The sequence below is a fragment of the Desulfofustis glycolicus DSM 9705 genome, assembly GCF_900130015.1.
Classification (GTDB): domain Bacteria; phylum Desulfobacterota; class Desulfobulbia; order Desulfobulbales; family Desulfocapsaceae; genus Desulfofustis; species Desulfofustis glycolicus.
On record NZ_FQXS01000034.1, the window covers coordinates 1 to 44534 of the forward strand.

At 55.9% G+C, this 44534-nt stretch carries 37 protein-coding genes, 1 tRNA gene, 2 other RNA genes, 1 pseudogene and 1 riboswitch; of the genes and pseudogenes, 20 read left to right on the plus strand and 21 right to left on the minus strand.

What is annotated here, in order from left to right; all coding sequences use genetic code 11:
- Window positions 1-247 precede the first annotated feature (247 nt).
- The 6 genes from BUC26_RS19400 to BUC26_RS19425 form a co-directional block, all read right to left on the minus strand.
- Window positions 248-1147, minus strand: coding sequence for a nuclease-related domain-containing protein (locus BUC26_RS19400; RefSeq protein ID WP_073378808.1), 900 nt, complete (start codon window positions 1145-1147; stop codon window positions 248-250).
- A 376-nt stretch (window positions 1148-1523) separates the two neighbouring features.
- Window positions 1524-1888, minus strand: a transfer-messenger RNA (tmRNA) gene (gene ssrA, locus BUC26_RS19405).
- Window positions 1889-1973: 85 nt separating this feature from the next.
- Window positions 1974-2432 carry an SsrA-binding protein SmpB gene (gene smpB, locus BUC26_RS19410; RefSeq protein WP_073378809.1) on the minus strand — a complete coding sequence of 153 codons (459 nt, stop codon included), beginning with the start codon at window positions 2430-2432 and terminating at the stop codon, window positions 1974-1976.
- Between the two features lie 21 nt (window positions 2433-2453).
- Entirely contained in the window at window positions 2454-4250 is a 1797-nt protein-coding gene (locus BUC26_RS19415) for a GspE/PulE family protein (protein ID WP_073378811.1), read from the minus strand.
- Window positions 4251-4349: 99 nt separating this feature from the next.
- Entirely contained in the window at window positions 4350-5201 is an 852-nt protein-coding gene (locus BUC26_RS19420; protein WP_073378813.1) for a deoxyribonuclease IV, read from the minus strand.
- A gap of 17 nt (window positions 5202-5218) precedes the next feature.
- Entirely contained in the window at window positions 5219-7105 is a 1887-nt protein-coding gene (locus BUC26_RS19425) for a M48 family metallopeptidase (protein ID WP_244155908.1), read from the minus strand.
- A 164-nt stretch (window positions 7106-7269) separates the two neighbouring features.
- Here BUC26_RS19425 and BUC26_RS19430 point away from each other — a divergent pair.
- The 7 genes from BUC26_RS19430 to purF all read left to right on the plus strand — a co-directional run bounded on the left by BUC26_RS19430 (window position 7270) and on the right by purF (window position 13532).
- Window positions 7270-7346 (plus strand) — tRNA-Ile (locus BUC26_RS19430).
- A 205-nt stretch (window positions 7347-7551) separates the two neighbouring features.
- Window positions 7552-8385: a Nif3-like dinuclear metal center hexameric protein gene (locus tag BUC26_RS19435; RefSeq protein WP_073378815.1), complete on the plus strand. Its 834-nt coding sequence runs from the start codon at window positions 7552-7554 to the stop codon at window positions 8383-8385.
- Window positions 8386-8402: 17 nt separating this feature from the next.
- Window positions 8403-9116 (plus strand): zinc ribbon domain-containing protein, encoded by a 714-nt coding sequence (locus BUC26_RS19440; protein ID WP_073378819.1) that lies wholly within the window; start codon window positions 8403-8405, stop codon window positions 9114-9116.
- 48 nt (window positions 9117-9164) lie between these two features.
- Window positions 9165-9517, plus strand: an RNA gene (gene rnpB / locus BUC26_RS19445) — RNase P RNA component class A.
- Between the two features lie 34 nt (window positions 9518-9551).
- Entirely contained in the window at window positions 9552-10724 is a 1173-nt protein-coding gene (ispD, locus tag BUC26_RS19450) for a 2-C-methyl-D-erythritol 4-phosphate cytidylyltransferase (protein WP_073378820.1), read from the plus strand.
- A 12-nt stretch (window positions 10725-10736) separates the two neighbouring features.
- Entirely contained in the window at window positions 10737-11879 is a 1143-nt protein-coding gene (locus tag BUC26_RS19455) for a M20/M25/M40 family metallo-hydrolase (RefSeq protein ID WP_073378821.1), read from the plus strand.
- A 210-nt stretch (window positions 11880-12089) separates the two neighbouring features.
- Window positions 12090-13532, plus strand: a complete 1443-nt coding sequence (gene purF / locus BUC26_RS19460) for an amidophosphoribosyltransferase (protein WP_073378861.1) — start codon at window positions 12090-12092, stop codon at window positions 13530-13532.
- A gap of 36 nt (window positions 13533-13568) precedes the next feature.
- Here purF and BUC26_RS19465 read toward each other — a convergent pair whose 3' ends face one another.
- Window positions 13569-14468 carry a GGDEF domain-containing response regulator gene (locus tag BUC26_RS19465; protein ID WP_073378823.1) on the minus strand — a complete coding sequence of 300 codons (900 nt, stop codon included), beginning with the start codon at window positions 14466-14468 and terminating at the stop codon, window positions 13569-13571.
- 238 nt (window positions 14469-14706) lie between these two features.
- Between BUC26_RS19465 and BUC26_RS19470 the strand changes: the two genes are divergently transcribed.
- Window positions 14707-15666 (plus strand): hypothetical protein, encoded by a 960-nt coding sequence (locus BUC26_RS19470; protein WP_073378825.1) that lies wholly within the window; start codon window positions 14707-14709, stop codon window positions 15664-15666.
- A 21-nt stretch (window positions 15667-15687) separates the two neighbouring features.
- Here the strand turns inward: BUC26_RS19470 and BUC26_RS19475 are convergent, their stop codons facing one another.
- The 3 genes from BUC26_RS19475 to BUC26_RS23475 form a co-directional block, all read right to left on the minus strand.
- On the minus strand, window positions 15688-15906 hold the full coding sequence (locus BUC26_RS19475) for a hypothetical protein (protein WP_073378826.1): 219 nt from the start codon (window positions 15904-15906) through the stop codon (window positions 15688-15690).
- A gap of 658 nt (window positions 15907-16564) precedes the next feature.
- On the minus strand, window positions 16565-18862 hold the full coding sequence (locus BUC26_RS19480) for a cyclic nucleotide-binding domain-containing protein (protein ID WP_073378828.1): 2298 nt from the start codon (window positions 18860-18862) through the stop codon (window positions 16565-16567).
- 82 nt (window positions 18863-18944) lie between these two features.
- Window positions 18945-19106, minus strand: coding sequence for a hypothetical protein (locus BUC26_RS23475; RefSeq protein WP_153307094.1), 162 nt, complete (start codon window positions 19104-19106; stop codon window positions 18945-18947).
- Between the two features lie 53 nt (window positions 19107-19159).
- On the opposite strand from BUC26_RS23475, the gene BUC26_RS19485 reads away from it, so the two are divergent.
- Window positions 19160-21076: a hypothetical protein gene (locus tag BUC26_RS19485; RefSeq protein WP_073378829.1), complete on the plus strand. Its 1917-nt coding sequence runs from the start codon at window positions 19160-19162 to the stop codon at window positions 21074-21076.
- 16 nt (window positions 21077-21092) lie between these two features.
- On the plus strand, window positions 21093-22472 hold the full coding sequence (locus BUC26_RS19490) for an HD-GYP domain-containing protein (RefSeq protein ID WP_073378830.1): 1380 nt from the start codon (window positions 21093-21095) through the stop codon (window positions 22470-22472).
- 83 nt (window positions 22473-22555) lie between these two features.
- Here the strand turns inward: BUC26_RS19490 and BUC26_RS19495 are convergent, their stop codons facing one another.
- Complete coding sequence (locus tag BUC26_RS19495) at window positions 22556-23113, minus strand: hypothetical protein (protein ID WP_161949890.1); 558 nt, start codon at window positions 23111-23113, stop codon at window positions 22556-22558.
- A 512-nt stretch (window positions 23114-23625) separates the two neighbouring features.
- On the opposite strand from BUC26_RS19495, the gene BUC26_RS19500 reads away from it, so the two are divergent.
- The 7 genes from BUC26_RS19500 (at window position 23626) to BUC26_RS19530 (ending at window position 30231) form a co-directional block, all read left to right on the plus strand.
- Window positions 23626-24072, plus strand: coding sequence for an Hsp20/alpha crystallin family protein (locus tag BUC26_RS19500; protein ID WP_073378833.1), 447 nt, complete (start codon window positions 23626-23628; stop codon window positions 24070-24072).
- Between the two features lie 54 nt (window positions 24073-24126).
- Window positions 24127-24510 (plus strand): Hsp20/alpha crystallin family protein, encoded by a 384-nt coding sequence (locus BUC26_RS19505; RefSeq protein ID WP_073378834.1) that lies wholly within the window; start codon window positions 24127-24129, stop codon window positions 24508-24510.
- Window positions 24511-24804: 294 nt separating this feature from the next.
- Window positions 24805-26049: a KamA family radical SAM protein gene (locus tag BUC26_RS19510; protein ID WP_073378836.1), complete on the plus strand. Its 1245-nt coding sequence runs from the start codon at window positions 24805-24807 to the stop codon at window positions 26047-26049.
- Window positions 26040-27023 (plus strand): D-alanine--D-alanine ligase family protein, encoded by a 984-nt coding sequence (locus tag BUC26_RS19515; RefSeq protein WP_073378837.1) that lies wholly within the window; start codon window positions 26040-26042, stop codon window positions 27021-27023. The genes BUC26_RS19510 and BUC26_RS19515 overlap by 10 nt, the downstream gene beginning before the upstream one ends.
- 10 nt (window positions 27024-27033) lie before the next feature.
- Window positions 27034-28017 carry a D-alanine--D-alanine ligase family protein gene (locus tag BUC26_RS19520; protein ID WP_161949891.1) on the plus strand — a complete coding sequence of 328 codons (984 nt, stop codon included), beginning with the start codon at window positions 27034-27036 and terminating at the stop codon, window positions 28015-28017.
- The gene (locus BUC26_RS19525; protein WP_084540786.1) at window positions 28014-28487 is read left to right on the plus strand and encodes a GNAT family N-acetyltransferase; all 474 of its coding nucleotides are present in this window, start codon (window positions 28014-28016) and stop codon (window positions 28485-28487) included. The genes BUC26_RS19520 and BUC26_RS19525 overlap by 4 nt, the downstream gene beginning before the upstream one ends.
- A gap of 1 nt (window position 28488) precedes the next feature.
- Window positions 28489-30231, plus strand: a complete 1743-nt coding sequence (locus tag BUC26_RS19530) for a histone deacetylase family protein (protein ID WP_073378840.1) — start codon at window positions 28489-28491, stop codon at window positions 30229-30231.
- Between the two features lie 157 nt (window positions 30232-30388).
- On the opposite strand, the gene ypfJ is transcribed toward BUC26_RS19530, so the two are convergent.
- The gene (gene ypfJ / locus BUC26_RS19535; RefSeq protein WP_073378841.1) at window positions 30389-31246 is read right to left on the minus strand and encodes a KPN_02809 family neutral zinc metallopeptidase; all 858 of its coding nucleotides are present in this window, start codon (window positions 31244-31246) and stop codon (window positions 30389-30391) included.
- Window positions 31247-31364: 118 nt separating this feature from the next.
- A complete protein-coding gene (locus BUC26_RS19540) occupies window positions 31365-33869 on the minus strand; it encodes a PAS domain S-box protein (protein WP_073378843.1) in 2505 nt (834 codons plus the stop codon).
- 314 nt (window positions 33870-34183) lie between these two features.
- A riboswitch (TPP riboswitch) is annotated at window positions 34184-34275 on the plus strand.
- Between the two features lie 171 nt (window positions 34276-34446).
- On the opposite strand from BUC26_RS19540, the gene BUC26_RS19545 reads away from it, so the two are divergent.
- Together BUC26_RS19545 and thiE are read left to right on the plus strand one after the other, a co-directional pair.
- Window positions 34447-35220, plus strand: a complete 774-nt coding sequence (locus BUC26_RS19545) for a sulfide-dependent adenosine diphosphate thiazole synthase (RefSeq protein ID WP_073378844.1) — start codon at window positions 34447-34449, stop codon at window positions 35218-35220.
- Window positions 35217-35921: a thiamine phosphate synthase gene (gene thiE, locus BUC26_RS19550; RefSeq protein WP_073378845.1), complete on the plus strand. Its 705-nt coding sequence runs from the start codon at window positions 35217-35219 to the stop codon at window positions 35919-35921. Before BUC26_RS19545 ends, thiE begins: the two co-directional genes overlap by 4 nt.
- Before the next feature lie 104 nt (window positions 35922-36025).
- Here thiE and BUC26_RS19555 read toward each other — a convergent pair whose 3' ends face one another.
- The 7 genes from BUC26_RS19555 to BUC26_RS19585 form a co-directional block, all read right to left on the minus strand.
- Window positions 36026-36826, minus strand: coding sequence for a family 1 encapsulin nanocompartment shell protein (locus tag BUC26_RS19555; protein ID WP_073378847.1), 801 nt, complete (start codon window positions 36824-36826; stop codon window positions 36026-36028).
- A gap of 30 nt (window positions 36827-36856) precedes the next feature.
- Window positions 36857-37228 carry a ferritin family protein gene (locus BUC26_RS19560; protein WP_073378848.1) on the minus strand — a complete coding sequence of 124 codons (372 nt, stop codon included), beginning with the start codon at window positions 37226-37228 and terminating at the stop codon, window positions 36857-36859.
- A gap of 456 nt (window positions 37229-37684) precedes the next feature.
- Window positions 37685-38446 carry a 2-dehydro-3-deoxy-D-gluconate 5-dehydrogenase KduD gene (kduD, locus tag BUC26_RS19565; RefSeq protein ID WP_073378850.1) on the minus strand — a complete coding sequence of 254 codons (762 nt, stop codon included), beginning with the start codon at window positions 38444-38446 and terminating at the stop codon, window positions 37685-37687.
- 9 nt (window positions 38447-38455) lie between these two features.
- Window positions 38456-39286, minus strand: coding sequence for a 5-dehydro-4-deoxy-D-glucuronate isomerase (gene kduI / locus BUC26_RS19570; protein ID WP_073378851.1), 831 nt, complete (start codon window positions 39284-39286; stop codon window positions 38456-38458).
- 222 nt (window positions 39287-39508) lie between these two features.
- Complete coding sequence (locus tag BUC26_RS19575; protein WP_073378853.1) at window positions 39509-40786, minus strand: TRAP transporter large permease; 1278 nt, start codon at window positions 40784-40786, stop codon at window positions 39509-39511.
- Window positions 40780-41277 carry a TRAP transporter small permease gene (locus BUC26_RS19580; protein WP_073378854.1) on the minus strand — a complete coding sequence of 166 codons (498 nt, stop codon included), beginning with the start codon at window positions 41275-41277 and terminating at the stop codon, window positions 40780-40782. Before BUC26_RS19580 ends, BUC26_RS19575 begins: the two co-directional genes overlap by 7 nt.
- Before the next feature lie 158 nt (window positions 41278-41435).
- Window positions 41436-42440, minus strand: a complete 1005-nt coding sequence (locus BUC26_RS19585) for a TRAP transporter substrate-binding protein (protein WP_073378855.1) — start codon at window positions 42438-42440, stop codon at window positions 41436-41438.
- 554 nt (window positions 42441-42994) lie between these two features.
- Between BUC26_RS19585 and BUC26_RS19590 the strand changes: the two genes are divergently transcribed.
- On the plus strand, window positions 42995-44167 hold the full coding sequence (locus BUC26_RS19590; RefSeq protein ID WP_161949892.1) for an MFS transporter: 1173 nt from the start codon (window positions 42995-42997) through the stop codon (window positions 44165-44167).
- Between the two features lie 214 nt (window positions 44168-44381).
- On the opposite strand, the pseudogene BUC26_RS24240 reads toward BUC26_RS19590, so the two are convergent.
- Window positions 44382-44534 (minus strand): annotated as a pseudogene (locus tag BUC26_RS24240) (integrase core domain-containing protein); the annotation flags it as partial.

Sequence of the window (44534 nt, forward strand, 5' to 3'; positions counted from 1 at the left end):
CCCACGCGCGATTGATGGAACCCCTGTTCCGCTACGCTCCACAGGGGTTCCATCAATCGCGGAGTCAGCACCAGAAGTATCGGCAGAAGCTAAACCGGGGCAGCGCCGACCCGCTGCACGTGACGTTGAATGTCTAGCTTAAACCCAGTGGATTTCTGTCTTGACTCAGGGGTCCACTTCAATATCCAGATCGACTGAATTGTTATTTCCTTTCCTTTTGCTCATTCAGCTTGATCGTGTCTGGCTTTCAATCCTTTTTGTACGATTCGGACTTCACGTCTCGACATTTATTTTCAATCTGATGGGAAATCGCCTGTATCCTTTGGTCTGATAACACGCGTTGGCCGTTAACGGTAGCAGAAGGATTTTTACCATTGTAAACCCTTACATCACTGACACCCGTCCTTTTGATAAACCACCCCGGTATAGCCAAAACTGGAACTACTGCTTGAGGCACTCCAGTAGAAGACCTGATCCATTTCTCTAGCCATTGGGCTTGCCGCCTCGCCTGAAGTACCGGTTCAGTCTCTGTCCAAGTCGGGAACTGCAACCTGACACCGTCATAATTGAGCTTCCAATTCTCTTTCTCGGCTACAGCCTGTTTTGCTCTACCTTTCGTTTCAATTGCAAATACCCCTGAAGGTCCGACGGCGACGTGATCGATATTAAAGCCATCAGCAGGAAAATCATGATAGATATTATAGTCTTCTTTAATAAGACTACTCAGTTCCTGCCCGACGGCCAGTTCACATTCATACCCCAATCGTAGAGTATTGCGTTTCAACACCATCCGGTAGGCCTTTGCTGCACCATACACAGCCAAGCCAAGAACCATAAGAATCACGACGTATACCGACAAACCGGTTTCCTGACCATCAGCCTGCAATCTATTGGTGACAAACACTGCATACGAGGCTGACGCGACGAGTGGAATCATCAGCAACCAGCCGATGATATCTTGCGATATTTCAATAATTTGTTCTCGTAGAGAATGCCCAGGACTTCTCAGGAGGTTCATGTTGAGCGGGGATTTTTTCTTCTTGGTGTAGTACCTGAAAAAGACGACTATCAGGTAAGCCGGCAACAGCATCATCCCAACAACAACGAGAGACGGCACGAGTATTATAAATGTGCTTTCTGTGAGCATGAGAATCTCTCGGCGAGCGAAGGTCGTCTGTAGTATGTATCAAAGAATCAAAATAAAAGGGAAAAATTGACAAACAGTTATCAAAGTTGGTTAGAATTTACTAGAAAAATCTGCCTAACTTTTCCGGCCGAACCCGTCTACCGCCGCAGCGAAGCGCCACGAGACCGGTAATCACGGTAACCAGGTAACCACTCTCAAGGACTACTCTGAAATTTCTACGAGCCTTTGCAGTTCAAAATGAGGGCAAAAAAAATGGTCCATTAGCGGGCAATGTACCACTAATGGACCACCTGATGTACCAGTTCGACAAAAGTGTCGAACCTCGGATTTTCTATGCTTTACAACTGTTTGATTTTATTTGTATTATTTTTGAAAATGGTGGAGGCGGCGGGAGTCGAACCCGCGTCCGGAAATGCTCCCCTCCCGTATCTACATGCTTAGTTCCGTGCTTTGATCTCGCCTCGGGAACTCAGTCGGAACATAGATTTCCCGGTGCCAGCCTGTTGGATCTCGTTCCCCGGTGGACAGGCGGCCACCGGGGAACCAGCCCGTTGAGTCGACGCCCCGAATCCGGCCTTACGGGCGAAAGCCGGTGGGACGGCAGTATGACAGCGGTTAAGCTGCTACTGCGTAGTTATAATCGTCTGCGATTATATTTAAGTTCTACCAGTTTTACGAGCCAGTAGAAGCTCGGCATGCAACAGTGAGCTTACACATCCCCGTCGAATCCGTTTCGCCCCCCTCCTTATTGAAATTTCGTTGATGATGATTGTGATGGTGGTGGTGGTTTTACCTTGTCGTTTTGTTAGCTGTTTTCGTTTTGCGGTCAGCGGTTGTGGCGCATGGCGCGTTCGATCTCGCGATCGGACTGCTTTTCCTTGAGTGCCGCCCGCTTGTCGTACTCTCGTTTACCGCGGGCCAGGCCCAATTCCACTTTAGCCTTGCCCTTCTCATTAAAGTATATCTTGAGTGGTATCAAGGCAAGGCCTTTCTCCCGGAGTTTACCGATCAGTTTGCGCAACTCCCGCTTGTGCAGGAGCAGTTTGCGGGTCCTGAGCGGGTCGTTCGGGTTGTGGGTGGCGTGACTGTACACCGAAATGTGAACGTTGTGCAAAATGGCCTCGCCGCGGTCGCTGATCTTCACGTAACCGTCCTTGAGGTTCGCCTTGCCGGCCCGCAGGGACTTGACCTCGGGGCCGCTGAGCACCATACCGGCTTCTAGATTCGAGTCGATATGATAGTCATGATAGGCCTTCTTGTTGCGGGCGACGATCTTGATGCTCATTGGTGTATCCTGTCCGCCGGGTTATTCGGCGGTGACCCTGATGGCTTCCTCGTAGGTGGTGATACCGGCCCGGACCTTCTTCCAGGCGTCCTCGCGTAAGGTAGTCATTCCCTCACGAATGGCAACCTGACGCATTTCCTCGGTGGTCTTGCCATCGGCGATCATCATCTTGAGCTGATTGGACAGCGGAAAAATCTCGAAGACGCCGCACCGCCCCTTGTAGCCGGTGCCACGACACTCCCGACAGCCGGTACCCCGCTTCAGGGTGAGCGGCTCTTTGCCGGTTACCGGAAAGCCCATTTTGTAGAGCGTTTCCGCTTCGATTTCAAATTCCTCACTGCAATTCGTGCAGATCTTCTTGACCAGCCGCTGGGCCATGGCGCCGAGCAGCGTCGAGCCGATCAGGAACGGTTCGAGGCCGAGATCGCGCAACCGGACGATGGACGAGACGGCATCGTTGGTATGCAGGGTAGAGAAGACCAGGTGACCGGTCATGGCCGCTTGGACGGCGTGCGCGGCGGTGTCGTAGTCGCGGATCTCACCGATCATGATGACATCGGGGTCCTGGCGCAGGATATTGCGCAGGATGGTCGAAAAGGTCACGTCGATCAGCGGCTGAACGGCGATCTGGTTGAATTCCTCGTAGACCATCTCGACCGGGTCCTCCACCGTCACCAGATTGATCTCCGGGGTGGCGATGGCCTTCAGCGCCGAATAGAGGGTGGTCGATTTACCGCTGCCGGTCGGGCCGGTTACCAGCATGATGCCGTGCGGAGCCCGCATAAAGGAAGAGAAAACGCCGAAGTCGCGCTTGGAAAAACCGAGCTGCTCCACCGACTGGAAAATGACATCGGGATCGAGGATTCGCAAAACGGCTTTTTCGCCGAACGATACCGGTACCGTCGAGACCCTGATCTCAATATCCTTGCCGCTGGATGTGCCGACCTTGATGCGGCCGTCCTGGGGCCGCCGCTTTTCGGCGATGTCGAGCCGTGAGAGAAACTTGATCCGGGACACCAGGGCCGAATGAACTGCCTTGGGCAGCTTGTAGATGGTGTGCAACACGCCGTCGATCCGGAAGCGGACCATGCAGATCTCCCGCTTCGGTTCGATGTGGATGTCACTGGCCCGCTGCTCCAGCGCATAGTTGAAGATATGGTTGACCGCATTCTTGATATGCTGATCGGACGAGGTGATGCCCTTGGAACTGATCTTGACATAACGCTCGAGGTTGCCTATATCGACCGACGATGCTCCCTGCGACGAGCCGAACTGATCCTCGGCGGCACTGATCGAGGTCTGAAAACCGAAAAATTCGGCGAGGATTCGTTTGATCTCCGCCTTGGTGGCGATATAGGGGCGCGTCTTGACTTGGTTGGCCTGCTCGACGTCGTTTAAGACCGTCTGGGAGTCTGGATGATAAACGGCCACTTCGAGAACACCGTCGGCCACGTTGAACGGCAGCAGGAGATGGCTGATGGCAAAATTTTTCGGAATCGTCTTGGTGACGATATTCATGTCCAGCTCAAGCGGATCGAGCTTCTTGAACGGCAGCTGGAACTCCTTGGCCACGGCGCGCATGATCGTTTCCTCATCGATCACCTCTTCGTTTGTCCCCGGCCTCTGCAGGTTGTAGGACACGATGATATCGATCAGGTCCGGAAAATTGCGGTCGAGCGGGTCGCCGCCGCCGTGCTGCTTCATCAGCTTCTGGCGCTGTTTACCCTTCTCCAGACTGATAAAGGTGCGCTGCTCACTGGTCATAACCTTGCGTTTGACCAGCAGGTCGAGCAGGGCTTCACTGTACAGAATCTTCATTGCATCTCCTTGCGTACCGGTACATCACGTCCTTCAACAAGGGCGCATTGTCCACTTTTCTCTTGATTTTCGCAAGGTTCTTTCACACCCGGCAGAATGTCACCGGTGAAACAAGCTGCGCAGCGTTGCCAGATTGTCGATATCTTCCCGGAGATCCTCGTCTTTCGGGGTCTCCAGAAGCATTGCGTGAGCAGCGAAGCGGGGATCATTGAGCAGCAGTCGAAACCCCTCTCGGCCGATATGGCCGGCACCGATATGTTCGTGCCGATCCACCCTGCTGCCGAGCGGCTTCTTTGAATCGTTGAGATGAAAGAGGTGGAGATGCTGCACCCCGACCAATCGGTCAAACTCGTCCATCATCGTCCGGTAGCTGCTTTCGTCGCGGAAATCATACCCGGCAGCAAAGGCGTGGCAAGTATCGAAACAAATCCCGATCCGCCCACTGTTCGCCGATTGTTCTCTGATGGCGGCCAACTCCTCGAAGGTTCCGCCAAGACCGGTCCCCTGGCCGGCCGTCGTTTCCACGAGGACCATGGTGGAAGACCCGGCTGTGGCGGCCAGCGCTTCGTCAAGAGCGTCGACGAAACGTGCCAGCCCGGTCTCTACCCCGTCGCCGCCGTGCGAACCCGGATGGAGCACCACATAGGGCAGCTCAAGTTGCCGGCAGCGCTGCAGCTCCTCGACAAACGCATCGATCGATTTGCGCCGCAACTCCCGATCTCCAGCGGCAAGATTGATCAGGTACGAGCCGTGGGAGACGACGATCATCTCCGGATGGCGCGCACGGGCTTGGCGAAAGTCTTCGATCTCTTCGTCGGCCAGCGGCTTGTGACGCCACTGCCGCTGGTTACGGGTAAAGATCTGCAGCGACTCGCCGCCGACCTGCTCGATTCGCTGAAAGGCCAGGTACAGACCGCCGCTGACCGATTCGTGGGCGCCTAGAAACGGCATGAACAAAACTCCTCCTGTTACTCGTCGGCAATCGACTTACTGTTGTGATAGCGTTCGGACTGGAACCGCTCCAGCTGGCGACGGTAGAACTCGGCCTGCTGCGGGTCGCCGAGCAAGGCTTGGCGCTCGACGGCAATCGCCTGATCCATCATGCCGTTGGCCCAATAGGCGGTGGCCAGCGTATCGAGGATATGCGGCCGCGGCTGGAGACGAGCCGCCTGCTCGGCCAGTTGCAGGGCCCGAACCGGATCGCGCAGCGCCGGGTCGCTGCCGGTGAGCAGCAGCCAGGCCAAGTTGTTGAGCAGTTCCGGATCGTCAGGCTCCAGCTCCAGGGCCTTGTTATAAGCGACCAGCGCTTTCTTCTCCAGTTTGCGGTTGAATAATAGGTCGCCGAGCAGCCGGTACCACAGGGCCTGGTCCTCGACACCCTCCATATCCCGCATCAACACCATTTCGATGTATTTCGCCTCGTAGTTCCTGGCCAACTGCTCGGTCGGCACCTGGCTGGCCAGACCGACCACCGCTGCGAGGACCAGAATATAGGCGATCAGGCTGCGCGACACCTTGCGATCCTGCCGGGCGATCCATCGCGGCTCCCGCTCGCACAACTCCAGATGAGCGATGCGCTCGCCGATGCCGAAGTGATGCCAGTTCGGCTGGTCCCTCGGTTGCCCGCTGGCCCAGACGATTTTTTCAAATGCGGCCACCAGGGCCTGGCCGTTACCCAGCACCTGGAACACATAGAGATCGGCCTGACGCTCGAAGTTCCTGATGAAGTAACCGAAAACAAATCGAAAATAAAACAACAGCAGCAGCAGAAAGGGCGCCCCGCCGATCACGCCGATGATCGTCTCGGGGCGGACGATATCCATGCTCATCAGGTGGTAGACCGCATCATGGGAGAGCAGATAGAAGAGCATCGGCTCGGCGAGAAAGCCGGCCATGGCGCTGAAACCGCCGATCAGCAAGACATAGAGCAACAGGTGTTTCTTCTTGACGTGGCCGATCTCGTGGGCCATTACCGCCTCAAGCTCGGGCTCACTCATCGTCTCGATGATCGCCGGCGTCAACAGGATATAGCGCAACCCGGGGACGATGCCCATCACCGCGGCGGTCAGCACCCGCCCCTCGAAAAGCGGCCAGATATAAATATCGGCATGAAAATCCTGCCGCCGACAAAAGGTTTGCAGATGCCTGAGCAGCGGCCCGTCCGGCATCTTCGTACAACCCCAGAGCCGACGTACCAGCGGTGGAAAGAAGATTACGACAAGCACCAGGAACAGCGCGAAAAAGAGCACGTCGCCCCACGGTGATTCGATCAGTTGCCGCACCCTGGTGGACGGTACGAGCGCCACCAGGTCGTACACCAGCGACAGGGCAACCCAGGGCAACACGATCGGCAGGTTGGCTTTGACATTGGCCGCAATAAACGCACCGCGCCCATAACTCTTGCCGAACACCTGGCCGTAACTCCGCCGACCAGCCAGCCAGAGCAGGGAGAGAAACAGCAGGAAAAGGGCCAGGCCACCAACATTGAGAAGGGCTGGAAAACGGTCGCCAAATGACAGAAATGAAAGATAATATTTGACTTCACCGAAATACAGCAGCACCGCAAAAACTACCAGCGCCAGGATGGAAAGCCGTTTTTCGGCCCGGAAGTAACCGCTGGAACTGCGCGTTCCGGCGCTTCTGAATGTCCGTCGAGCGACGGTACCGTAGAAGCCTACGCTGCCGACAAAAATCAGCAGAAATTCAAACGCCGACACAGCCGGTGTTTCCGGCACGGAAGCAACGGAAAAGAGAAAGATAGCGGTCAGAAAAACCAGCAGGTTGGCGTAGATCACGATATTGAGAAACCCGGTTAAATGGACGGGAAACAGACGAATACCTGCAATAATAGCCATCCTTCCCATCGCGGGCAAGGATGGTAACGCGCTAAGGCCTTCCGGATCCTTAGAGTCTCTTCCGTCCGGTCGTTTTTCGGCGGTCGATCCGGGGCGACCATCCTGATTTTTTTATTGACTTTTGTTGAATCTTCATTTTAAATAAAAAGTTTCACTGCCCGGCAGGGCGCATAGCTCAGCTGGCTAGAGCCACCGGCTCATAACCGGTCGGTCGTAGGTTCGAATCCTACTGCGCCCACCAATGGAAACGATCAGTCCCGCGACATGATCTTGAAAACGAAGAAAACGAAACGCAGACAACAAGGGGCATCGATCATCCCCTTCCCGATAAAGAACGGACCGACAGGAGCAACACTGGGCTCCTGGCCGGAGCAAGACACAAGGTACACCCCGACTCGGGATGTACCTTTTTTTTATGGTTTTTCAGTCTGTTGTGAGCGTGATTCATGCCGGTTACCGTAGCTGACATTATCGCCTGCCTCGACGGGATCGCCCCGTTTAGTGTCGCTGAATCCTGGGATAACGTCGGCCTGCTGGTCGGTGATCAAAACAGAAGCGTCACTTCCATCCTGGTCGCACTCGACCCGACCTCGCAACTCCTCGACGAGGCGATCAGTCTCGGCGCCGACACGGTGATCACTCACCACCCGGCACTCTTCAAACCCCTGCTCTCTATCAACACGGCCGACCCGACCGGGATTTTCCTGGAAAAAGCCCTGCGCGCCCGACTGACGGTTGTGGCCTGTCATACCAATCTCGACAGCGCCGAACACGGCGTCAACGACGCGCTCGCGGAACGTCTTGGCCTGATCGATCTCGTCCCCCTCGTCCCCGCCGATCAAGCCACGAGCGACGGTGTCGGCATGGGCCGGATCGGGCGCTATGCAAAACCGATCACCGGCGGCGAGTTCATAGCCCGCGTCCTTGACGTGCTTGGTCTGCCCTCCTGCGACACTGCCGGACCGTTGCCGCAACTGGTCCAGACAGTGGCGCTCTGCGGCGGTAGCGGCTCCGAGTTGGCCGAGCAGGCACTCCGGCGCGGGGCCGACCTCTATTTGTCGGCGGAAATCAAGCACCACACCGCACGTTGGGCCGAAGCATGCGGTTTTTGCGTGATCGACGGTACCCACTTCGCCACCGAAAAACCGGTCGTCGAACGTCTCGCCCGGAATCTGCGCGATGCGTTTCATCAGCGGGGATGGCAGGTGACCGTCCACGAAACCACGACCGAAACACATCCGTTTGTCCGGATGCAGAAAACGATTCAAGACAACCACTAACCCACAGGAGAAGCATCTTGAACGAACTCATAGAACAATTGGTAGCACTGCAGCACATCGACTTGAAGATCGACCAGATCGACGACAAGATCAAGGCCGAGCAGGAAGAGCTCGATCAGCGTATTTCCGAGATGGCCGAACGGGAAACCCGGATCAAAGAGCAGGAAGAACGGATGGGCGAGCTCGAGAAGGAACGGCGTACCCTGGAAGATGAGATGTCCGACAAGATCGCCCATGTCAAGGAACGGCAGTCGAAGATGATGCAGGTCCAGACCAGCCGTGAACAGACCGCCCTGCTCAAGGAGATCGAGGACGCCAAAAAGAGCGCCAAGGAAAACGAGGACAAAATCGTTGCCATCATGGAAGAGGTGGAAAAACTGGTCGCCGCCTCAACCGAGGACAAGAACCTGCTCAAAGCCGAAAAGGCCCTTGTCGAAGAGGCCCGGGATAAGGTTCGCACCGCCATTGACGACTTGAACAAGGGGCGGAAGACGAAGCAGGGCAAACGGGAAAAACAGGCCGATGCGATCAACGGCTCAATGATCCGCAAATACGAACTGCTCAGGTCCCGGCGTAATGGCCTGGCCATAGTCAACGTCCTCGACGGCGTCTGCCAGGGCTGTTTCATGAACCTGCCGCCGCAACAGTTCAACCGGTTGCTCAAGGGAGATCAGGTGCTGGAATGCCCGTCCTGCCAGCGGCTGCTGTACCATCAGGCCGAGGACAATTAATTCCGGTTTTTCCTTCCATCTTCCGACGAGAAGGACTACATTTCAGGGTGGAGCGGGTGCATGATCGCTCCGGCCTCAGTGCCGGAGAGGAAAGTCCGAACTCCACCGGGCAGGATGGTTCGTAACGCGAACGCTGGGTGACCGGCGGAAAGTGCCACAGAAAACAAACCGCCCGAGCAATCGGGTAAGGGTGAAACGGCGAGGTAAGAGCTCACCGCTTCCCTGGTGACAGGGAAGGCACGGCAAACCCCATCCGGAGCAAGACCAAATAGGGAGATGTTTGAGGGCGGCCCGTCCGAGATCTCCGGGTAGGTTGCACGAGGTGTCGGGTGACCGGCATCCCAGTCAAATGATCATGACCCTTGCGGGAACAGAATTCGGCTTATAGCCCGCTCCGCCTTTGAAGGTTCTCCACACTACGGCTCCCGACGCTTCATGAAGCAACACGCTGCGGTTATCATTGTTGCCGCGGGCAGCGGCACCCGGATGGGCGCGGCCATGCCCAAGCAATACCTGGCCCTGGCCGGCACGCCGATTCTGGTCCGCAGCATCGTGCCGTTTACCCGTTGTTCGTTCATCGGCCAGATCATTGTCGTCGTTCCGGCGGACCGGATTGAACAAACCACCGCCCTGTTGGCCGAGAATAGCCTGAACGGGCCGGCAATGAGCGTCGTTGCCGGCGGGCGCCGACGCCAGGACTCGGTTTCTTGCGGACTCGCCGCGGTAGCTGACGGGATCGACATCGTTCTCGTGCATGACGGAGCCCGGCCGCTCGTCTCACCGCAGCTTATCGAGCGCTGCTACCGGGAAGTTGTCGCCTCTGGCGCCGCCATCGCCGCCGTCCCGGTCAAGGATACGGTCAAACGCGGCAACGCTGAGCTGCACATCGCCGCAACAGTCGACCGCAGCTCCCTGTGGCTGGCCCAGACCCCGCAGGGTGCCCGCAAACACCTGTTGGTCGATGCCTTCGACCGGCTGGCCGACCGGGACGTCACTGACGAGGCAGCGCTGCTCGAACAGGCGGGCACCCCGGTCCGGCTGGTGCATGGCGAGGAAAGCAACCGCAAAATTACCGGGCCGGAGGACCTATTGCTGGCGGAATCGATCATGGCAACACAGAGCTCACCCCTGCGCATCGGACACGGATACGACGCCCATCGCTTCAGCGAGGGACGGCGCCTGGTTCTCGGCGGTGTCGAGATCGATTATCATCTCGGTCTGGCCGGCCACTCCGATGCCGACGTGGTGACCCACGCCCTGTGCGATGCACTGCTCGGGGCAATGGGCCTGGGAGATATCGGCCGCCACTTCCCGGATACCGACCCGGCTTTCAAGGACATTCTCTCGCTCAATCTGCTCGACTGGGTCATGGAAGCAGCAGCAAGCCGTCGTCTCGAACTCGTCAATGGTGATTTGACCATTGTCTGCCAGGCACCGAAACTCGCACCCGTCATCGGCCACATGCGCGACATGCTGGCCGGACACTGCCGCTGCACCACCGATCGCATCAACATCAAGGCAACAACCACAGAACGCATGGGATTCACCGGCAGAGGAGAGGGAATCTGCTGCCATGCCGTGGTCTTGTTGCAGAAACTTTGCCGATAAGGAACCCCCATCATGAGCATCGCCATCAACAGACAACGACTTGCCGACTATTTTACCACCCTGGCCGAGACCAGCAGTCCCTCCCGCGAGGAAAAACAGGTCGCGGATTACTTGCGCCAGACATTTACCGCGCTCGGTGCCGACTTCATCCATGAAGACGACTCGGCTGCCCAGACCGGCTCGGGCACCGGTAACCTGATCATTCGCTTCACCGGTTCGACAGACGCCCCGCCGATCTTTTTCGCTTGTCACATGGACACGGTAAAACCCGGCCATAATGTCCAGGTCAAGCGTGACGGCGATATCTTCACCAGCAAGGGGGATACGGTTCTCGGCGGCGACGACAAATCCGGCATCGCTCCGCTCATCGAATTGATCAACCTGCTCAAGGAAAACAAGACGGCCCATCGCACCATCGAACTTGTCTTCACCACCTGCGAAGAAATCGGCCTGCGCGGAGCCAAAGCCCTGGACCACCGGCAACTCCAGGCTACGTTCGGGTATGCCCTCGATTCCACCGGCGTCGATAAAATCATCATCGCCGCACCGGCTGCCAACAAGGTCAGGATCGACGTCCACGGTACCGCCTCCCACGCCGGACTCAACCCCGAAGCCGGCGTCAACGCATTGCTGATCGCCGCCCAGGCCATCACCAAGCTGCGCATCGGCCGGATTGATGACGAATCAACAGCCAATATCGGGGTCATCGAAGGCGGCGTCGCCACCAACATCGTTCCGGAACACCTTTTCCTGAAAGGCGAGGTGCGCAGTCATTCGATGACCAAGCTGGATGCCTACACCGATGAAATGCGGCGCCATTTCGTCGATACCGCGGCCGACTGGCCGATTCCCCCGGAATCTGAGGCCCGGCGGCCCACCGTCACCTTTACCGTGGAGTCGGACTATCCGGCCATGCGACTCGGCGAGACGGACCAGGTTCTCGAAACGGCGCGCACCGCCGCCCGCAAGCTGGACCGTCAGCTATCTTTTGTCATCGGCGGCGGCGGCAGCGACGCCAATGTCTTCAACAGCTTCGGCCTGGCCACCGCCATCCTGGCGACCGGCATGAACGAAGTGCACACCACCGACGAATGTCTCGACCTCAACGATATGGTCAGGTTGACCGAGTTGCTCTATGCCATCGTCACCGAATGAGGATCGAGCTCTTTCGACGGTTCAGCTTTGTTGTTGAATTTGTGCCACGTTTGATTTAAACAGAGCCAATCAACCGAAGATCAAGGCACAAAGACGCTTGCTTCTTTGTGCCTTCCGTTTTTCCCGGTAGCACTACCGGCGTTTCGATTGCCGATAGCGGTCTTCCGATCCGAACTGATTTTCGACTCCTCAACCAGTCGCAGACATCACATGAACACGCAGATCCCAGCAGCCCCCAGTTCCGCCGTCGATTCTCTCCGTCCCACCCACGAATGCGGCGTCTGCGGCATTTACGATCATCACGACGCGGCCAAGTTCGCCTATTTCGGGCTGTACGCATTACAGCACCGCGGCCAGGAAAGCGCCGGCATCGTCACTTCCAACGGCAAGCAGGTCTATATTCACAAGAATATGGGACTGGTCCCGGAAGTCTTTTCCGAAGAAATCCTGAGCAAGCTGGCCGGCGACATCGCCATCGGCCACGTCCGTTATTCGACTACCGGCGCCTCTACCATCATCAACACCCAGCCGCTGCTGGCGACGCACAAAGGCACTTCACTGGCCGTCGCCCATAATGGCAACCTGGTCAACTCCGTCGAATTGCGGCGGGAACTGGAAATGCGCGGCTCGATCTTCCAGACCACCATGGACAGCGAGGTGGTTCTGCACCTGATGGCACACGCCTCGGACAACTCGTTCGAAGAAGCCCTGAGACAAACGCTGACGCAACTGAAGGGCGCTTTTTCCATGGTGATGATGAGCCAGGACGCCCTGATCGCCGTCCGCGACCCAAACGGCTTCCGGCCGCTCTGCCTCGGCAAATTGCCCAACGGCGGCTATATCGTCGCCTCCGAGACCTGCGCCCTGGATCTGGTCGAGGCCGCCTATCTCCGCGACATCGCCCCGGGCGAAGTGCTGATCTGCAAAGACGGCGCGCTGCACTCGATCTATCCGTGGCCGGCCAGGCGGAGCAGCTTCTGTATCTTTGAAAGCGTCTACTTTGCACGGCCGGATTCGGACATCTTCGGCATCAATGTCTACCAGACACGAAAGCGTATGGGACAGATGCTGGCCCGCGAATGCCGTATCGACGGGGATTTCGTGATGCCCTTTCCCGACTCCGGTAACTACGCGGCTATCGGCTACTCACAGGAATCCGGACTGCCACTGGAATTCGGGGTGATTCGAAACCATTACGTCGGCCGCACCTTTATCCAGCCGACCCAGTCGATGCGCGACTTCAACGTGCGCGTCAAGCTCAACCCGGTTCGCTCGTTTCTCACCGGCAAGCGGGTAATCATCATCGAGGATTCGATCATCAGGGGAACCACGGGCAAGAGCCGGGTTCGCTCGCTGCGCGATGCCGGGGCCAAAGAGGTGCATATGTTGGTCAGCTGCCCGCCGACCCGGTATCCCTGCTTTTACGGCATTGATTTCCCGTCATGCAAAGAACTGATAGCATCCGGCAATGACGTTCCGGCCATCGCCGACTATCTCGGTCTCGACTCGCTCTACTACCTGAGTCTGGAAGGAATGGTCGCCGCCACCGGCATGGCCATGCAGGATTTTTGTCTGGCCTGTTTCAACGCCGACTATCCGGTGCCGCCCGATCGCAATTTCCACAAAGACGCACTGGCCGGCTGCGGCAGTTGAGCAACGGCTGGCTGTCACCAGCAGGAGGAAGGGAGATCAGATCCGGCAGACCACGCAGTTCTTGCCGGAATGCTTGGCGTCATACATCGCCTGGTCTGCCCGTTTCTGCATCACGGTAATATCTTCGAGAATACTGGCCGACTTGTCCCTGATACAGGAGACGATACCGATCGACAGCGTCGTCCCGTCGAAATTGCTTTCGACAAACCTGAGCAAGATCCGCTGTACGATTTCGGTGGCCTGGGTAGCGGTTGTCTGCGGCAACAACACGGCAAATTCGTCACCCCCGAGGCGAAAGCAGAGATCGACGCTGTCGCGGGTGCAGATCTTCATTGTATCGGCCAGGGAGATCAATACATTGTCACCCTCGTCGTGACCATGTGAATCATTGTATTCCTTGAAGTTATCGATATCGATAATGGCCAGAAACAACGAGTAGTTCTGTCGAGACGCCCGTTCGACTTCACGCGGGAAGCGCAGATTGAAGGCTCGGCGATTGAGCAGGGAGGTCAGCCCGTCGCACAAGGACAAGGCTTCCAGCTTGCGGATCATGTGCCGTTCACGCAGGGCCCTGGCCAGCTTTGCCTCAAGTTCGGCCTGATCGATCGGCTTTTTGATAAAATCGATTGCTCCAGCCCTGATGACATCGGCGTAACTGGCCTTTTCACTATAACCGGTGGCGATGATGACGTCCGTTTCGGAGTGATGACGAATGATGTACTTGAGCAGTTCGATGCCGTCCATATTAGGCATCATCAGATCGGAAAGAACGATATCACATCTGGTTTTCTTTAATATTTCGGTGGCTTCAATGCCGTCAGCGGCGCACAGACAGCGATAACCGAGCGATGATACCAAGACATTAAGTGTCTTCAGGACCAGATCATCGTCATCCACCACCAGGATGATCGCCGTGCCGTCGTCTCTCCAATCCATGTAATATCAACAGATACCAAATAGTTAGTCTTCCACCCCTGACAGGTATTGTAGCCGCCTTTAGCGGCAATGTCCAACTACATTTTGGTAATCAATCACTTTCTTTGCTGCCGGCACCGCCAAGAAAACCTTGTTTTTTTGTGAACTATAAGTATAAAGAAGCTCTTACCACCGGTAACCAGTTGCCCCCTTCCATTCAGATCGCCTATAATAAAGGGTGTATTAAAACGGCACAGGCATGGCTCTTCAAGCCCGGTATGATTTCAGCAACAGCGGCAGCGGCATGAACGCTTCACAACAGGATACAACCTTTCGCTTGCACCGGATCTTTGAAAGCGGCGCCACGCCCGATCCGGTCGACGAAATTCTCACGTTGGTGGAGCTGATCAATCCATCCGTTAACCAGGAAACGGTGCTGGCCTTCCATCACGATATCCAGGATATCTTTTCCGGGTATTACCCGGGATTTCGGGAAAACGGCAATAAATACCACAACCTTCGACATACCTTCGGCGTCGTCCTGGCAACCGTTCGACTCTTTCACGGTCTGACCCTGGAAGGACATCGCTTCTCCGACGATATCATCATCAAAGGGCTGCTCAGCGCCTATTTCCACGACACCGGCCTGTTATTGCGCTCCTTCGATACTGCCGATACCGGCGCCGAGTTCACCCAGTACCACGAAGCTCGCTCCATCAGCTCCCTGTTCAAATACCTTGAATCCTACAACTTCGACGACGCCATGCGGCTCGATTGCGCCTCGATGATTCGCTGCACCAATCTCGCCCTGGACATCGAATCGATCGAGTTCGGCTCTCCGGAAACCAAGTGCGCCGGACAGATTCTCGGGACCGCTGACATTCTCGCCCAGATGGCGGATCGTTATTATCTGGAACAACTGCCGTTTCTCTTTCAGGAACACCGGGCCGGGGGTCTCAATCACTACGACAGCGCCTTTGATCTGATGAACGATACCGCCCATTTTCATCAGGTTATCATAGAACGACTCCGCCGTGAATTGGGAAATGTTGCGCGGGCGATGCGGATTCATTTCCGGCATCGCTGGGATATCGACAGAGACCTATACGAAGAGAATATAGAAAGTAATATCAAATATCTGAGCACGGTTATCAAAGACTGCCAAAACCTGGAAAGCCTCTTGACTCACCTGCGGCGGCGGCCCCCGTTCCGCAGCTGAGTCCGCCACACTGCCCCTTTCTCATTTTTCCCGCGGATCCCGACCGGTCTCGAACATCTCAAACAGGTCGTAAAAAAGCCTGGCCACCGCCCCGTAATGAGTGACCGCGCCTGACCCGGCATAGGCTCTGGTCAACTCCAAGGCCTTGGCAAAGCTCTCCTGACTGTCACTGTGTTGCGGATCTTTCAGCGCCTTGATCAGACGCTCGCCGATCAATTTGTCGCTTTTTTCCATTTTCATCGATGCCTCCCAGCTCTCTGTCCTATCGAAAGAGCCATTTGCAAAACACTCTTTTCGCTCAAACTCTGCGTTATGCTCAAAATTTTATCCTCGGAATATCGTGTATATGCCTGCGATAAATTTTTTCGCAGGCCTTGATTTTGAACGAAAATCTAAGTTTTGCAAAAGGCTCGAAAGTGCATATAAAACCGCAAAAATGGGTATTTCTACCTATGGAAAGCCGTACGTCCTTCTGCTATCCTTGAGGCTCTTGCGTGCTTTTGCCATGCTGTCCACAACGCCGACTCGAGCCAAGCAATGCCCTTTTTTAAATGCAAACAATGTAACCACATTGATACCCCGCCACGTTTCACCGAACGCGCCGGCAGGAGCAATCTGCCGCCCGTTTGCCCGCGATGTTTCAACGACCAGGAAAACATCGTGACTATCGGTGACGAGGTCAGTTGCGTGGAGTGTATTTACCACAGCTGGGGGGCCGGTTCGTGCTGCCATCCCGAGAACAAGGCCGGAGCTGACTTCTGGAGTCGACCGCAGACATCCTGTTACACATCGCGCTTCGCTCGAGAAGCGGACGTCCGTCCATCATCACCAGCACACACCGTTATCAACTTCGTCAACACCGGACAGTCCCACACCTGAAAGAGGTGCCACGTCTCTGCTACATCAATTCCAATTGATTGCAGGAATAATCCGCTTTCTCCAACGGATGATAGAATTTGACATAGAGATACAGCACCCTCTCGTTCCAATCGTGTCGACCAGCGCCGGCAATAACGCCGAAGCAGCGGCGGTGCGACCCATCCGGCAAATCAATGTCCGATGAAACCTGCCGCCCCAGCACCGTCGCCGGGTTTTCTTCATGGATTAAGGACAGCGAGAAACAATAGCCGCCACGAGCGACATACTGAAGAGCACCCTGCACCGTATCGGCAACCGGCTCTCCGGAATCGTCGACCAGTATCGACGCCGAGCAGACTTCAAGGTCGCTGCCGATGGGCGGCTGTGTGTCGTTGTCACTGATATTGATCAGGTATGGAACAACATCATAATGATTGCAATAAAACCTGATCTTTTCTTCAAGGCCGGGATGGTTTGCGGCCAGCACAGCAAACGCTTCCCGCTCAAGGATCCGCACCTGAAGTTCCGTCTGAGCAAGCAAAGAAACCGACCAGCTCACTCCTTGGACAAACCCCTCGGCACCGATCAAGTCTCCGGTCTGCAGACTGGTCAACAGGATTTCACTGCTTTCGTCAAAATGAGTGATACCGGCAAAGCCGCTGTCGATAAAAAAGAGGTCGGTCACCGCGTCGCCCTGATGCACGATTTCCTCGTTGGCCTGATACACTACCGGTTTCAGCAGGGCGAAAAACTCACTGACCTCCTCGGTGCTCATCTGTTCATACAATTTGCTCCAGACCAGCAGATGATGATCCTGGCTTGAATAAAACGGCATCTCCTGGCCGCCGGCTGCCGCATGACTGTCCTGTTTCGTCTCGGAAGTTGTGGTAATTTCCGATCCTGCCGCCATGTCATCGATTTCACTTTCAGAAAAGAGCCCAGCCAACCCGCCAGCCTCGTCCTCGAACAAGCCGAGCTCATCACCGGCCGGTATCGCTTCGGCCAGTGATTCTTCGGTGCGTGCCGGAACACTACTGTCGTTCTCCTCGGTGGCCGAAAAATCACCTTTCATCTTTATTTCGATGGCCTGGTAGGACGTGGCAGCGGCCCTGACGATTTTGTCGGCTTCGCCGAAACGGTTACGCCGCTCCCCGATCAATTCCTTGAGGCTATCGAGTGCCCGTTGCAACGGGTAAAATTTGAGCTTGACGCAGAGTTTCAAAAGCAGGTCATGACGGACATGGCTGGCAATGGTGTGCCGTTGTTCCAACAGATCAAGAAAGGCATTGCCGATATCTTTGCCTTCAAACTGGCCGAGTTGCACGATCAATTGCCCTTTCAACTCGTCATTGATATTCATCAAGGCTTGAATCAACCGCTTGCGCATCAACTTGCCGCCCAGCGTCTCGATGCAATTGACCACCTGCTGCTGCACCCTGATATCGTTGTGGGTCAGGTACGGCTCGACGATCCCGAATAAACCGGGATCACCAAGCCGGGAGATGATCAAAATGATATTGCGGATGACGAACCAGGGCGGTTCATCTTTCAGGCACTTGACCAGTACCGGAATACCGATCTCGCCGACTTTCGGGATCAGGTCAATGAGTGCGAAACGATCTTCCTTGTTGTTGCTGTAGATCAGCTTCTGTACCAGGAATGTGGCAGAGAGGCGCCCCAGGTGAATGAGCAGGCTCTCGGCCAGCGGCCGGCGGTCGTCGTTCTCATCGAGATAGACGTTGACCAACTTGTCGAGCAGATCCGGTTCAGCGAGATTCTCGTGGACCTTTGCGGTCATCCCACGGATCAGATTGTTTTTGACGATCACCCCGGTGCTGATCTGATAGAGCACGATGATCAGGTTTTCCAGTTCGTGCCATTGCCCGGCATACAACATGCGCAGAACGATCTTCTGCAATTGCAGACAGACGATCTCAAAACCGGCGATATACTCGGTTTCACACTTCAACCAGTCGACGAGAAGACGTGCCAGTACTTCCCTGAACTCGTCAAAATCCTCTTCCAGGATAATCTCGGTAAATACCGAGATCACCATCAGGGATCTCTCCCGGATCGTCACGTCATCCCAGCACAGGCTCATGCCGAGTTTTTGCAGAATCCTGATCGCCCCGTCCTGGTCCTCGGTGATATATTTGTTGAGAATATAAGAAGCCAGGTTTTCGACAAGTTCGTCGTTGTGCAAAATATCAAATTTGCCTTGCAGGAAAATCGCCACGCCTTTTTCGACCCGGGCGGCCTCACGTTTTTTTTCCTGGTCGGCAATAATTTCCTTGGCTTTTGCCAGCGCTTGTGCCTGTCGTTCCCTATCTATCTCCATATGCCCCCCATGCAAGACCGGACCTCCACACTCGATCCGTCGACAAAACCGGCCGCTCCCCCTTTTCGACTGACGACCTTTTTCATCTTTCGCTCCCGCTGTTTGTTAACAGCGCCCCCTCCTGCCGGAGAAATACCATGTATCCGGCAAACTGATAACCTTTTTCTACACCCTCTTTTCTGCCGCTTGGTTTCAGTCTTTCTTTCAATATTTCAAAATAATAGTTATTATCAAAAAGAACCATACCTTTTCCAACCAGTGTTCAGCATACACTGTCATCTCGAATTTCGTGACTCGATGACCTCGCAGCAACAGGAAGGATATCTCGCCGATCCGACGACCATCAACGAATTTATGAATTCGCTGCAGCGGTTGTTCAAAATCGGCATCTATTACCCGAGTGGACACGCTACGCTCGATAAGGCAACCGAGCGTTTTCTGAGACTGCTCAAGACAGTAGCGGGCGATCAGCCGGAGGTAACCATTTCCGAGCATGGCGAGAGCCTGATGGTCGCCGATCTGGCCCTGGCCAAAGATTTTCCGTTTGTTCCGGAGTTCAAGTCCCTTATGGCAGGGCTGGGTATTATCGCGATCGGCATCAGCCGAGAGATAACCAGCAACGAGATTCACCTGTTTGTCAGGAAAATGCTCCGTTTCCGCTCCCAGGTCCTCAAGGCCAGGACCTTTCAGCAGATCGAAGTGACCGACCTGCCGCTCTCGATCAATCTCACCCTCAAGGAATTTCTCGCCCGCAAAGATGCCTCGATCTCCGACGATCAGTCCGGCGAATCGGCGGAAAGCCTGGAAGGGTTTGTCGAGTCTTTGTCCAAATACGGATTGTCGGGTGAAGAAATCCAGCAGTGCAAGACACTGCTGGACAAGCTGCCGCAGCGATTGTCCAACAGCAGCGTGGCTTTGTCAGAACTGCCCTACGCTTCCTGGGACGATGTTGCCCGCCTGCTGGCCAGAACCATCAGAGCCAACCAACAGGGACCCGACGACGACAAAGACCGGCAGAGCATTCATTCCAACATCAATGCACTGGCCTCGATCTTAAAAAAACTCGAACGCGAGGCAACGGACAAAGATTCCCGGGAAACGATCAATCTGCTGATCTCGATCATCAGGAAACCGTTTTCCGGCGACGCGGAAGCCGTCACTGCAGACATCAGTCAGGTGCAACGCGTTTTCCCGGAAACCCCCTATTTCTCCAGCGAACAGATCCAGCTTTTTACGACTAAGCATCGGTTGCATCCGAAGATTCTGCAAAATATCCCGGAGGGGCCGACCAGCCCGGAAACGTTGTCGATCATTCTGCAACTGACCCGGTATGAACAGAGTTTGGCCAACCAAGCCCGGATGCAGCAGCTCATTCGTGAGATCCTGGCCGGCCCGGTTCAGGAAAAGACCTGGGACATCCTTTCCGGCGGACTCCACGAACTGCTCAAGGAGGGCAGCCCACGCATCGCCACCGCTTTGCGGCTGGTAGCGGAACCATTGCGGCGCTCCCCGCATGCCACGACTCTGTATCTACTGCTGCTGACGGCTCGGCGCTGCAACGGCCAGGAGACGAAACGACTCTGGCCCTACACGGTGAACGAAATACTCGTCTGCGGCAGCAGTACCGATGAACAGTCCTTCGTCGCCCTCTGCCGTTTTGCCGCACGTTTCTCCCCGGCCGACATGGCCGCCGGACTGGAGCACCTACGGGATCTCGATGCCTTTCAAAACAACACCATTGCACCGGACATCTTTCCCGGACTGTCCACCGATTGTTATCCGCTCTTTGCCTTTCTACTCAAGACCGAAATCGAGTCCTACGTCGGTGAGCGAGTCATCGGCGGCCTGCGCCGTCGTCCTCCGGAATGGCTGATCAAGGCGGTGGTCCACCTGCTCGACCTGAGCAAGCAGGAGCACAAACTGTTTCTCTACTCTTACCTGCGCCAGGCACCGGAGAAGTCGATGCCACCGGTACTGAAAGGCGCCGCCGCCAAAATCATCGCCGACGGTCTGGCCACCCTGCCCCAGGAGCGACGTGCGGAGAGCTGGCTGCCGGAGACCATTGGTGTCTTGACTCAATTACCGGCCGAGCAAACAACCGCGATACTCGAACAGATCGCAAGTGAACGAAAACTGCTCTTCATCCCCGAGTGGCCGTCGGAATGCCGCAAGGCTGCCCAGCAGGCGCTGGCCGACCACAAACGGCACCGCTGACCCGGCTTGAGATAATATGTACGAAAAACTGAACAACCTCCTGATCCTCCTTTGTCGCGCGATTTCCACCAGGCGTCTCTATTTCTCCGACCACCCCAAAGTTCGTGTGCTGGCCAAAGGCTTTGTCGAGCGACTGCGGGAATTTTGCCGGGAAACGGAGATCAACAAACTGTTCATCGGAATCATCGACAACAATCTTGTCTTCGAAGGACGCAACCTGATCGGACCGAGCATCGTTGGTCGCCAGCTCGTGCAATTTGCCGACAAGTTGCGTTGTGGCGGTTTTTCCTTTACCGACCAGACGTCGGAAAATGAATTCAGCGCCCTGCTCGACCTGACCATCGATCTCAAACAACCGGTGGAAACGATCAAGCAGGCCCGGGAATTGCTCGTCGCCAATGATATCTACAATATCGAAATCGCCCATCACTACATGGGCTCTTCCGGGCCGATGACCAGAGACCAGCGCACCGTCTGGCAAGGCCAGGACACCGGTGACTTCCTGCACTCGCCGACGCTGATCTACCAGGCGCTCTTCGACTCGGTCGCCCAGGCCCACGGCGATGTCGCACTGGGGCAGGATATCGACATCGACAACACCCGGTCCGTCAGCGAATACATGCTGCATTTCACCAAAACGCACTTTTCCGACATGATGCAGCACGTCCATTACCCGGACTATGACAGCTACACGGTCGGTCATTCGGTCCGGGTCGCCGCGCTAACCGTGTTTCTCGCCAATTCCTTCAAGTGGAGCGACGAGATGTTGCTGGCCATCGGCACCGCCGGCCTGCTCCACGATGTCGGCAAAAGCAGGATTTCGGAACAGATCCTCTATAAACCGGGCAAACTGAACGAAGAGGAATTCGCCGCCATCATGACCCATTCCCGGGTCGGTGCGGAAATTCTGCTCAGTCAGAAGAACACCACGACGCTCGATATAGCCGCCGCCTGGGGACATCACATCCGTCACGACGGTACCGGCTATCCCCGGCAACCCGAATGGGCGGCCCGGCACCCCATCACCTCTCTGCTGCAGATCTGCGATGCCTTCGAAGCGCTCACCGCTACCCGGCCATACAAACCCCCGCTCACTCCGCATATGGCCTATAGCATCATGCTGCGCGACAAGGGCGGATTCCATCCGGCCATGCTGGCCTCTTTCATCTCGGCGATCGGCCTCTACCCGCCCGGTACCATGGTGAGGCTCTCCGACGGCAGAAAAGGACTGGTCACCGCCACCGGGCCAAGCATCGATCGACCACGGGTCAGGATTACCAACGCCCCGGACGGAGCCGAAATTCCCCCAACCGATCAATACCAGCTCAATCTGCAAGCCGGCGAACACCGCTCACTGTCTGTCAGCGAGCTGCTGCTGGCGGAAGCTCCGGCCTGACCACCATGCATGACTGGAAATCACAGTGAACAGAGGTAAGCCTCGCCCCCACCGCCAGGCCGGCCTACCGCCCCGGAGCCTGGTCAGCCTTTTTCTACCGGCAGCAGCCCGGTCATATCGTTGATCGCTTTTTCGACCTGAGTAACCATTTTTTCAATTTTCAGCCGTAATCGATCATCACTGTCCAGCAGGGCTTCCGACTTCTGCAACAGGGTGCGGCTGGTATCAAGAAAGATGGTGATATCGACGGACAACCGGCTCCGGTTTTTCTGCTTTTCCTGTTCCGCCTTGACAAACGGGATCAAACGCTGCACCGAACATTCGAGAAGCAGATCACGGGCGATCCCGTGTCTTGCCGATATTTCTTCGAGCATGGCCAAGGCCTTGCGGCTCAAAACGAACGTCTTTTGTCGTCGTGGGATGTCGCTCTTTCCTGTTACCCGTCCCTCTTGGGCAACCTTGTCCAGCACCTGACGATTTTCAACGAGTTGATCAAGCAACGATTTCTGTTTGACGGCCAAATGCTCGGCAGCGGTTTTCAGCAGTTCTATGGTGTCGTCGGGGAGCCTGAATGTCGCTCGAACCGATTGTTTTCCCCGCAGTTCACGAGCACTGATAGATAATGGATCGGAAATCATCACCTGCTATTCCCCGGATTATCTCAGGCCACCCGGAAACGTAATCCCGCCCAAACCTTTCGTTGACCGAGAACTATTTCTCTTTTGAATGACATTTTTGTTCCTCAGGGAAACAGAACTCTTTTGAGCCATTTGCAAAACAATCTTTTCGCCCAAACTATGCGTTATGCTCAAAATTTTATCCTCGGAATATCAATTATATGCCTGTGATAAAATTTTTCGCATGCCTTGATTTTGAACGAAAATCTAAGTTTTGCAAAAGGCTCTTTTGCTGTGCTTTCGGAAAAAATCAAGTTTCCCATGACAGCCTTTATTGCACCTTGTACGAGAAATAAGTAGGAACAATATATTACTTTGTCAAGTTACGCGTATTCGTAATATATACCATTACGGCTTTTAATACGATTTCTAATATTGACATACCACTTTTCGTAATTATCATGGAAACAGGTTGCAAGAGACCGAAGAAGCGGCACCGTCCGCGAGCCGTGAACAGCGAAAAATGGAGGACTGCCATGATAACGAGATGGAGTGATATTGATCGGATGTTTGAGGCAATGGGTTTGCTCAGGGGAAGGCTCGACAGCATGTATGACGACTTTGATCGATCGTTCGGCTCCGATCCCGGCTGGAGGTTGACCGGCAATTACCCGCGCACCAATATGTTCGACAAGGGTGATTATCTTGAGCTGACCGCGGAGATCCCGGGGATCGCCAAAAACGATCTCAACATCAAGATACAGGGGAACTATCTGGAGATTTCCGGAACCAGAAGCGCCAGCGTTCCTGAGGGGTATTCGGTCCATCGGCGAGAGCGAGGTAGCACGTCGTTTACCAGAAGCTTCAGTCTGCCGGCCGATATCGACGCCAACAAGGTCACGGCGACTCTCACTGACGGCATTCTGACGCTGAGCTTGCCGAAAGCGGAAGCAGCCAAACCGCGCCAAATAACCATCAATTGACACCATGTGAATCATCAATAGCCTGTGTTCTTAGACAACAGCCGGGAGGAGACGATGGAAAGCAAAAATCTGCAAACCAAGGAGAAGGGTGCGGTCGGAACCCCCAGAAAAGTCCAGTCGGTCATGCCGCTGGTCGACATCTTCGAAAACGATGACGAAATACTGTTGCACGCGGAAATGCCGGGCGTCACCAAGGACGCCGTTAAAATCAACATCGACAACGGCAACTTGAGCTTGTTCGGCATGAGAAAAGCCGGCCGTGACGGTGCGCCCAGCTGGGAGGAGTTCGGTGACGTGGAATTCCAGCGAGCTTTTGCGGTGCCGCAGAATATCGATGTAGCCAAGGTCAAGGCGGAATTGAAAGATGGTATTCTCTGCCTACACCTCCCGAAATCGGAATCGGCGAAACCGAAAACTATCGAAATCAGCGGTAGTTAGACTGAAGTTTCCGATTCCTGCCGTACCGCCTGAAAACGGGCACGAGGGTAGATGGCCGCCCGCCGGCCACCTACCCTTTTTCGCTTTTCGCCGAGCAGCCCTGCACTTCCCTATTACCCTCACAAAATCAGCATGATAGAAGAACCGGTACCACTCTTTTCACATCCCTCATAATTTCTATTGACAGACCACCAAAACGAATACATATAGGGGCCAGAAAGAACATGAAATCACTAAAAAAAAGGATCCGTTAAGGACGAAGTAACATATTAATTTTATTCAAAAGGTGTTCCCATGATAGCCAGGACTATTTTCGCCGACGAACAGGACGAACCTCCAGACAGCGGTGACGAACCGTTTGTCCCTCCCTCCCCCTGTGCCGACAAAATCACCGCCTTTCGTCACCGTTTCTTCCCTGAAGTATCCGAAACCGACTGGAACAACTGGCGTTGGCAGATCAGCCATCGCATCGAGCACTGCGATCAACTCGAACAGCTGGTAACGCTCACCGACAATGAGCGAAACGCCTTCCAGTTCCAGAACGCCACCCTGCCGCTGGCCATCACCCCGTATTACGCCAGCCTAATCGATCCTGACAATCCGGATCAGCCGATCCGGCGGGCCATGGTGCCGGTTGCCGCCGAATTGCTTGTCTCTCCCGGAGAAGCGCAGGACCCGCTCGGAGAAGACAGCCACAGTCCGGTGAAGGGACTGATCCACCGTTATCCCGACCGGGTTCTCTTTCTCGTCACCGATTATTGCTCGAGCTATTGCCGCTACTGCACCCGTTCGCGCATGGTCGGCAAACGCAAGAGCGCCGGGAAACAGCAATGGCAGCGTGCTATCGATTACATCGCCGCCCACCCGGAGGTTCGCGACGTTCTGATCTCCGGCGGCGACCCGCTGACCCTGAGCGACGGTCAGCTGGACTGGCTGCTCGGTAAATTGCGGGCCATTGATCATGTCGAACTGATCCGTATCGGCACCAAAGTGCCGATGGTTTTGCCCCAGCGTATCACCCCCGCCTTAGTCAAGGTCTTGAAGAGATATCATCCCCTGTGGATCAGCATCCACTGCATGCACCCGGACGAGCTGACCTTCGAGGCCCGCCGGGCCTGCACCATGCTCGCCGACGCCGGCATTCCGCTCGGAAGCCAGACCGTGCTGCTCTCCGGCATCAATGACACCGTCGGCACCATGAAGCGGCTGATGCACGAGTTGGTGAAGATCCGGGTGAAACCGTATTACCTGTACCAGTGCGATCCGATCGTCGGCTCTTCCCACTTCCGCACGTCGGTCGCCAGAGGGCTGGAGATTTACCAGGGGCTGCGCGGTCATACCACCGGCTATGCGGTACCGACCTACGTCATTGACGCCCCCGGAGGCGGCGGCAAGATCCCGCTGCTTCCGGAAACCATGCTCGGCTGGGAAGGCAACGATTTGCTGCTGCGCAACTACGAAGGCCGAGTCTTTCGCTATCCCGACCAGTTTGCCGGTTGCCCCGGTCGCACAGACGGAGAGGTGGCCCCATGCGTATAGGCATGACCTACGATCTGCGTGACGACTACCTGGCGGCCGGCTATGGGGATGAAGAGACCGCCGAATTCGATCGCCTCTCCACCATCGAAGCCATTGAAACGGCGATCCGGACCATGGGCCACGAACCGGTTCGCATCGGCAATTTGATGGCCCTGGTGCCCCGGCTGGCCGCCGGCGAGCGCTGGGATCTGGTGTTCAACATCGCTGAAGGGCTTTACGGTTTCGGCCGTGAAGCACAGGTCCCCGCTCTGCTCGACGCTTATCGTATCCCCTATGTCTTTTCCGGTCCACTGGTGCAGGCGATCACCCTGCATAAGGGGATTACCAAACATATCGTTCGCGACTGCGGCCTGGCAACACCGGATTTTGCGGTGGTCGATACACCGGAGGCAATCGCCTCCATCGATCTGCCCTATCCGCTGTTCGCCAAACCGGTCGCCGAGGGCACCGGTAAAGGGGTCACCCCCGCTTCCAAGATAGCCGACCCAGAGCAACTGCAGACTACCTGCACCAGGCTGCTGGCCACCTTCAACCAGCCGGTACTGATAGAGACCTTCCTGCCGGGACGGGAATTCACCGTCGGCATCGTCGGTAACGGTGCCGGATGCCGGTCGATCGGCACCATGGAAGTCGTCCTGCTCGACCGGTCGGAACCGGAAGTCTATTCCTACCACAACAAAGAGAACTACAGCGACCTGGTTGCCTACCGGGCTGCCGGCGATCCGGAGGCCCGGGCCGCCGAGGAACTTGCTTTGGCCTGTTACCAGGCCCTCGGCTGCTGCGACGCGGGCCGGGTCGATCTGCGTTCCGACGCGGCGGGTCGCCCCCACTTTATCGAAATCAACTCGCTGGCCGGCCTGCACCCTGAGCATTCCGACCTGTGCATCATCGCCACCAAATACGGCATCGGCTACCAGCAATTGCTCGAGCAGATCGTCATTGCATCCCTGAAACGTAATGGGCTGGTCCCGTGAGGTTCCCTTTATGATCGGCCTGATCTACAACCAGCCAATCGCAACGGGCGAAGCCCATTGGCAATCGTCGGCAGATGTGATGGCCCAGGTAGAAGCGATCGAAACATCGCTGACTGCCCTGGGCCGGACCTCTGTCCGGCTACCGATGACCCGGGACCTGTCGCACTTCCTGCAGACCGTTGCGGCAGCGAAGATTGAGGTTGCGTTTAATCTCTGTGAATCGATTGACGACGATCCGTTTTTCGTCGCCCACCCGGCCGCACTGCTCGAACTGCTCGGTCTTCCCTTCAGCGGATCCGGGTCGGCCGCCCTGCAGGCGACCACCGACAAGCACCTGATGAAGCTGATCCTGCGTGGCGCCGGCCTGCCGACACCGGGCTCATTTCTCTACAACGGAGAAGAATCGTATGACGGGGACGACCTGGAGTTCCCGGTCATACTCAAGCCGCAATTCCAGGACGCCAGCATCGGCATCGACCAGGAATCGGTCATCGATCAGCCGCATCGCCTGGCAACCGCGTCGCAGCACCTGTACCGACGCTATGGTCCGATCCTGGTCGAAGAGTATATCGACGGCCGGGAATTCAACGTCTCGGTAATCGGTAATGCACCGCCGCAGACGCTGCCGGTGGCCGAAATCGATTTCTCGGGCATGCCCGGCTCGCTACGAAAGATCGTCGACTATAACGCCAAATGGGCGCCGGATTCGATCGAGTATCGGGAGACGAAGCGGGTCTTTCCGACGCTTGACGACGAACTGATCACCCGCCTGAACGATATCGCCCTGAGCTGCTACCGGCTGTTCGGCCTGCGCGACTATGGCCGCATCGACCTGCGGATGGACCGTAACGGCCGACCGTTCGTACTGGAGATCAACACCAACCCCTGCCTCAGTCCGGACGCCGGCTTTGCCGCCGCCTGCGGTGCGGCGGGCCATGACTACACTGCCATGGTGGCACAGATGACTACGTTTCTGGGTGACAGAATGGTATGAATATCACGATAGCGCCAATCAAGCCGAAGGACCGGGAGCAGCTGGTGCAGATCATCAAGCGGCAGAAGAATTTTCTCAAATGTGAGATCGACATCGCCATCGAGGTGATCGACGCGACCTTTCACCCGAAGGAAGACTATCGGGTACTGGCCGCCGCCGATCCGCAGCAGCGCATGCTCGGTTTCGTCAGTTACGGTCCGATCCCGCTCACGGAAAACCGTTTCGATCTCTACTGGATCGCCGTCGATCCGCAGCAGGGACGGCACGGCATCGGCACCATGCTGCTGGCGGAGATGGAAAAGCGGCTCAGCGCCAACACCCCGGTCCACATCTATATCGATACCTCATCCACGGAAGGCTACCTACCGGCCCGGCGTTTCTACGAAAAACAGGGCTACGAGATCGTCGCCCATATGCAGGATTTTTATCGCAACGGCGACGACAAGATCGTCTATCGGAAAGTCTGCTGACATGTTTCGCATCCGGCGCATCTACGATAACACCCTGGCCATCGATCGGGATGCCATCGTCCAGGTGCAGGATCTCCTGCGCCGGCAGTTTGTCGGGTTGCAGGAGCAGGAGATCACCAGCCTGGCCCAGAAACTCGCCGATCCCTTTCGCCACCGCCTGCGCACCATTCTTTTCGTGGCCGAAGACCGCCGACACCACATCAAAGGGTTTGCCGTCCTCAACCATGCCCCGGATCTGCGCTTCTGCTATCTCGACTTCATCTCGGTCGAGCCGGCCACCACCGGCGGTATCGGCAGCGCCCTCTATGCACGGGTACGGGAGGAGGCCCGGCAGCTTCAGGCCGTCGGTATCTTCATGGAATGTCTGCCGGACGACCCAAAACTCTGCGCCGACCGCACCATCCTGAAACAGAACAAGGCACGGCTACGCTTCTACGAACGGTTCGGCGCTCTGCCGATCACCGGAACCGCTTATGAAACACCGCTCAAGCCGGGCGACGACTGCCCCCCGTACCTGGTCTTCGACGGCCTCGGCAGCACCGGGCACCTGGATCGCGATTATGCCCGCACCGTGGTCTACGCCATTTTGACCAGGAAATATGGCAATCGCTGCTCAAAAGAGTATGTCGACCTGGTCGTCGATTCCTTCCGTGACGACCCGATCCGCTTTCGGCCGCCCCGCTACAGTCCGCCGGCGCGCCCGAAAACCGAGACGACGGCGATCAACATCGACCAGCGCATCGCGCTGGTGGTCAACGAAGGCCACGATATCCACCACATCCACGAACGCGGCTATGTTGAAGCCCCGGTCCGCATCTCCTCGATCCGCAAGGGCATTATGCAGACCGGCCTGTTCGACATCATTGGCGCCAGGCACTTTCCGGAAAAGCATATCAAAGCGGTCCACGAACCGGCCTTCGTCGAATATCTCAAACGGATGTGCCTGACCATCGAAGCGGGGAAATCGGTCTACCCCTATGTCTTTCCAATCAGAAATGCAGCCAAACCGCCCAAGGAGATGCCGGTTCGGGCCGGGTATTACTGCATCGACACCTTTACCCCGCTCAACCGCAATGCCTACAAGGCGGCCAAAGGCGCCGTCGACTGCGCCCTGACCGCCGCCGGGCAACTGCTGGAAGGCTACCGCCTCAGCTACGCGCTGGTTCGCCCGCCCGGCCATCACGCCGAACGCCGAGTCTTCGGCGGCTTCTGCTACTTCAACTCAGCCGCGATCGCCGCCAATTTCCTAAGCGGCTACGGCCGGGTAGCAGTTCTCGATGTCGATTATCACCACGGTAACGGCACCCAGGATATCTTCTACGACCGCGACGACGTGCTGACCGTCTCCATTCACGGCCATCCCCGCTTCGCCTACCCGTATTTCTCCGGTTTCGCTGAAGAACGGGGCATCGGCAACGGCCTGGGGCGCAACCGCAACTACCCGCTGCCGGAGATTCTCGACGGACCCGCCTATCACAAGACGTTGGCGCGGGCGCTGCGCCGCATCGCCTCCTTCCGTCCGAAAGGACTGGTCATCGCCCTCGGCCTGGATACCGCCCGCAAAGACCCGACCGGCACCTGGTCGCTGACCCCTGCCGACCTGCAGACCAACGGCTGGATGATCGGCCGGTTGCGGCTGCCGACCGTAGTCGTCCAGGAAGGCGGCTACCGTTCACGCTCGCTCGGCGTCAATGCCCGTAGCTTCTTTACCGGCCTGTGGCACGGCATGCACGGCGCCGACTGAGCCGGCGAGACTACAGGGGACCTTGAAAAATTCGGAATTTCGTTCAAGATCGAGGCGCGCAAGAAAATTTTTCCGCAGGCATATACATGATATTCCGAGGATAGAATTTGATTGCGCAACGATGAGATTGGGCGAAATGACAATTTTTCAAGGTTCCCTACAGATCATCGGCGCCAAAGGTATCGCAGCGATCCACCCGGCCCGCCTGATAGCCCTGACGAAACCAGCGCACACGCTGTGCTGAACTGCCGTGGGTAAATGAGTCTGGTCTGATATAACCCTGGGATTGCTGCTGCAATCGATCGTCGCCGATCATGCCGGCGGCATTGATTGCCTCGTCGATATCTCCCGCTTCCAGGATCTGCCGAGTGCGATCGGCGTGATTGGCCCACAAGCCGGCAAAGCAATCGGCCTGCAATTCAAGACGCACCAGCAGCCGGTTATATTCGACCTGGTTTACCCGGCCCTGCATCTGCTGGAGCTTGCCGCTGATACCGAGCAGGTTCTGGACGTGGTGACCGACCTCATGGGCAATCACGTAGGCCTGAGCAAAATCTCCGGGTGCGCCGAGCTTGGTGCGCAGATCCCGGTAAAAACTGAGATCGATATAGACTTTACGGTCCGCCGGACAATAAAACGGCCCGGTGGCCGCCTGGGCAAAACCGCAGGCCGATTGCACCGCTCCGGAAAACAGTACCAGGGTCGGTTTCTCATAGCTTTGACCGCCGGCGGTAAAAATCTGCGTCCAGGTATCCTCGGTGTCGGCCAGGACCACCGACACGAAATCCGCCAACTCGTTTTCCGCAGCAGTCGGTGTATAATCCGCCTGCTCTACGGTCGGACCACCGGAAAACTGAGCCCCCTGTTCCAGAATTATCCGCGGATCGATACCGAAATACATGCCGATCAGGGCGAGAATGACTATGCCGATGCCGCCGCCCTTCATTTTTCCCGACAGCCGCACACTTCTGCGGTCTTCCACATTACTGCTCCTACGACCATCCCGCCAACGCATGGCTCTCCTCCTCACCCAAAACGTATTCGCCCGGTCGAGCGCGGCACCCGCCTATCAAACAATCGATCATGCCGTCATACGACTCAATCACACCAGATGATGACCACACCACCGGGCATCATTGATGTATCGCATTTTGTTCATCGGTTCGGCGCTCATCCAGGACATCGCGCACCCGGTTGCACAGATCGGACATCGAGAAGGGCTTTTGTATAAATGCAAACCCTTCATCGAGCACCCCGTGCGGTCCGATTACACTGGCCGTATAACCGGACATAAACAAACACTTCACGCGTGGATAGCCGGCCTGCAAACGAGCCGCCAGATCCCGACCGTTCATCTCGGGCATGATCACATCGGTGATCAACAGATGAATTTCACCGGCGTGCTCATCGGCCAGGCGAAGTGCTTCGGTCGGTTTCCCGGCGGGCAGCACTCGATAACCTTGAAGTTCGAGCATCATGGTGGTCATTTCCAGAACCATCGGTTCATCTTCAACCAGTAAAACAGTCTCGCTGCCGGCCGTCGTCCGAGGGGGAGCGACGCGCTGTGGGCCACCCTCCGCATCTTCCCGATAGAGCGGGAGAAACAGGTGAAAAGTAGTACCGCTGCCAGGCGCACTCTCCACCTCGACAAACCCATCGTTCTGCTTGACTATCCCATAGACCGTGGCCAGCCCGAGGCCGGTTCCCGCACCGATGTCTTTGGTGGTGAAAAACGGCTCGAACAGTTTATCCAGGGTCTGTCGACCCATGCCACAACCATCGTCGCTGACCGTCAACCGGGCAAACGCTCCCGGCGCAGCTTCCGGCCGATCGGCGCAATAGGTCTCATCAAGCACCGCCGGGGCCGTTTCAATCGTCAGCCTGCCGACCCCGGCGATGGCGTCTCTGGCGTTTACGCAGAGATTGGCCATAATCTGGTCGAGCTGCGACGGATCCATTTTGACCGGAATCACCTCCGGTGCCGGTCGCCATACCAGTTCGATATTCTCGCCAATCAGCCGGTGCAGCATCGTGATCATACCGGCAACCGTCTGGTTGAGATCAAGCACCTTTGGCGCTATGGTCTGCTTGCGGGCAAACGCCAGCAATTGCTGGGTCATATCGGCAGATCGTTTAGCGGCACCATGAATCTGTTGCAAGTATTCACCGAGCCTCGTATCGGGAGGATTTTGGTTCATTGCCAGTTCCGTATAGCCGAGGATGACCCCAAGCATATTGTTGAAATCGTGGGCGACGCCGCCGGCCAACCGGCCCACAGACTCCATCTTCTGCGCCTGAATCAACTGCGCCTGCAGTCTTTTCTGGTTCTCCTCGGCCTGTTTCTGAACCGAAATATCGCGGATGGCGCTTACTCGCCAGTTGTCACCTTTTTGCTTGAAATTACGTGCCTCTAGCTCAGCGTCAAAGTACTCGCCGTTTTTTCTGAGCACGCGAATCGCGTAAGGGGCTGCATAATCCTTGGCTAGATTTTTTCGGACCAGCGCTCTATCATCCTCGTGCACGAACCCTAAGAAATCCTTGGCAAACAGCTCCTCTCGCCGATAACCGAGCATATCTGCCATGGACGAGTTGAGGTCAATCGCCACCCCGTTCTTGTGGATGACGATCCCTTCCATAGTCAGATCTGACAGTAATCGATAGCGCTCTTCACTCTCCCGCAGCACTTCTTCCGCCTGTTTTCGTCCGGAAATATTACGGACGATTCCGTAAAAACAGCCCTTCCCGTTGACGGTGAATTTGGCACCACTGATCTCCACCGGAACAAGGCTGCCATCTGCCCGGACATGGGAAGACTCGAAAGTCAACGGTTCGTTGTCGGGAACTGAATGCCAGAATGACAGAAATTCGGGCAGCGAGAAATTCGCATCGATCATGTCCAGATTCAGGGCGCTCATCTCGCCGACAGTGCGTCCGAGCATCCTCGCCGCGGCACTGTTGGTGCGAACGATCTGCCCCTGTTCGTCAATCAAGTAAATGGCGTCGGAAGCTGTCTCGATCAATTGACGGAAGATCTGCTCGCTGTCGCGCAGGGCCTTTTCCAATTGCTTTCGTTCAATGGCCACGGCAACCTGGTCGGCAACAGCCGCCAGGACGGAGAGATCGGTCTGGTCATAGCAGTCGGCATCCTGGTAATGCTGCACCGCCATCACCCCGACGATGCCGTTCTGGGTTTTCAGCGGCACCCCCAACCAAATCTCGGAAGGAGTGCAGGCTGGAATGGTTAGCGTGCTGGCCGCCTGCCGTGCCAGAATCTCGGCCTTGGCAACCAAAAGCGGTGCCTTGGTCCGGACAACCTCGGCTGTCAGCGAGGCGGTTTTACTGACCTCGATTATCGGCGGATAACAGGTATCGACCGTATCAACGATATAGGGAAAGGTGAGACTGTCATCGGAAGCGTCGTAGAGAGCGATATAAAAATTGGTCGTATCAATGATCAGGCAGAGGGCCTGGTGAATCGAGGTGAACAACTCGTCAAGATCGGCCGTTTCATTGATGGCATTGGCTATTTTGAACAGGGTCTGATTGATGGCGGCAAAGCGGCTCTGCTGCTGTAATTGCTCTTCCAGCACGACCAGTCGCCGCTCCAGTTCTTCACGGCTGAATGTCTTCCCTATCACTGACTGCCTCCAGGCCCCGGGCCCTCAATATTTCCGACATAAAAATGGTATCCACGCGCTATTGCATGAACTCTGATCTATCATATCAAATCTTTAAGAAATGAGAAAAATTCTTTCTTGCATCCGCCTTTTCGAAACGTCACGACGAACAATGCCCAACTGTTTCAAGACTGGCCAGGCCGGGTGGCTGTAGTGCAGGCTGCATCTTGGGGAACCGGCGGGGCGCCGGGCCGGTTCTGCGGTGGCCTGCGAGATCGGCTGGCACAACCGGCTCCTATTGGCTCCTTGACAACCGCGCGGAAATACGGTAACAGCATCTCCAGCAGGGGTGGCCGCGCGCCTGAGATCATACCCTTAGAACCTGATCCGGATAATACCGGCGAAGGGAGACCGCATCAGCATCCCATCCGACGCTGATGTCACCTCTTGGAAGCCTTTCCACGAGCCGTTTCCCTCTCTCCGGAAACGGCTTTTCGTTTTCGCCCTCCTGCCCACGACATCTCGTTGAATTCCGTCAGGCAGCTTCATGCACCTGATAAAACGAAACCACCGCTAATCCTTAACGGAGGCATCACCCATGTTGAATGAAGTCACCATCAGTACCGCAATCATCAACCGCTATATGACCAAGCTGACCTCGGCCCTTGATCTCGATGTGGCCATTGTCGGCGGCGGTCCGTCCGGCCTGGTCGCCGGCTACTATCTCGCCAAGGCCGGCAGAAAAGTCGCGTTGTTCGACCGAAAATTGTCCATCGGCGGCGGTATCTGGGGGGGCGGCATGATGTTCAACGAGATCGTGGTTCAAGAGGCGGGCGCAGCGGTGCTCGCCGAGTTCGGCCTGGCAGGTTCACCTTTTGAGCCCGGCTACTATACCCTCGATTCGGTGTACACGACAGCCACCCTGGTCCACAAGGCCATGGCCGCCGGCTTGCTGATCTTCAATCTGATCGGCGTCGACGACGTGGTGATCAAGGACGAGCGGGTCGCCGGCCTGGTCATCAATTGGGGGGCCGTATCCACCCTTGGCTGGCATATCGATCCGCTGACCCTGTTTGCCCGCTATGTCCTCGACGCAACCGGCCATGACGCGGAGATCGCCTCCGTCCTGGTACGCAAGATGGGCGTTCGGCTGAATACCGAAACGGGAGGACTGGTCGGCGAGAAATCGATGGCGGCAGAGCGCGCGGAGAGGGAAACAGTGACCAACACCCGGGAGGTTTATCCAGGCCTCTTCGTCAGCGGCATGGCTGCCAATGCGGTCTGCGGCGGCTACCGGATGGGACCGGTCTTCGGCGGAATGCTGCTCTCCGGCAAACGGGCCGCCGAGTCGATACTGGAGGGTCTGGCATGATCAGCCAGCAAGCCTCCTGCACCAGTGCGTCACCAGCCAGAAGGCTCGAACCGGGGCTGTACCTGGTCTTGACTGAACCGCCCGGCGGTTATGAACAGCTGGCCGAGTCGGCCGTATCGGAGCAGTTGCCGGCCCTGCAGTTGCGCTATAAAGGAGAGGACCAGCGCCGTTTTCTGCAACTGGCCCGAAACCTGCGCGACATCACCCGCGGTTCGCAGACCCTGTTCATCGTCAACGACCGCCCCGATATCGCCCTGATCGCCGGTGCGGACGGCGTCCATATCGGCCAGGAAGACCTGCCGGCCACGGACGTTCGAGGGCTGATCGGCACCAAGATGCTGCTCGGTCTTTCCACCCACAACCTGGACCAGGTTGCCGCTGCCGAACAGGAACCCGTCGACTATATCGGTTTCGGGCCACTCTACCCGACCACGTCCAAACAGCAGCCTGACCCGGTTACCGGCCCGGCCCTGCTGAGCGAGGCATATCGCCTCAGCAGCCGACCGATCGTCGCCATCGGCGGATTGACCCGGGCACGTCTGACGGCCCTTGATCTCCGGTCCTGTCATAACGCGGCGGTCATTTCTGAAGTCGCCCTGGCTGATGACCCGAAAGCAATGATGAGAACCCTGCATCGCAGCATTCTCGAACTGAAGGGAGTAGATCCTGAACAGCCGAAGGCCGATCGAGCCAACGACTGACCGCCACCGAGAAAGCCGCGTCGCTGTCTCGCTAGCCTGACAGCAGCGCGGCTTTCTCAAGCGGTTATCATGCTGGCGGCCGGGCAGCGATCTCTATTCACTTGTTACGCGAGGCGATATCTGACGATGGCTTCGGGGGTAATCACCCGGAATGTGAACGATTCGGTGACAAACAGCTCGATATCGCTGGTGGAGTGGCTGTGATAACCGATCGCGAAATCCTGGCCAACCGTCAATTCAAAATCGCCGCCGCGGGCGGCAACCAGCAGGGCATCCTGTACCCCTTCCGAGTAGACCACCTTCCCGCCGATCTGGGTTTCCAGAATTGAGCGCAAGGTGCCGCCCGGTGCGCTGCGGGCCAGAAATTTCCACAACGGGGCGGACACGACCAGATTGGCCGGCCCCTCGATCCCCTCCTTCAGCATCCGGGTCTGACCTTCGGCCACTCCGTCAACGATGGCATCCATATCCAAGGGCAGCGAGATCTGTTGATCTCCGGCGCTCTCATGCAGACCGACGATAGTGCCCGGCTTGAATCCTTCGAAGATGACCTTCTCTTCGAACCTGGCAATCTCCCGGCAAGCCTCGACCAACGCATCCAACTGGATGTCCTTGGCGCCACGACCGATATTGTCGAGTTCCCAGGTCTGCAACGTAAAATTGACCCGGGCCTCGACCAGGGGCTGAACCTGGTGAATACCGTATTTGACCTTGCCATCGGCCTGTTTGCGAGACACCGACAAGCGGCCAAGCGTGACACAGGCATGGCCGATCCCGTGGGGACCGTCAATGTCGACAAATTTTCTTCCCGATACGTTGGCGACCAGGGTTTCTCTGGCCAGCGTGTCTATTTCGCCCCAGCCTTGCGCGCTGATAGGGGCCATTTCTCTTCGTAACAGGTCCATCGGCTCCCTCCTTTGCAGGATCTTGGTGAACTATTTTTTCAGGCTGCCGATACCCAGTCCCTGACCTTCAGCAGGCGTTTCGCCGGCTTCCTGGGCAGTATCACCCTGGCTGAGGAACTCCTCCTCAACTTCCTCGGCACCCTGCTGATAGAATCGCTCCTCGTCCGGTTCGAGCTCCTTGAGCAGGCGCAGAAATTCGCCGGCATGCACCTTTTCCTCGTCGGCAATATCTTGCAGGACGTTTTGCGCCAGCACGTTGTCGGTTGATTCCGCCAACTGCTGATACAGCTGGATTGCTTCATATTCGGCAGCAATCATGAACCGAATCGCCCGCACCAGCTCTTTGTGCGTCAACAGGCGGTCTTGCTTCAGTACACTGAAAGGATGACCAAATTCAGGCATGTTTTCCTCCACTGATTTCCAGTCGGGTTATGGGTATCCCCACGGCGGTAAACAACCCGCCGCCATGAGCAGAACTATAACGCCGATTGCTGTCGAGTGCAAAGACCCGGACATTCATCGGCACACAGAACAGTCCTATACAATTCTAACACATCCATACCCCTCGACGAACCACTTTTCTGCATTGCGATAGCGGCAGCAGGGCGCAAAAACCGGCGATACAGAATCGCTCCTATCCTGAGCAACGAATTGTTATCATGATTATTTTCAGAGTTGCAACGGACCACGACAAGAATGTCCCGGAAACCGGGACGCTCCGGGACAAGAGGGGAATAACAGACAAAGATCGCGATACCGGGCGCCGACCCAACAAGAAACGGTACGACGCCGGGTCTTTTATCTGCACCTCACAATGACACCTGTTGTCAGGCAGAACACAGTGAAGTGAGTGCACCGCTAACGGGCCAACCACCCCCCGTCAACGGCAAAGGTATAGCCGTGAACATAGTCAGACGCCGATGAAGCCAGAAAAACAGCACAGCCCTGCAGATCGTCCGGCTCACCCCAGCGACCGGCGGGAATACGCTCGAGAATCTGGCGATTGCGATTCTCGTCGGCCCGGATCGGGGCGGTATTATCTGTTGCCATATAGCCCGGCGCGATAGCGTTGACATTGATTCCCAATGGCGCCCACTCGGCGGCGAGAATACGCGTCAATCCCATTACTCCGCTCTTGGAGGCGGTATAGGGACTCACTAAAATTCCCCCCTGAAAGGAAAGCATGGAGGCGATGTTGATGATCTTCCCTCGCCGCTGCTGCTCCACCATCAACCGGGCCACCGCCTGACTGAGGAAAAACAGAGCGTTGAGGTTGACGTTCATGACCTCGTCCCAATCCTGTTCACTAAAGTCAAGAGCGGAACATCTCTTTATGATTCCGGCATTATTGATCAGGATATCGACTCCACCGAAGCTTTTTTCCGCCCTGTCGACGATATCCAGGTGCACTCCCCTTTCTCGCAAATCAGCCTGGACTCCAACGAACCTGCGGCCTCGGGCACTTACTTCATAAGCGACATCACCTTCCGATGAGCTGAATACGCCGACAATATCCGCTCCCGCCTCGGCCAACCCCAGAGCCATGGATCTGCCGAGGCCACGGTTACAGCCGGTTACGATGGCGACTTTGCCGTCCAATCTGAATTGATCAAGGATCATCGTCTTCTCCTAACGAATTTCCGACATCGGGATGTGGTCCATATCGGTAAACGCCTGGTTTTCACCGGCCATTCCCCAAATAAAGGTATAACTGCCGGTACCGGCACCGGCATGAATGGACCAGCTGGGAGAAAGTACGGCCTGCCCTTCTCGAACAACCAGGTGCCGTGTTTGATCGGCCTCCCCCATGAAGTGAAAGACGAAGTCCTCTTCTTTCATATTAAAATACAAATAAGCTTCCATACGACGCTGGTGCGAATGGGGGGGCATCGTATTCCAGACACTGCCGGGCTCAAGCGTCGTCATTCCCATCACCAGTTGACAACTTTTCACTCCGTCCGGATGGATGTACTTGCGAATCGTCCGTTTATTCGACTTTTCCATCTCGCCCATCTCCACCGGAGCGGCATCGGCGAAGGTTATCTTTTCCGTCGGATAAACGTTATGAGCCGGTGCGCTGAGAAGATAATACCGGGCAGGATTGGCGGCATCATCACTGGCAAAGACCATGGTCCGATTCCCTTTGCCGATATACAAACCGTCACGATCAGCCATGGCGATTTTTTTGCCCTCGACGAGTATGCTCCCCGGGCCACCGATGTTGATAACTCCCATTTCCCGGCGCTCGAGCAGATAGTCTGCACCAATCACGGCAGAATCGACCGCACACTCAACAGGGCCTGACGGTTTTATGCCACCAATGATGAGCCGGTCGTAAAAGGTGTAAATCAAGTTCGGTGCGTCTCCGGAAAATAGCTGTTCAATCAGGAAATGTTCTCGCAATTCGTCCGTATCGAGCAGAGCGGCATGCTCCGGGTGTATGGCATGACGGATATCCATGGTCGATTCCTCCTCTCTATAGGTTTCGTTTCTTTGTTCTCTTTCGGTCGTGATTTCCAAAGACAGAGCCGGCAAGACAGGACCGGCGGCCTCTTTCGATGATCCTCTTTGCCGCTAAGTGAGCGGCTCATGGCTTACCTGGTTGCGACTGCTCCACTCCTGATTACGACGCTGAGCACGGCGGAGGCGATACCTGTTTTCAGTACGATCGCTTTCATAAGCTTAATCCATCAGCAGTGACGGAAGCCAGAGGCTCAGGTGCGGGATATACGTAATCAAGATCAACGTGATCAGATTGGCCAGCAAAAACGGCAACGCAGCTTTGAAAATACGTCCTATCTGAACTTTGGAAATAGCGGAACACACATTCAGGCACATGCCAACCGGCGGGGTCACCAGCCCCATGGCCAATCCGGTAATCAAAATCACGCCGAACTGAATACCATTGATGCCAAGTAATTTCATCGCCGGCAGAAATACCGGAGTCAACAACAAAATAGCCGGGCTGACATCGACAAAGGTCCCTACCAGCAAAATAATAACGAGAACCACGGCCAGAATCGCAAACACCGGTACGTCCAATCCCGAAACAAACAGGGCCAGGCTTTGCGGAATTCGCTCCAGGGCGAGAATCCAGACATAGAGTTTGGATAGAGCGATGATGATCATCACGGTTGCACTGGTCTGGATCGAATCTCGGAGCAGTTTCGGCACGGCTTTCAGCTCCAGCTCCTTGAGGAGAAAAAGTCCGACAAAAAAGGCGTACAGCACACCCAAACCGGCCGATTCCGTCGCCGTAGCCAGGCCGAGAACCACCGCACCGACGACGAAAACAGGCATAATCAGCGCGGGAAAGGCACGTCCCGTCAGAACGAGCCGATCTCTATTGGACAAGGTTGTAGCCGCTGTTGGAAACTTCTTGTAATAGGAAACGATGACCGTGATGACCAGCATCAGCAAACCGATCAGGACACCCGGGATCAACCCTCCGAGGAACAGTCGGCCGACGCTCTCTTCGGATATATAAGCGTAAATAACCATCGGCACGCTTGGCGGAATTATCATTCCCATCGTCGACGATGCAACGGTTATACCGCTGGCAAACTCGAGGGAGTAGCCCTTTTTTTTCATCTCCGGGATCAATACCGCCCCGACGGAGGCGGTATCGGACACGGATGAACCGGAAATGCCGCCAAAGACCATACTGGCAATCACGTTGACCAGGCCAAGGCCTCCCCGAAGCCGACCGACAAACATGAGACTGAAATCAATCAGGCGGGTCGTAATCCCACCGGAGTTCATCAGCAATCCCATGAACACAAAGAGGGGCATGGCGATCATCGCATAGGAGTTCATGCCGGCGAAAAACCTCGCCGGCAGGACCGACAGCAATTCGGGATGAACCATCCAGAAATAGGCAAGCCCTGATAACCCGAGAGAATAAGCAATCGGCACGCCGACAAGCAGGAAACAGAGCAGACTACCCAGAAGGATCAGCACCGTTCATCTCCCTGCAGCTCTTCCCCCCACAGGGTGAGCACCGTATTGACCAAGCAGTACAGGATGACCAGACCGCAGCCAATCGGGATGCTTAGCTGAAACATCCACTCGGGAAGCCGCAAGACGGGTGACTCATTGGAGCCCACCGAGCCGATCCACCTGATGCTGTAATAGATCATGACCCCGTTGAGAAAAGCGATCAGCAGATGGACGATACCGTCCACCACGCGGCGCGCTGTAACCGGCAGCAGGTCGACAACAAAGCTGATGTTGATATGCTGTCGCCTGCGCACCGCGGCAGCGGCGCCGATCGCGGTCGTATAGATAAAAAGGGCCTCCATGGTTTCGCCGCCGCCAAGGACCGAGGCATTAAAGGCGTAGCGAAGGATCACCTGTAAAATGGTTATCAGCACGATTATCGCAAAGAACGATGCGATCATCACGTCAAGTCCCACGGTCAACCAATCAGCAGTCCGTTTCAGACGATCCATGCTTCACCTTGAAAGCCGACAACCGCCATAAAATATGGCATTGCTTCGCGAGCTCTCCATTTCAGGAAAATCGAACGGCAGGCGATACTCCGGGCGTGTCGCACATGATCTCCCGTCCATCACGGACATGGCAGAAACAGGTGCGGCACGATCCGGCATTATTGACCTTTGGCCGCTTTTTTCGCGGCTTCGATATCGTCCCAGGAAAAATAGCCGTCATCTACATACTGTTGCCAGACGGGCTGCACGGCTGCTGCAAACGTGGCCGTTACCTCGGGGGTCAGCGTGTTTGTTTCCAACTTGGATTGCAGCAGGTTGAAATAATTGTTTTCCGAATTGAGCCAGACCGTATCGCTATAGATCATGGCCGCTTTGGCGGCAGCATTGAAAATCTGCTTGAGATCATCGGGAAGCGCCTGATACCAATCGGGATTAACATAGAACGGATCAGGGTGTATCTGCCAGTTAACGACCGACAGATACTTCTGTGCCTCGTAAAATTTCATGTCAACGGTATTGGAAAACGGGTTTTCCTGGCCGTCAACCACCCCCGATTTCAAGGCCATATAGGTCTCTGTATAGGCGACCATCTGTGGATTTGCCCCGAGTGTTTTAAAGGTCTTGATGGTCATGTCAATCGGCGGCGTTCGCATCTTGAGCCCTTTGATATCCTCCGGTTTTTCGATAGGTCTGACATTGTTGGTGATATTTCTAAATCCTCCGGCAACCCCGCAGGCAGGAATGTAGAAACCGTTTTCTCCGGCAGCCTTGTTGATCTTTTCACCGAACTCACCGCGCATCAACTTGAGTACCTGATCGGTATTGTCAAACATGAACGGCAAGGTGTAGAGCAGGTACATTTTATTGGCCCGCTCAAACAGACCTCCCCGGCAGCCCTGCAAATTGCCCGTTTTGACCATATCGAGGACCTCGGCTTCTTTGCCGAGCACACCGGCCGTATACAGTTCGACCTTTATCCTGCCGCCGGAAGCCTCTTCCAATAAATCTTTGAAATAATACATGGACACAGACCGGGGGTGGGTGTCCGACTGAGAATTGGAATACTTGAACACATACTCTTGCGCCGCAATCGCCTGCCCGGCAGACAGCACAAACAGCATCCCCAACAAAGCAACAAACCCTCCTGCCATCCATTTCTTCATGCCGAATTCTCCTCTGTAGTTAGACTTTCCAAAAAACGACACGCGTGGCGGCCGCCCGACGATACGCTTGCACGCTGCATGTATTCGTTGTCAGCACATTGACGATCTGGCCCAATCTCCATATATGGATATTAGTCCTATATATGGAGTAATCAATTCGGGCATATCTGTCAACTACTATCAAGGCCGGCGCTTTGAACCGTCAGTCTTGATGGGTGGCAGAAAAGAGAATATTCTGTGAGGGGGCTTTCGGATTATTCGAGGGAATGTACGGTAAAACGACGCAGCACCGACAAGACGTCGCCCGGTCACCATCGTTTCGGTCATCTGCCGCTTTTTAACCACTGGAGGAACTGTTGCTGAGAGGCTGGTTCAAACATTTTGCAATATCGTCACTGGATTGGGTGCAGGTCGAGGTGACTTCGTCTTGAAACACTGCCTGTAGTTATTGTTCCAGAACGATATGATGCAGGCTGTTTTTAAAATTTTAGCACACTATGCCCGCGCAACCATCTAACTCATCGAAAGAAAATTGGAAAGTCCTCCTGGCGATCATGTTCGTCGTCCAGATGATCTCGGTGGTCGGGTTCGCCTGTATCATGCCCTTCCTGCCACTCTATGTCCACGCTCTTGGCACCGTCACCTTCATGAGCGAATCGCTATGCACTGCTCTCGTCTACTCGGGCCAGGCTCTGACCATGATGATCGCCTCCCCGCTCTGGGGATACCTCGCCGACCGTTACGGGAGAAAGGTAATGGTCGAACGGGCGACGTTCGGCGGGGCACTCGTTCTGCTGCTCATGGCCTTTCCTCGCTCTGCGGAAGAACTCGTACTGTTGCGGATGCTTCAGGGAGGGATCTCGGGCATTCTCGGTGCCGCAAACGCGCTGGTGGCGGCTTCCGTGCCGCGTTCCAAGTCAGGTTTTGCCATGGGGCTGATGCAGGTCTCAATGGGCGTGGGCTTTGCACTCGGCCCCCTGCTCGGCGGGGTGCTTGCCGACCTGTTCGGCTACCAGTCCGTTTTCTATTTCACCGCACCCCTTCTGTTCATGGCGGGAGTGCTCGTATGGCGCTTCGTTGACGAGCAGTTTGTTCCGCGGAAAATCGAAGGGAAAAAGTCCATAAATATTTTCAGCGCCTGGAAGCGGGTTTCGCGTGCGCCGGGTGTGGGATTGCTCTTTCTGCTCCGTTTCATCAACCAGTCGGGAAGAATCATCTATTTTCCCATCCTGCCCTTGTTTCTACTCACGCTGATCGACAATCCGGAAAAAATCAACAGCTATACCGGTATCGTCATCAGCGTCGCCTCCGTCTCAACAGCCCTCTTTTCAGTGTTGATCGGTCGCCTGGGCGACCGATCAACTCACCAGAAGATGGTACTATTCTGCCTGTTCGGCGCCGGTGTGGTGTTTGTTCTCCAGAGTCTTGTACAGACCGGCTGGCAATTGATCATCCTGCAGCTGTTCTATGGAATCGCCCTCGGCGGTGTCATCACTTCGATCAGCGCAATGCTTGCCCTGTTCTCGGAAGAAGGTGACGAGGGAACCGTCTACGGACTAGACAGCTCGGTGAACGCAGGAGCCAGGATGGTGGGGCCGCTGCTTTGTTACGCGATCACGAGTCTTTTCGGTATGCGGATGGTTTTTGCCTTTGCCGGAGCGTTGTATCTTCTTGCAACAATTCTTGCTCTTTCTTTGTTACCAAAGAACAAACCCTTCAACTCATAACATTAAAATAGTACGAAGATTGTGACAAACGCTATGAAGTGGACCCCTGAGTCAAGACAGAAATCCACTGGGTTTAAGCTAGACATTCAACGTCACGTGCAGCGGGTCGGCGCTGCCCCGGTTTAGCTTCTGCCGATACTTCTGGTGCTGACTCCGCGATTGATGGAACCCCTGTGGAGCGTAGCGGAACAGGGGTTCCATCAATCGCGCGTGGGTATTTATTCACAATCACTGCTCCACCGCCCATCGCGGTCTTATATACGACATCAGGTGTCTTTTGCCCCAACGACTGATGAGGGCGTTCGCCGTTATAAAAGCTGAAATACTCGGCCAGGCCGACCGTCAAGTCGATCATCGTGGCATAGCC

Bases quoted from the DNA above. Each gene is read 5' to 3' on its own strand.
- BUC26_RS19400 (WP_073378808.1), bottom strand. From the start codon at position 1,147: ATGCTCACAGAAAGCACATTTATAATACTCGTGCCGTCTCTCGTTGTT.
- smpB (WP_073378809.1), bottom strand. From the start codon at position 2,432: ATGAGCATCAAGATCGTCGCCCGCAACAAGAAGGCCTATCATGACTAT.
- BUC26_RS19415 (WP_073378811.1), bottom strand. From the start codon at position 4,250: ATGAAGATTCTGTACAGTGAAGCCCTGCTCGACCTGCTGGTCAAACGC.
- BUC26_RS19420 (WP_073378813.1), bottom strand. From the start codon at position 5,201: ATGCCGTTTCTAGGCGCCCACGAATCGGTCAGCGGCGGTCTGTACCTG.
- BUC26_RS19425 (WP_244155908.1), bottom strand. From the start codon at position 7,105: ATGGCTATTATTGCAGGTATTCGTCTGTTTCCCGTCCATTTAACCGGG.
- BUC26_RS19435 (WP_073378815.1), top strand. From the start codon at position 7,552: ATGCCGGTTACCGTAGCTGACATTATCGCCTGCCTCGACGGGATCGCC.
- ispD (WP_073378820.1), top strand. From the start codon at position 9,552: ATGAAGCAACACGCTGCGGTTATCATTGTTGCCGCGGGCAGCGGCACC.
- BUC26_RS19455 (WP_073378821.1), top strand. From the start codon at position 10,737: ATGAGCATCGCCATCAACAGACAACGACTTGCCGACTATTTTACCACC.
- purF (WP_073378861.1), top strand. From the start codon at position 12,090: ATGAACACGCAGATCCCAGCAGCCCCCAGTTCCGCCGTCGATTCTCTC.
- BUC26_RS19465 (WP_073378823.1), bottom strand. From the start codon at position 14,468: ATGGATTGGAGAGACGACGGCACGGCGATCATCCTGGTGGTGGATGAC.
- BUC26_RS19470 (WP_073378825.1), top strand. From the start codon at position 14,707: ATGGCTCTTCAAGCCCGGTATGATTTCAGCAACAGCGGCAGCGGCATG.
- BUC26_RS19475 (WP_073378826.1), bottom strand. From the start codon at position 15,906: ATGAAAATGGAAAAAAGCGACAAATTGATCGGCGAGCGTCTGATCAAG.
- BUC26_RS19480 (WP_073378828.1), bottom strand. From the start codon at position 18,862: ATGGAGATAGATAGGGAACGACAGGCACAAGCGCTGGCAAAAGCCAAG.
- BUC26_RS23475 (WP_153307094.1), bottom strand. From the start codon at position 19,106: ATGGTTCTTTTTGATAATAACTATTATTTTGAAATATTGAAAGAAAGA.
- BUC26_RS19485 (WP_073378829.1), top strand. From the start codon at position 19,160: ATGACCTCGCAGCAACAGGAAGGATATCTCGCCGATCCGACGACCATC.
- BUC26_RS19490 (WP_073378830.1), top strand. From the start codon at position 21,093: ATGTACGAAAAACTGAACAACCTCCTGATCCTCCTTTGTCGCGCGATT.
- BUC26_RS19500 (WP_073378833.1), top strand. From the start codon at position 23,626: ATGATAACGAGATGGAGTGATATTGATCGGATGTTTGAGGCAATGGGT.
- BUC26_RS19505 (WP_073378834.1), top strand. From the start codon at position 24,127: ATGGAAAGCAAAAATCTGCAAACCAAGGAGAAGGGTGCGGTCGGAACC.
- BUC26_RS19510 (WP_073378836.1), top strand. From the start codon at position 24,805: ATGATAGCCAGGACTATTTTCGCCGACGAACAGGACGAACCTCCAGAC.
- BUC26_RS19515 (WP_073378837.1), top strand. From the start codon at position 26,040: ATGCGTATAGGCATGACCTACGATCTGCGTGACGACTACCTGGCGGCC.
- BUC26_RS19520 (WP_161949891.1), top strand. From the start codon at position 27,034: ATGATCGGCCTGATCTACAACCAGCCAATCGCAACGGGCGAAGCCCAT.
- BUC26_RS19525 (WP_084540786.1), top strand. From the start codon at position 28,014: ATGAATATCACGATAGCGCCAATCAAGCCGAAGGACCGGGAGCAGCTG.
- BUC26_RS19530 (WP_073378840.1), top strand. From the start codon at position 28,489: ATGTTTCGCATCCGGCGCATCTACGATAACACCCTGGCCATCGATCGG.
- ypfJ (WP_073378841.1), bottom strand. From the start codon at position 31,246: ATGCGTTGGCGGGATGGTCGTAGGAGCAGTAATGTGGAAGACCGCAGA.
- BUC26_RS19545 (WP_073378844.1), top strand. From the start codon at position 34,447: ATGTTGAATGAAGTCACCATCAGTACCGCAATCATCAACCGCTATATG.
- thiE (WP_073378845.1), top strand. From the start codon at position 35,217: ATGATCAGCCAGCAAGCCTCCTGCACCAGTGCGTCACCAGCCAGAAGG.
- BUC26_RS19555 (WP_073378847.1), bottom strand. From the start codon at position 36,826: ATGGACCTGTTACGAAGAGAAATGGCCCCTATCAGCGCGCAAGGCTGG.
- BUC26_RS19560 (WP_073378848.1), bottom strand. From the start codon at position 37,228: ATGCCTGAATTTGGTCATCCTTTCAGTGTACTGAAGCAAGACCGCCTG.
- kduD (WP_073378850.1), bottom strand. From the start codon at position 38,446: ATGATCCTTGATCAATTCAGATTGGACGGCAAAGTCGCCATCGTAACC.
- kduI (WP_073378851.1), bottom strand. From the start codon at position 39,286: ATGGATATCCGTCATGCCATACACCCGGAGCATGCCGCTCTGCTCGAT.
- BUC26_RS19580 (WP_073378854.1), bottom strand. From the start codon at position 41,277: ATGGATCGTCTGAAACGGACTGCTGATTGGTTGACCGTGGGACTTGAC.
- BUC26_RS19585 (WP_073378855.1), bottom strand. From the start codon at position 42,440: ATGAAGAAATGGATGGCAGGAGGGTTTGTTGCTTTGTTGGGGATGCTG.
- BUC26_RS19590 (WP_161949892.1), top strand. From the start codon at position 42,995: ATGTTCGTCGTCCAGATGATCTCGGTGGTCGGGTTCGCCTGTATCATG.